The organism is Streptomyces sp. HUAS 31 (assembly GCF_028198125.1).
Lineage (GTDB): Bacteria > Actinomycetota > Actinomycetes > Streptomycetales > Streptomycetaceae > Streptomyces > Streptomyces chartreusis.
Window position 1 is genome coordinate 3,701,898 of sequence record NZ_CP116353.1, and the last position, 53,862, is coordinate 3,755,759.

Consider the following 53,862-nt stretch of genomic DNA (forward strand, 5'->3'; position numbering starts at 1 on the left):
CGTTCGCGGACACCCTGCACTCGATGCCGGTCTCCCTGGACGAGCTCCACGACCCCAAGCGCGTGTGGTCCCTGGGCTCGGAGAACCCGGCGGAACTGGAGGCGGAGATCTCCCGCCTCCGAGCGGAACTGGGCGCCTACCGCGAGGCCCTGTCACGCCCCTTCCCCGTGGCGGTCCTGCACTGGACGACAGCCGAACTGACGGAACTCCTGACCGCGTACCCGTCCCTCACCGCGGAGTACCCCTCCCACGAGGACCACCTGACGACGATAGAGAGCTCCCTCCGAGAACTCTCGACCTCCGGCACCCCGAACCTGGGCATCGTCACAGGCACGGTCCCGTCCTACGAGGCCTTCGCCGCCTCGGAACTCTCCTCCCCGGAGGACGCGACCCTGCTCCCGCAGTACGCAACAACACTCGCCGCGCGAGGCCGAGCGGTGGCTTGGCCGCCACAGCGCGGATCGGCTTGCTGGTGCGGCTCGGGCCAGTCATACGGAGAGTGCCACGGAGCCCAGGCCCCGGCCTGATACCGACGGCACCCATCCCACCGGCACCCGCCCGCGCCGTTGCCCCCCGCGGCGCCCAACCCTCTGACCTGACACCCTCGGCGCCCGCCCACCGGCCTGACACTCGCGGCACCCACCACCCACCGGAGGTCAGCCGCTGAGCCGACCCGGCGTGCCCTGACCTGCCGGCGCGCCCCCAACCCCGCCAACCACCCGGCCGACCTCTCCCCACCCCACCTGGGCCACCCATCCCTCCGGGCCGCCCGCTCGCTTCTCCCCCGTGCTGGAGCGGGCCGGGTCAAGGGTGGCCCGCAGGGCCATCGGCGCAGCCGACGCGGAACGCAGCGCAGCGGAGTGAAGCGCCCTTGACGCGGCTCGCGGAAGCACGACACTGCCCAAAGAAGCGGGCGGCTCAACGGCGCCTGCGAAGAGACGCACATCGTCCGTGGGGCTGTCGGTGTCGCCTGCTACAACAGAGTCATTGCTGTGTGGGGATTGGGGAAATCAGCGTGGCTCAGCCGAGGGATCTGTCGCAGCCTGTCGCGGGTGTTTACGAGGAACTCGTCACCGAGCGCATGCAAGCGCAGATGGATCAGTTGAGCGGGGCGGGGTGGAAAGCCATCGATGACGAGGTAAGCGAAGAATCGTCACCCCATATACTTGCCCGACACATCAGCCAGGCCGTAGGCCGACGGCTTAGTCAGCTGCCGCATGACAAACGCGTCGCTGTGGCGAATCAGATCATTCAGGCACTCGCATCTGACCCAGCCGACCCGGGCAACAGCGACGCCGTCGAGGTCATTGCTGATGGCCCCCGCCAGCTCCTAGCCCTGGCGGAGAAAGAAGCCCCTGGCGTCTACGCGGTACGCCCCCTCACGCCGCTCTCAGAGACTGCCCTCATCACCAACTCCCCCGAGGATCCGAGCCTCGGGAGCGAGTTGCGCGCCGAGCTTGCCACAGCTGACCGCATTGATCTCCTCTGCGCTTTCGTGAAGTGGTATGGCCTGCGCGTACTCGAAGACTCCCTGCGTGCCGCCGCAGAACGAGGCATCCCCATCCGCGTCATCACCACGACCTACATCGGCGCCACAGACCGCCATGCTCTCGACCGACTCGTCCGCGACTTCGGCGCTGAGGTGAGGGTCAACTACGAGATCCGCTCCACGCGCCTGCACGCAAAAGCCTGGCTGTTTCGCCGCCAGAGCGGCTTCGATACGGCGTACGTCGGTAGCTCCAACCTCTCGAAAGCCGCGCTACTCGATGGCCTGGAATGGAACGTGCGCCTCTCGTCGGTGGCCACTCCGGCCGTACTGAACAAGTTCGAGGCCACCTTCGATGCGTACTGGAACGACATCGCTTTCGAGCCGTACGACCCGGATCGCGACGCCCACAAGCTGGACGACGCCCTGCGCGCCGCGGGCGGATCGACGTCGAGCCAGGATGCCAAGATCAGCCTCTCTGGCCTTGAAGTGCGGCCCTACCCCCATCAGGCCGACATGCTGGAGCGGCTACGTGTCGCGCGTGAGGTTCATGGCCACCAACACAACCTGCTGGTTGCAGCGACTGGTACAGGCAAGACGGTTATGGCCGCACTTGACTACCGCGATCTACACAAGGAGTCGGGCGGCAAGCAGTACCCACGGCTTCTCTTCGTGGCACACCGCAAAGAGATCCTCAGGCAGTCGCTGCGCAAGTACCGCGAAGTACTCGATGATGCTTCGTTCGGCGAAGTGCTCTTCTCCGGCGAGCTGCCGCGCGACTGGAAGCACGTCTTCGCGAGTGTCCAGTCGCTCACCGACCAGCGTCTCGACCAGTTCGCCCCGGAACACTTCGACATCATCGTCATCGACGAGTTCCATCACGCGACGGCTGCGACGTATCGCCGCGTGCTCAACCACTTCAAGCCGAAGCAACTGCTGGGCCTGACTGCCACCCCCGAGCGAGCTGATGGCCTCAACGTGCAAGACACCTTCTTCGAGGGGCGGATCGCAGCCGAAATGCGGCTATGGGAGGCCCTCGACAACGACCTCCTCTGCCCATTCCACTACTTCGGTGTGCCCGACGGCACCGACCTCTCTCGGCTCAACTGGCGTTCAGGGACCTACGACCAGGGTCAGCTCGGTGACCTGTTCTCCGCTGACCACGCCCGAGCCCGCATCGTCATCAAGCAGGTGCGGGACAAGGTGTCCGACCCCATGAGCATGCGGGCGCTCGGCTTCTGCGTCAGCAGGAAACACGCTCACTTCATGGCGAAGTGTTTCCAAGAGGCAGGCTTCAAAGCGGAGGCCCTGGACAGCGCGTCTCGGCCCGAAGTCCGTGACCAAGTTCTGTCCCAGCTCAAGACCGGCGAGATCCAAGTCATCTTCTCCGTGGACCTCTTCAACGAAGGCTTGGACATCCCGGACGTCGACACACTGCTACTTCTGCGCCCAACCAGCAGCGCCACCGTCTTCCTACAGCAGCTTGGTCGAGGCCTGCGCCGCACGCCCGACAAGCCTGTGCTCACTGTGCTCGACTTCATCGGCCAGCACCGCGCCGAGTTCCGCTTCGAAGAGCAGTTCCGGGCGATGACCAACCTGTCTCGTAACCGACTCCTTGAGCACGTTGAGCATGACTTCCCCATGCTGCCGTCCGGCTGCCAGATCATTCTTGAGGGCAAGTCCAAGGATCTGGTCCTGGACAACATCCGCACCCAGATCAAGGCGACTGTGCAGACCCTCGCTAAGGAAGTGAGAGTCTTCGGTACGCCGCTCCTCGCGGACTATCTCAAGGAGAGCCGCCGCGAGATCCGGGAGCTGTACAAGTCGAGCAACTCATGGACGTCAGTCCTGCGCCGGGCCGGCCTAGCCAAACTGCCGGAGCAGCCGGGCGAGGAAGACCTGCTGAAGCGCGTACATGCGTTCTTGCACGTCGATGACCGCGAACGTGCTGACGCATACGCCCGCCTGTTGAGCGATGACGCCCCGCGGTACGAGTCACTGAGTCCAACGGACCAAACCTACGCACGCATGCTCTTCTTCAACCTTTGGGACAAGGCTGGCGGGTTCAGCTCCTACGCAGAGGGGCTGCAATCGCTCCGTGGGCAGCGAGCTCTCCGGAGCGAAGTGCAGCAGGTACTCGACCATGTAATGGGGCAAGCGGACCACTTCCCCATTCCTTTGGAGGGCCCGCACGCACATATCCCCTTGAAGATCCACAGTGCGTACAACCGCTCGGAAATCTTGGCCGCGCTCGGCGTCGCTCGCCTCGGCGGCCAGATGCCCGGATCGTTCGCACAGGGTGTCCTGTGGGACGAGTCGAACCAGACGGACGCCCTGCTGATCACCCTGGAAAAGAACGAGAAGGACTTCTCCCCCACCGTCCGCTACAAGGACTACGCGCTGGCCCCCTCCCTGTTCCACTGGGAGTCACAGAGCACAACGGCAGAGACCTCACCCACTGGCCAGCGGTACCAGCAGCACACTCAACGCGGAAGCCACGTACTGCTGTTCATGCGGCGCTACAAGGACACCGACATCGGCAAGGCGCAGCCTTGGATGCTGCTCGGCCCGGCAACCTATGTCAGCCACGAGGGCAGCAAGCCGATGGCCATCACCTGGCGGCTGCATTACGAGCTACCTGCGGACGTCTGGTCGTACTCGGGCATCACTGCTGGCTAGCTGATCACAGTCAATGTCAGAGCGATCAGCTAACGTCACCGCATGGACTTAGCTTCGATCAGGCCCGGTCTGTTGACCACGCGCGAAGAGATGAAGGCAGTCTTCGGCGGCGGGACCCAAGGCGGGATCATCCCATCTGACTCCACCCGAAACATCCTGATCTACGTAGATCACGAAAGCGGGAAGAAGTACGGCTACGAGGATGGCTGGCTAGAGGAAGAGGACGAGCTAGGGCCCGTGTTTGAGTACACGGGCCAAGGCATTCGTGGAGACCAAACGTTTCTCGGCCGGAACGGCTCACGCAACGCGGCAGTCCTCTACCACGGAGAAGTTGGAAAGTCTCTGCGCGTATTCATGGCCATGGGGAAAGTCCCCGGCTCCAAGTCTGCCGCCAAACAGCAGCGATATATAGGCGAGTTCACGTTGGACCCGGAACAGCCTTATACCGTACGTGAAGCGGGCGACGAGGAAAACCGGCGGCGTAGCATCATCGTCTTCCGCATGCGGCCGATCGGTGACTACGAGCGCCTCGCGAAGGACGTCATCACACCTGCGAACCAAACCGATGCTCATCGGGTTTCGGCGAATGTGGTCACAGGCAGGATGATCGAGCCCAAGATGGTAAAGCCGAAGAAGCGGCGAGCCTCGGAGAGCAGGCGTGCCGCCCAGCCGAGCTCCATAGCCGACCTTCGCCAATCAGACCTGCGGGATCAGTATCTAGGCGAGCTGAAAAAGCAGCAGCATGAGATCTTTGCTTACCAGATAAAGATCGCGGGCACGACGATCATCTTGAAAACCGACCTCTACGACGCCACCGAACACGAACTCTACTCGGTGCGCGGCGAGAGCAGCCGCGAGGAAGTGCGCACGGCTGTAGGTCAACTGAAGGACTACGTACGGCATATCAGGCCGCGCAATCCCAAGCTCTCAGTACTGCTACCCGAGAAGCCCCAAGAAGACCTGTTGAACTTTCTGCACACTGAGGGAATAGACCTCATATATCAAGACGCCACAGGATACACACGACGCGCAGCCAAATAGCACTACTCACCCCTCTCTTGGAGTCGCCATGGCGTCATCACCGGAACATGACTTCCTTTCAGCCACTGCCCTGAGCATCATGGAGGACGCCTCAAAATCCAGGCTGTTCGGCTACGCAGAAGGTCAGCGCAAGCTTTTTGACTTCTCATGCGACCTCAAGAGGGACTGGTCGAAGGTAGTTGCCGGGCAAACCTTGTGGCAGCATGGCGGAGATGGCATAGACAAGGACGTCAGGACGTTCGTCAACGAAGATGACATCCATGCCGCTATATACATCGCGCGCCATGAAAGCCGACATCGCGCACGCTTCACCGAAGTAACTCAGTCCTACCTAAGGGGCCCTTACCGGGATCGACTATCACGCCTGCGCGTCTTCTGGGTTCCACCAGATTTCGACGCAGGGAACGAAAGGGCTCGGCAGGCCATATATCGCACCTTGAAGGAGGAGATAACGAGAGATCTCCTCCTTCATGTCACACTTGGAGGGCTCACTCCCCAGGACGTGATGCGCTTCGCTTCTTCAAAACGCCCCGGCCTCCCCATAGCTATCCTCTCGCATGTCAAGAGGAGCGGGTATCGAAGCCACAGAAACATGGCAAAGGCGCTGAATGTAAGCCTGGAACCGCTGAAGTACGAGACCGAACGTCTCTTCATCATCGGATTCCTTGCCAGCGAGAGCCTTCAAGGCGGCATCTACCACCTCACCGACAGCGGAAATGCCATGCTCGACATTTGCTCGCGCCTGCGAGACTACCTCCATGGCAAGCTCGGCACTCGAAACGAAAACATAGAGTTCGAGCACATTGCGAGGTTGCTGGGTGTCGACTACCCCTCGATCCCCATCACAACACGCCTTCTAGGCAAGGATGCTGAGGTGGACATCCAGAATGGCACGGCTCTTCTATTGCAGCACGTAGCCCAGGCCAACGCTGACGGCGCCGTTGACTGGACCGAACCCTACTTCGCGCTACCCTCGGCTTCCGAGATCTCCGCTTCGAAGTGAGTCTGTGCGCGGTCAAGCGCCGTGTCAGGGTCGCATCCGTGCGCTCTGAGCCAGTGAAGCAAGTCGGCAATCATGTCGATCGCCGTTACCTCTGCCGCCGCCATAGTCAGCACGCTGGATCCTGTCGGGCAGGGCCGGTGAGTTCGATCACCCTCGTAAGCACTCACCAGAGCCTCAACTCGGCTCACCCGCCCACCCCCAGAGTGGCCATCGCTTGTGGCCAACTCCGTCACCATCTCGCACCAGGTGACCTTCCTATCTCCCTGAAGCTGAACTCCCCAGCGATCAGCCAGGGCATCGATAAGGACCATGCCCCGCCCGGCTTCGGAATCGGCCTCTGCACGGATGAGGGCTGGGAAAGCCTGCGTGTCAGGGTCGTGCACTTCGATACGCAGGCAAGTGCCCCGCATGGAGACCGCCAGGGTTGCTGGCGTGCCCACTCCTACGTGGTCGATGACATTCGACACGAGTTCATCGACACAGAGCTGAGCATCGGAAACCACACTGTGTAAGCCCCACAGTTCCAAGCGCAGCCGGATGATGCGGCGGAGGCTTGCCACCTCCGCCGGCTCTGCAGCGAATGGAAGGGTCCACGGCGCCCGCGTCAGTCCCACGGTGCAGTACATCGGTCAACTCCTGTCATCACGGGTCGAGTTGCATTGCATGGTCGCCCCGCAACCAGAGTTGCATTGGAACTCTCAAAATGGAACTCTCATCAGCACCTTGTAGGAGTGCGCCCAAGTCCTGCACGCCCCCAGCGCACACCGCCTTGCAGCTGCGCGCACCCAAGCCGCAGGATCTGACGGATCGACATGAAGGGCCTAGGACATGGCAGTCGGACCCACCACTCGCAGGCGCCAGTTGGGCGCTGACCTACGCCGCCTCAGGGAACGCAAGGGCATGACTCTTGAGGAGGCAGGCGCGCGAGTCGGCATCTCAAAGGCGACACTGAGCCGCTACGAGACGAAGGAGGGCTCGGTCAAGTGGCCGGCTGTTGATGCCCTTTGCCGGGAGTACGGAGCCTCTGACGCGGAGCGTCTCGCACTGGTCGACCTCGCAAAGGGCGCCAGAATCCAAGGTTGGTGGCGATCGCTCGCTGGCCCCATCCCCGAGTCCATGAACCTCATGCTCACCCTTGAGGACGAGGTTGTACGCGAAGATCACTACGCCTGCATGTACGTGCCGGGGCTGCTTCAGACTCGCCCATACGCAGAGGCTGTTCACCGAGCCTCAGAAGTGCAGTGCCCAGAACGAGAAGTCCAGCACATGGTGGACATCCGCATGAAACGGCAAGAGCTCCTCGATCGCGATGAACCACCGCACATCTGGTGCGTGATCGATGAAGCAGCACTGCGACGCCGAGTAGGCGGCCGCGACGTCATGCAGGGTCAACTGCGCCACCTGCTCACCATGTCTCAGCTACCGCACATCACCGTGCAGGTGCTGCCCTTCTCGGCCGGAGCGCACGCAGCTGCTGTCGGCAGCTTTGTTGTCCTTCGCGGTCCCGCTTCGGAGCTGGACGTGGTGTACGTCGACTTGCTCGGGGGTGGCCTCTTCATGGAGAAGCAAGGAGAACTGGAGCGTTATAGATTGGCGTTCGAGTACCTCAGCGCACAAGCACTCGACCTTGTGTCCTCGGCAGAGATCATCCACCGTATAAGCAAGGAGCTGTGATGACGGCGCCCTCGCACTACCAATGGTTCAAGTCCTCATACAGCGGTGGCAGCGGGACGGAATGTGTGGAGTGCGCCCACGTCAACGATGACATTCGCGTGCGCGACTCCAAGCAGCACGGCTGCGGGCCCGTCCTGTCGGTCCAAGGACGGGCGTGGCAGACGTTCATAGAGGCGTTGGGTCAGCACTAAGTTTCCCGGGCCCAGTTGAGCACCGGCCAGTCAGTCGTCAGAACTCGAACCCGAGCCCGACCGCGACTTCCCCGAGCTGCGGGCCAGCGTCCCCACCACCTCGGCCACCCCCAGGGTCACGCTGGACACCACGCGCACCCAGCGCGGGCCGCCCCGCGACGCCCACACGACACAGACGCATCCCCCGACGACGAGCAGCAGGACGCCGACCAAGACGAGCACGGTCACGCTCATCCCCCTTCTTCCAGTACGGTCGCCGCCATCCTGTCAGCCTTCTCGGCCGATACGACTGCCGTACTCGAACGCGAGGACGAACCTCGGGGCCCGGAGACCGGAGATTCCCCGATCCCCGATCCCTGAGCCCTTAGGAAGACCGACCAGGGATCCGCCAGTACGGCCGCCCCTTCTCATCCCGCACGACGACGCCGAGCCTCAACAACTCCCCGCGCAACTCCCGGGCGTCGTCGGCGCCCGCGTCCTTCTCCCGGGCCGCCGCACGAGCCCGCAGCAACGCATCAGCCCCGTCCGGCAGCCCGGTCATCCCGGGCACCCAGCGCCGGAACTCCTCGCGGTGCGGATCCTCGTCCGCCCACCGGTATCCGTGCGCGGCGAAGGCCTCGGCCAGCCGGGCCCAGGGCAGACCGCACTCCTCCCGGGCGATCTCCATACCGTCCGGCCCGAGCAGCACGAGCTGCTTGCCGTCGCGCACCACCAGGCCGATCCGGTCCCGCCCGAAGTCCTGCGACGAGTCCCTCACGCCGAGCACCACACGGTCGGCGGACACCCGTACCGACAGAGACTCGTGCACCGCGATGACCCCGACCACCAGCCCGAGCGCCGCCCCCACCCCGACGGACCCGACGCTCTGCCAGGGCTCCGGCACGGACGTCAGCAGCCTGGCCGGCCCCTGCAAGGGACCCCACGACAACCTCACGACCCACTCGGCAAGAAGAGTGACCACCCCACCGACGACGGCCCCGCACGCCAGGCAAAAGAGCGTCAGAACCCAGGCCGACTCCTTGAGAACGGCGACGCCATCGCTACCCCTTTCCCCCTTCACCAGGTCCCCCGCTCGGCCCTGCCCACTTCCGATTCGCCCCGTGTCCGCCATGTCCCCCGTCCTCATGCCGCGTCAGTTCCGTTGCACTCGTCGCCGATCGACGTTCCGGCTCACCGGCGTTCTCCCGTTCCGCCGGTTGCCGGTCGCCGATATGGCGCAGTGCCGAGTCTGACGAGGGGCCGTAGCCCCTGCCATCGGCCGATGGTCTAGGCAGCCGCGACTTTGGTCGCGGCACTCGGCCCGCCCCCGCCTCGCCGCTCGCCGATGGGGATTGTCAGTGCGGCCTGCGAAGGTGTGAGTGAGGAGGGGGCGGCCGCCGAGGTCGGAGGTGGAGAGCTCCTGACATGGACTGATGGACCCGTATCGCGCCCGGAGGTGGCATGGTGACGGCTCATGAGCACGGCTGGTCAGGCATGAACTGGGAGGGCTGGCAGGACTACGCCGACGTAAGACGCCGTCTGGACGAGGGTGCCGACCCCGAGCGCTGGGGTCGCGGAGGCAGCCGCGCACTGCACCGGGCAGCGGTCTTCGGCTCACCGGAGGTCGTAGCGGAACTGGCGGGCCGAGTGGCAGACGTGGACGCGCTCGAATACGGCACCACAGCCCTGTGGGAGGCGATCATGTCCGATCGCCCGGAGAACGCCCGAGCCCTCGCCGCCGCGGGAGCCGACCCCTGGCGCCCCCTGATAGGCAGCTGGTCCCCCGGACGCCTGAGCCTGGCAGGCCCCACCCCGGACCTCTTCCCCCTGCCGCCAGGCGAGACCGGCCTCACCGACCGGGAGCACGCGGCAGCCCAGGAGGGCAATCGTCTGACCGAGGCCCTGGCCGGCATCGACCACGACGGCTTCGGCCTGGCCTGCGTGGCCGGCATCGATGCGGAGGAGGCGGTGCGCCGCCTGGAGGCAACTCCGGCGGACGAGACGGAGGTGGCCGAGATCATCGACGATCCGTATGCCTACGACCCGGACGAAACCCTGCGCATCGTCGGCGTGACGACGGTCCCCGGCGGCTGCGTGGTCGCCCAGCCCTGGGGCTACGCACCCTCCATGCCCGGCACACACACCCGCCTGTCCCGAGGCACCATCAGCTACGGCCTCTACGCCAACCCCAAGAGCGGCAACCAGGGCAGCACCACCCGGGACGGCGTCATAGAGGGCTGGGACCTCCACCCGGGCGGCGCCCCGGACGAGGAGTCCTCTCCCGAGGAGGTCCTGTCGTCCTATCTCTTCCGCCACAACGCGGTTGCGTACGCCTGCGCCTGGACAGGCCTGCGCCCGACGGACACGCGGGCGGTGGTGGGCATGCCGGACAGGTGGGTGGAGCTGCCGAACCGGGATCACTGGGCTCACTGACCGGCCCCGCTCCGCCCAAAGCAAGGCCCGGTGCCCGGGCTCGTCGCCCAGGGCACCGGGGCCCATTGCGTTGAACTACGCCACGAAATCGATCTCGCTCAGTGGTGGCAGTCGGACCCGATGTCGTTGTACATCGCACCCGGGTTGCCTTCGCCATTGAGCGCGTTCCCTGCAAGACCGGGGAGCACCCCGATGTTGCTGAGAAGCTCGATGTTCATGTCGTGAGACTTGCAACCCCCGTGACCATGGCCGTCGTACGAGGACTGCGCGGAGGCGGTGCCGGTGGCTATGAGGCTCAGGGACCCGACCATCGCGGCCGCAAGAGCGGCCTTCTGAAGCTTGCGCATGTCTCCTCCTTGGTTCGCGTAGAGCGCACGACTAAAGATCTACTTAGCGCTCATTTGGGAGGCTAATCCGATATGTCCAGCAGCGCTCATCGAAGCTGCCATCCGGACCACGACCGTGAGGGGCAATCAGCTCTTCGCCGCCAGGCATGAGCCCCCATCAGCTACGCGACGCGGCCAGAGGGGACCGCCTAGGCCGGCACCCCACCATGGACGGCAAGCCGCTCACTCCAGAGCTGGAAGGGCAATGCGGCCAGTCACGCGGGTTCGGGTGAATGGCGAACATGCGGGGATCGCCAACGCGGGCCGCAGCGGCTCGTGTTGAGCGTTGCGGCCCGCGTCATCGCGTGATGTGTGGGTCAGCCGGACTTCGTCGGGGGTGGGGTCGTCGTCGTTGCCCTGCCCTCCGTCAGGAGCCACTCGTGGTGGAGGGCGCCCAGGGGGATCTTCGTCTGGAAGACGGGGGTGCCGAAGATGGTGAGTTGGAAATTGAGGGTGCCGGTCAGGTCCACTCCGCCGTAGAGGGCGTAGGCGCCTGCTGCCGAACCGGTGCCGTCGGCGGAGCCCTCGGCCGACGCGTCGGCGTGGGCGCGGACGTACGGGGCGAGGTCGGCGGTGACGCCCACCGTGCCGTAGAGGCCGACCGTGGCCTCGGCGCCGAGGGCCGCCTTGACGTCGCCGGCCGCTGTGACCTTGGTCTTCAGGGGCTCGCCCGTCATGTCGGACTCGCTGACCGGGGTCCAGCCCTTGGCCCAGGAGAAGCTGCCGCCGACGCGGAAGTCGCCCTTGAGGTCCTGTTCGACGTCGACGGTGACCTTGCCGTCCGCGTTCACCTGGATGTAGCAGGTCAGGTCGAGGTTGACGACGACCGGGATCGGGCCGACCTGGATCACCGGGTCGGAGTGGAGCTCGGCGAAGGGGATGCGGATCGGCTGCCCGTCGGTGGAGCCGGCCGCGCGGCCCTTCAGGGACCACTTGGAGGCCCAGTCACCCGAGAGGCCCAGGAAGGCTCCGCCGGGTGACGTGCCCTCCCCGGCGGAGTCGGCCGTGCTGTCCGCCGTCCCGGAGCCCGCGGCGCTGCCCGTCGTCCCGGAGGCGTCCGAGCCGTCCGCGTCCTCCGAGCCGTCGTACGAGAACGCGACCTCGGGGGCCAGCTGTACGAAGCCCTCCACCGACGCGGCCGCCGACGCCGGGGCGCCCTCGGCCGTGGCGATCGCGGCGCCGACGTCGAGTCGCAGGCTGCCCAGCGGGAGCTTCGCGCCCTCGGGGCCGAAGTGGAGGTCGCCGGTCTTCGCCCAGGAGACCTTCACGCCGTTCACGAGCGGCTTGACGTCGACGGACGACGGGTCGACCGGGACCTCGCCCTCGGCCTTGCTCGCGCCCAGCACGGAGTTGAGCTTCGCCGGTTCCGTCTCGACGGCCGTACCGCCGTTCTCCGCGGCGCCCACGACGTCCGTGATCTTCGCGAGCACGCCGTCGGGGGCGCCGGGGGCGGGAGCGCTGGCGATGATGTCGCCGACGGCCACCGGGGGTTGGGTCGACGGCCCCGCCGAAGCCCCGGCCGACGAAGACGCCGATGCACCGGCGGACGGGTCGGCCGGAGCAGTGGTGGACGGGTCCGCCGGGGTGGCGGAAGACGGAGGTGTCGAGGGCCTCGCCGTCGGCTTCGTGGGCGTCCGCGCCGTGATGACGGCCCGGCCGGTCTTCCTGTCGAACGAGGCGACCTTTAGGGAGGACTTCTTCGCCCCGCCTCCGCCGTCGCCGTCGGCCACGGCGGTGGGGGTGGCCGCACCGGACGGGGCCGATACGACGGCGAGTTGTTCCTGGGCGGCCGCGGGCCCGGGGCTGTCCGAAGCCGTGGAGGCCGCCGCGTCCGTGGTGGCCGGGGTGTTGGTGGAGCAGCCGGTGGTCAGTACGGCCGCGAGAGCGATCGCCGACAGTACGGCGTGGCTCTTGAACTTGGGTCTGTGCACGCGTGTTCCTCGGGAGCGGTGTATGGGGGTGCGCTACAGGAGGTGACGCATGAGGGGTCGGCACGCCGGTCGTCGAGACGGGCATGCCGGTATGGCCGGTCCGGCGCGGGGCGCGCGGACGGTGGCTTGGTTACCCCCCAGTAGTCGTTCATGAGCATGCCAGTACGACAGGGGGGCGCATCCGCTTTCTATGGGCGGGAGAGCGGTGACGTGAGTCACACCCGAGGGCAGTCAACTCCCGTGATCGGACTAAGGGTTCGATGCAATTCCTCCCCGGGGGCTCAGGGCTCCCCCTCGCGCCCGGCGCCGTCCATCGGCGTCAGGACGCGGGTGCCCGTCTGCCGGTAGATCACCGAGCTGCGGAACGTCACGACCTCGCGGCGGGCGCTGAAGCGGTCCATGAGGAAGGCGTGCAGGTGCTCGATGTCGGGGACGGCCACATGGACGAGGAAGTCGTCCTCGCCCGAGACCACGAACACCGATACGACCTCGGGGAGTTGGGTCAGATAGCTCTCGAAGTCGTAGATCACCTCCCGGCTCAGGGGGCGCAGCTTGGCGAAGACCAGGGCCTGGAGCGAGCGGCCGAGCAGGCGTGGCTGCACGGCCGCGTGGTAGCCGGTGATCACTCCGCGGGCGCGCAGGGCGCGGACCCGTTCCAGGCAGGTGGAGGGCGCTATGCCGACCCTGCGGGCGAGTTCGCGGTTGGTCAGCCGTGCATCGCGCTGGAGATAGGTGAGGATCGCCGAATCAGTGTCGTCCATGGCCGTGATTCTTCCCGCGTCACCGAATTTGGTTCGGCCGAGCCGCCCAACTCCCGTGTTCCGTCCTACATTTCCCACGCCGACGCCGGACCGAAGGGAGCCCTCGTCCATGACGACCGCCGCCGATCTCGTGGCCGACCAGGCCGTCGACCACTACGACCGCTTCCTCGCCGAGCACTACACCTGGATGCTCGGCGGTGATCTCGACGCCCTCGCGGCGGGGCAGCGTGCCGCGCTCGCGGAGTGGGGCGTGACGCCCGGGTCGGCGATCGGTACGGCGGCCGGGTCGCTGGCCGTGGACCTGGGGTGCGGTCCGGGGCATGCCAGTCTCGCGCTGGCCGCGCTGGGCTTCGACTCCGTCCTCGCGGTCGATCTGAGCCGGCCGCTGCTGGGCGAACTCGCCGCGCACGCGGCCCGGTTGCCCGCGGTCCGGGCGGTACGGGCCGATGTGCGCGGCGCCCTGCGGGAGCTGGTGCGGCCGGGGTCGGCGGGGGCCGTCGTCTGTCTGGGCGACACCCTGACGCATCTGCCGACCCGCGGGGACGTGGCCGCTCTCTTCGCCGACGTCGCCGCGGCCCTCGCGCCCGAGGGGACGGCCGTGTTCTCCTACCGCGATCTGACGGTCCCGCTCACCGGCACCGACCGCTTCCTGCCGGTGCGGGCCACCGAGGACCGGATCATGACGTGCTTCCTGGAGTACCCGGACGACTACAACGACTACACGGTCGTCGTGCACGATCTGATCCACACCCGCGCCGACTCCGACGCCGACTGGACGCTCACCGCCCGCAGTTACCGCAAGCTTCGGCTCTCCCACGCCTGGGTTTTGGAGCAGCTGCGCACGGCCGGGCTGCGGGTGCGGCACGAGGAGAGCGGGGCGGGCGGCCTGCGGACGGTCGTCCTGGAGCGTGCCGCCCGCTCACTGCCGTACATGCAACAGGAGAACGGCGGCGGTCAGTTGTCGGACCAGTAGACGCCGTTCAGGCCCTCCTGGGCGATGGTCCTGGACAGGACGTTGCCCTCCAGGACGTAGCGCGCGTGCTTGTCGGTGAGGAAGAAGTCGAGCGCGTTGACCGGCGTCGTGGCGTCGCAGGCCAGGTCGCCGCGGATGCAGAAGCGGGCGACCGGGACGCCCTTGAACTCCCGGGGGCCGGGGCCGGTGGAGGTGAAGCCGAAGGCGCCCAGGCCCTTGGGGACCTTGGCCCACATGCCGGTGTCGGGCTGCTTCGGGTCGGCGTACAGCTTGCCGTCGACCAGCTCGCGCGGGACTTCGGTGCCGCCGCCGGCGATGGTCTCCAGGACCGCGTCGGCGGCCTGGGCGCCCTGGGAGTAGCCGACGATGGTCAGGCGTGCGGTCGGATCGTCGCGGTGGGTCTTCTCGACGGCGGCCAGGAGGTTGACGTAGCCCTGGGCCACGCTGCTGTCGTAGCTCGGCGCGGTGAGGTCCGGCTGGTTCTTGCCGTTGAGCCAGGGGCCGGCGCTGGAGGGGTAGCAGACGGGGACGACCTTCGCGCCTTCCTCCAGGTGCTGGTTGGCGTAGTAGAACGTCCCGGTGCACTGGGGCGCGGGCTGCACGGTGCCGGTGCCGCCGATCTGGATGTAGTAGTGGCCCGGAGCCTCCTCGGCCTGCGCGACGGCGGGTGTGAGAGCGGCGGCGGCCGTCATCGCCGCCGTGATCGCGACGGCTTTGGCGCGGCGCGTGAGCCGGTGGGTGCTCGGCATGGTGTCCCCCATGGTCGTGGTGGTGGATTTCGCCTGTGCTGTGGCGCCAGACGCTAGAGAGGGGCGATGAAATCGTCGTGAAGGGCGGCGCGGCGGTGGTGCCGGGCCAGGTGCTGTTGCAGGCGGGCGTGGCGGAACTGGTAGACCGCGCCGGCCTGGCGCAGCACCCCGCGCTGGTAGGCGTCCTCCAGGAAGGTGACCACGGCCCACGGCAGGCGTCCGGTCAGCGGCAGCCAGATCCGGGTCAGGACGAGCCACTGGCCCCAGGCGGTCAGGGTGAGGGCGTAGCCGATGGCGCCGCCGAGGCCGCTGATGACGCCGAGCAGGGCGGCGGCCTCGGAGGTCCAGACGAGGGGGCCGACCGAGCCCTGGAGGACGTCGACAGCCACGCCGCTGCCGAAGCCGACCACCGCTCCGAACGTGGGTGCCCACACCAGCACTTGGGTGGTCACGGTGCCGCGGTTGGTGGTCAGGAGGCTGCGCGGGTTGACGGCCGAGTCGATGTCGAGGGGCGTTTCGAGGAGCCCGAGGAGACAGAAGGTCAGTCCGGTGGCGACGCCGAAGACCGAGCCGTAGACGAGGCCGTCGACCAGTCCGACGTGCACGATGATCGAGAGGTCGGACGTGACGGCGTACGTGATCACCATGCCGACCACGAATCCGTACCCGAAGCCGAAGACCGCCCCGCCGAGCGTGCCGATCACCAGTCGGGGCCCGGCCGTCCACACGGTGGCACCGGGCCTGCGGCGCAACTGCAGGCGTACGGCGGAGGGTGCGGCCTGCTTGCCCTTCGCCGTGTACGTCAGCCAGTGCACGAACCCGAACATCAGGCCGGCGAGGAGCCCGACGACCGACGCGTCCAGGAGGGCGCCGGTGACCCTGCCGTTGACGCCGAAACTGATGGCGCCGTCGACCAGGCCGATGGCCAGTGCGAGCAGGACGGCGGTGACGAGGGTGCGGGTGGAGCGGCGCAGTCCGTTGCCGAGCCGCCACCAGGCGAGGTCGGGCGTCTTGAGCCCGGTCAGATGGTGGGCCAGGTAGCCGAGCCAGTGCCGGGCGCGGTCCGCGTCGAAGCCCGGGTGCGAGCCGCCGGACGAACTGCCGTGCAGCCGGTGGCGGTAGACGGTCGGGATGAAGTTGTCGAGCAGGTGGTCCTCCAGCTTCTCCGGGCTGCCGAACCGCTCGGTGTCCAGGAGACAGGCCGGGTCGTGGTCGGGGGTGTCGCTGTAGATGGTGCGGGCGAGCGCGACCATCAGCGGGGTCTTCAGGACCGTGGCGAGCGGGGAGTCGGGCCGGTCGCGGGGCTGCTCGCGCAGCGCGGTCAGCACCGGGTCCCAGGCGTTGGCGTCGGGGTCCTCGCGGCCGGGTTTGCGGGTGGTGCGGGGCAGATAGGCGGCGAGGTCGTCGAGGGTGAGGTCGGTGAGCCGGATCGCGGCGGCCGCGGTCAGCACGTCGGTCTCGGCGACCGCGGCGGCGTACTCCGCGGGGCGGCTGGTGAGGACCAGGGGGAGGGTGGTGGCGTTGAGCGCTTCCAGCGCGGGGCGGCGCAGGCCGTCGGCGATCTCGTCGAAGCCGTCGAGGACGGGGAGGATACGGCCGGACTCGACCAGCTCGGCGGCCAGGCTCTCCCGGCCGCGGCCCCGGGCGGCGTAGCCGGGGTGATCCCGGGTCAGCTGTGCGGCCAGCCAGTCCCGCAGGGTGATGGTGGTGGGGTTCCAGGCGCCGATGCTGAAGATCACCGGGACGGGTTCGGAGGTGCCGCGCGTCCTGAGGTGGTCGAGGACGAAACGCAGGGCCAGGATCGTCTTGCCCGAGCCGGACCGGCCGAGGACGACCAGTCGCCGGGAGGGGATGCGCCGGTAGGTGCCGGCGATCTCGCCGAGCTCGCCGTCCAGGTCGAGGGGGTGGGCCGTGGCCTGCGCGGGGAGCCGGAGGATGTTGGCCCAGTGGTCGGTCAGTGCCTCGGGTGCCGTCTCCCAGCGGACGGGGAGGGGGAAGGGGTCCTGGACCTGACGCTGCTCTTCCTCGCGCTGCCAGCGGGCGGTCACCAGGGCGGCGAGCTGTTCCGCGGGGTCGGACGGAGGGTGGGGGTCCGACGGAGGGTGGAGGGCGGACGGAGGGTGGGGGTCGGACGGGGGGTGGAGGGCGGTCGACGGCGGGGTCGGGGCGGGTGGATCGCCGGGTCCGGCGTCCGTCGGGGCGGCGCCGGTGGGATCCGCGTCGGCCTCGGTGCCGGGCTCGGCCTCGGCCTCGGCCGAAGGTTCGGGTTCGGCCGAAGGTTCGGGTTCGGGTTCGGGTTCGGCCGGTTGCCCGCCGTCCTGGTCCCGGCGGACGGCGGCGCGGAGTAACTCCTCGCGCTCCCGGGGTCGTAGCGCGAGTTCCTCGGCCAGACGCTGCACCGTGGTCATGCGCGGGTTGGTTCGCTTGCCGGTCTCCAGGCCGCGGATCGTGCGCACACTGACCTCGGAACGCTCCGCCAGTTCCTCCTGGGTCAGCCCCGCCGCCGTCCGCAGCCGTCGCAGCACCTCGCCGAACTCACCGGCCACAAGTCACAGCCTCTCCCCCAGAGATGTCGACTTTCCGCAGGTGAGGGACTCTAGCGCGGTCACCGGCCACATATGACCGCCTCAATGGCCTGTCCACGTTTCCTACACCAGGGCCACCTTCGATGGCATCGACGGGATCGACCGGAGCGAACGCCTCGCCCGGTCCGGAGAACGGGGAACCGCCATGCCTACGACGACCGCACGCCAGGGACACCCGAGCGCTCGCCAGGGCTGCCCGGGCGCCGCGTCCCAGGCACGCACGGGCGCCCATCAGCCGGTGCGCGAGCCCCAGCCGTCCGGCCCGGGTCTCGCCGGTCTCACCGCCCAGGAACGCGACGTGCTGTACGCCCTCGGCTGCGGCCTGCCCGACGCCGAGATCGCGGACGCGCTGTCGCTGCCGGAGCGTGCGGTGGCCGGACAACTGGGACGCGTCCTGGTGAAGTTGGGGCTGCCGGACCGGACCGCCGCCATCGTGCACGCCTTCGACTGCGGTCTGGTCGTACCGGGGCAGGGGCCGCGGAGGCAGTCGGCGCCGGCGGTCACCGGACGCGGCCGGACCGGCCCCGGCGGCGGTGGTGGAAGCGGTGCTGCGGCCGACGCGCGGTTGCGGGTCTGTGTGCTCGGCCCGTTGCGGGCCAGGCTCGGCGGGCGGTCGGTGGACGTCGGCCCGGTCCGGCAGCAGGCCGTGCTCGCGGCGCTGGCGCTGAGCCCCGGCCGGTCGGTCAGCCGGCAGGCACTGCTGGACGGCGTCTGGGGGATGGAGTCGCCCGGCGCGAACGTCGTACCGGTCTATGTGTACCGGCTGCGCAAGGGCCTGCGGCTCGGGGAGTGCCCCGACTCGGTGATCGGGCGCGACCGGTACGGCTATCGGCTGGTGCGGGACGCGGTCGAGGTGGATGTGACCTGCATGGAAGACCTGGTCGGGGCGGCCGAGGCCGCCGAGCGGGCCGGGGACGGGGCCGAGGCGGTACGGCTGTACGGCCGTGCGCTGGAGCTGTTCCGGGGCGAGCCGCTGGCCGGACTGCCGGGGCCGTTGGCCGAGTTGGAGCGGCTGCGGCTCGTCGAACGCCGGGTCGCCCTCGCTTACCGGAAGGCGCACTGGCAGCTACGGCTGGGCCGGGTCGCCGACGCGCTCGCCGGCCTGTCCGCGCTGGCGCTGGAACAGCCGCTGAACGAGCCGGTCGCCGCGCTGCTGATGCGCGCGCTGCACCACGCAGGGCGGCGGGCCGAGGCCCTGGCCGTGTTCGACCGTACGGCCCGCCGGCTCGCCGACGACCTGGGCGTGGCGCCCGGCGAACCGCTGCGCCGGGCACGGTGGTCGATCCTGCGCGGGGACGAGGCGGGTCGTGGGCGGGCGGGGGCGGCGTGAGCGACGGGACGGGGCGGGGGTGGGACCGGGATCGGGAGCGGGACCGAGCGGCCGACGGAACGGATCGGGACCGAGCGGCCGACGGGACGAAGCGGGACCCGGACCGAGCGGGTGGCGGGGAACCGGACCGAGCGCGTGGCGGGGAACGGGACCGAGCGGCCGACGGGACGAAGCGGGACCCGGACCGAGCGGGTGGCGGGGAACCGGACCGAGCGGGTGGCGGGGAACGGGATCAGCCCCCCTGGGACCCCGCCCTCACCCGCGCCGACGCCCTGCTTCTGGCCCGTGTCTCCGAGGCCGCGGGCCGAGCACGTCTGGGTCGGCGGCAGGCCACCTACGGGCCGCCGCTCGCCGAGCCGGGCCGCCGGTGGGCCGGTCTCGCCGGTGCGCGTCGGCTGCTGCGGGGCGACCGCGAAAGGACTGGAACCGGCCCTATCGACCGGCTGGACCTGTACGAGCGCGGCCTGACGGTGGCCGTCGACGGGCGGATCCATGTCGTCCGGTACGACACCACGGTGGTGCGCCGGCGCCGGGCCCTGTCCTCGCAGGGCCTCACCCGCGCCCATGTCCTCGTCGACCTCGACGGTGAGCGGATCGTGCTGCGCTGCCGCGACTTCGGCGAGCCGGAGGCATGGGGACCGGAGATCCACCGCTCCGTCGCCGACGCCCAGGTACCGAGGGCCCTCGCCGCGCTGACCCGGGGCGAGCGACTCGACTTCGGTCCGGTGTGGCTCACCAGGGCCGAACTCGGCTCCCGCGGAACGACGCTGCGCTGGGCGCAGGTCCAGCGGATCGAGATCCTCAAGGGCTCCGTCGCCGTACGCACCGCCGGCCGGTGGCAGGTGTGGGGGTCCGTCACGTCCGGGATCCCCAACCTCTGCGTCCTGCGCACCCTCGCCGAGTACCTCACCGCGGCCGAGCGCGACGAGGACTGACGTACCCCGCGCCCCTCCGCTCCACCCGCCACACCCGCCACACCCTGCGCAGAAGGAGATTCCGGCATGGCCGACAGCTACCGATACCGATGCGGCGAGTGCGGGCACCGCACCGCCTGGGGGAGCGAGTCCCAGGGCGAGCAGGCGATCGAGACCCACTACGCCCGCCGCCATCCGCACATCGTCCCCGGCGGAGTGGTCGAGTTCCGCAAGGGCTCCTCCGGGTGCGGCTCGGGCTGCCTGATCGCCCTGGGGATCGTGGTCCTGCTCCTGATCATCGCTTCCCGCCACTGAGACCACGCACCACGCACGGCACACAACTCACAGCCATCCATGAGGCATCGGACACGGAGGATCACATGAACGGGGCGAGCGGGAGCATGACGAACGCACTGATCGACAAAGCCAGGGCCGAGCGCGAGCGGCGCCGCAGCGGACGGAGCCGGACCACCGCGCTGACCGTCCTGGCGGTGCTCGGCGGCATCGGGCTGCTGCTGGCCCTCACCGTCGGCGGAGACCCGAACGAGCCGCCGAGCTGCGACGACAGGACCATGACGCGCAGCGACGTATGCATGATCTACTCCAGCGGAGGCGGCGGCGGCTCCTTCTCCTACGACGAGATGGTCGACCGCCGCGAGTCGAGCGACTCGGTGCTGCGCGGGATCGGCTTCGGACTCGCCGGGCTCTGCGCGGTGCTGATGATCCCGGCCGCGACCCGGCTCGACCCGGCGACGCCCTGGGGCGACCCGGTCACCGGGCCCTGCCCGCGCTGCGGCAAGCCGAACCGCCGGGAGCGCAAGACCACGCACAGCGTCACGCAGGGCCGGACGACCTCGTACTACACGGGCATCGTGACCCTGTGCACCTGCGGCTACAGCGATGTGCGGCGACGGCCCTGACACGGCTCGAAAATGGTTTGTCCCGTGAAGTCGGCTCGCCCTATCGTGAGCCGACTTCGACGAGACGTTCCCCCGGAAACACGCCGCAGAGCGGGAGCGTCCCACCTCGCTGAGGTGCCGGAGGGGGCGGCAACTGACTTTGTCGACCCCTCACTTCGGAGGCTCTTCATGAACGTCGGTACGAATGTCGGTATCGGCCTGCCCGTCGGCGACCCGGCCGCCCTGCTCACCTGGGCCCGCCGCGCCGACGCCGGCCCCTTCAGCACCCTCGGACTGCTCGACCGGCTCGTCTACGACAACCCCGAGCCGCTGGTCGCGCTGGCCGTCCTCGCCGGCGCCACCACGCGCGTCCGCGTCCAGACCGAGGTGCTGCTCGCCCCGCTGCGCGACACCGCCCTGCTGGCCAAGCAGGCCGCCACCCTGGACCGGATGACCGACGGACGGCTCGTCCTCGGCCTGGGCGTCGGCGGCCGGGAGGACGACCACCGCGCCACCGGCACCGACCTGCGCACCCGGGGCCGGCGCCTGGACCGGCAGATGGAGACGATGTGCCGTCTGTGGCACGGCGAGCCCTACGGCGACGGCGTCGGCCCGATCGGCCCGGTGCCCGCCCGCCTCGGCGGCCCGGAGCTGCTCTTCGGAGGCTTCAAGCCCGCCGCCCTCGAACGCGTCGCCCGCTGGGGCGACGGCTTCCTCGCGGCCGCGGCGCCCTCCTGGGCGGGCGGCCTGTTCGACACGGTGCGCGGCTTCTGGAAGGAGTACGGCCGCGACGGCGAGCCCCGTCTCGTGGCCCAGGTGAACGTCGCGCTCGGCCCGCCGGACGTGATCGACGACGCCCGCACCCGGATGCACGCCTACTACGCCTTCACCGGCATGCCCGACCGCATGGTCGACGGCATGCTCACCACCCCGGCCGACATCCGCGCCGCGATCACCGCCTACGCCGATCTGGGCGTCGACGAGGTGATGCTCTACTGCTACGGCCTCGACCCGGACCAGGTGGACCGCCTGGCCGACGTGCTGTGACAGCCATCCCGTGACCCCGATGCCGTATCCCGATCCCGTGATCCCGATCCTGTAGCGCTCCTGTTGCCGGAACTGTGGGCTCCGCCACAGCCGGGTGCGCCGGGCCCTGTTGGACTCGGCGCACCCGCAGTCGTCCGTCGTTCCGCGACCTGGAGGCCAGGTGTTTCTGCTGATCCTGCTGTTCGTCCTGATCGCGGTGATCACCGCGATCGGCCTGGCCGGACACGGCAGCCGCACCCTGGCCGACCGTCGCGAACGGCGCACCGGAGTGCCCGGCACGCTGCGCGGCATCGCGGCCCTCGCGGGCGCCGGGGCGTTCGCCCTGTACGCGTGGGGGCTGCTCGCGGTGTGCGGCGCGGTCATGACGGCGGAGGACGGCGGCACCGACTCGGCACCGCCGCAGTCCTGCCGTACGGCGGGCTGGTGGGAGCGGCACGAGCGGGGCATCGAGATCACCGACCACAAGGTGACGTACATCCCGCTCGGGTTCGTCTGCGAGACGAGCGACGGCGGGAGTTACGACACGGGTGACGTGCCCGGGTATGTGAACCCGGGCGTGCCGGCGCTCGCCCTGACCGCCGCCGGGTGCGCCATCGGCGCGGGCTACGTGACCGAGCTGCGGACCCGGGCGGAGTCCCGCGGGGACCGGGCCGGTTAGCCTCGGTCCTGAAGGGACCGGCCGAAGTGGTCGCCGGCCCGGCAGCAGTGGTTGGAGGCAACATGGCGAAGGTTCCCAGCGCGGTGGTCGCGGCGGGCGGACTCGTCGGCGGGTACGGCATGGCCCGCTGGACCGGGAACCGGCAGCTAGGCGGTGCCGTACTGGCCGTGGCGGGCGCCTCCGCCGCGCAGCAGTGGCGACAGCGGGCGGGCGGCAGGGCCGCGGGCGCCCTGACCACCGCCTACGTCGCCGCCTTCGCCGGTTCGCACCCACTGGCCAAGAAGGTCGGCGCCTGGCCGGCCGTGTTCGGGGTGGCGGGCGCGATGGCCCTGGCGTCCTGGGCGGTGGCGGACCGCCGCGGCTGACGCGAGGTGACGGGCGGTCCCGCGCGTCAGGGCCGTACGTCCGCCTACGACCGGTGGGTCAGGACATTCACCACGCGGCCGCCCGGGTCCCGTACGAAGAAGCGGCGTACGCCCCACTCCTCGTCCCGGAGTTCCCGGACGATCTCCGCGCCCGATGCCAGTACCTGCGCGTACACGGCGTCGACGTCCTCGACCTCCACGCTCAGGTCGGGGACGACGGGGCCGGTGCGGTCCTCGGTGAAGAAGCTGATCTGGGCGGTGGGGTTGGCAGGGGACGCCATGGTCGTCACCCAGCCCATGTCCATCACCTCCTCGAAGCCGAGCAGGCCGTAGAAGTCACGGCTCGTCGCGATCGCTTCCTCGGACCCGGCGTGGACGTTGGGGACGATCCTGCGGACGGTCATCGGTGCGGCTCCCTGGAACGGTTGTCCGGAGTTTTTGTTATCCCCCGCAGTCTGGCCCCGTCTCCCCTCCGTCCCCAGCCACAGGCACGCGAGGAATGAGTCACGTGACACGACAGATCAGCCGCCGGAGCATGCTCAGGGCCGCGGGCGCGACCGCCGGAGCCGTCGGGGCGGGAATCGGCACGACCGCCGCTCCAGCCGCGGCAGCCGGCGCCTCCTTCGCGCATCCCGGCCTGCTGCACACCCGCGCCGACCTGGACCGGATGGCCGCCAAGGTGAAGGCGGGCGCCCAGCCCCACACCGCCGGTTTCGCCCGGCTCGCCGCCAACCCGCACGCGCAGAGCGGCTGGCGTCCCCGGCCCAGCACCGTCGTCCACCGAGGCGCCGGAACCCCGCAGAACTACGCGGCGCTCTACAAGGACATCCATGCCGCCTACCAGAACGCCCTGCGCTGGCACATCACCGGCGAGCGCGCGCACGCCGACACCGCGGTCGCCGTCCTCAACGCCTGGTCGGGGACGCTGACCCAGGTCGCGGGCAGCGCCGACCGGTTCCTCGCGGCCGGGCTGTACGGCTATCAGTTCGCCAACGCCGCCGAACTCGTCCGCGACCACGAGGACTTCGAGGCCGAGCGGTTCCGCAAAATGCTCCTCGACGTCTTCCACCCGCTGAGCGAGAGCTTCCTCGCCCACCACAACAACGCGGTCGTCAGCAACTACTGGACCAACTGGGACCTTTGCAACATGGCCTGCGTCCTGGCCGTCGGCATCCACTGCGACGACCGGGCGAAGGTCGAGCGGGCCGTGGAGTACTTCAAGCACGGCGAGGGCCTCGGCTCGATCAGGAACGCCATCCCCGTAGTGCACGACGACGGACTGGGCGAGTGGCTGGAGGCCGGCCGCGACCAGGGGCACGCCCTGCTCGGCGTCGGCCTGATGGGCACGATCTGCGAGATGGCCTGGAACCAGGGCATCGACCTGTACGGCCACGACGACAGCCGCTTCCTCAAGGGCGCCCAGTACGTGGCCAAGTGGGCCATGGGCGAGAAGGTGCCGTTCACCGCGAACACCCGCAGGAAGGGCGCGATCGGCGGCTGGTCGGGGTCGGAGACGGTGACCGAGGCGGCGCCCGTCAACCCGGAGATGACCCGTCCGATCTGGGCGATGATCGCCAACCACTACACCGGGCGCCGGGGTCTGTCCGCGTCCTACCTCACGCGGATCGCCGCGAAGTCCGCCCCCGAGGGCGGCGGCGGGGACTACGGCCCCGACAGCGGCGGCTATGACCAACTGGGCTTCGGGACACTGGCGTTCACGCGGGACCGGTCGGTGAAGGTGACAGGGGCGGGATCGGATCCCCGGCCCCAGGCCGGGCCCACCGCATCCCCCTCGCCCTCCGCCGCCGGTGACGACCTCGCCGCCACCGGCTCCGACGGCCTCCTCGGCTGGACCGCCGCCACCGGGGTCACGGCCCTCGCCGGCGGCCTCCTCCTGCTGCGCCGCCGCGCCCGATGACCACCCCTGGGTCCGCTACGTCCCCGAGGCCTTCGCCGCCCGCACCCCGGCACTCGACGGCTCCGTCACCGCCGTGAGCGGACGGGCGATGTCCTCCAGGGACCGGCGTTCCGCGCGGACCGCGAAGAAGGCCGCGACCAGGCCCGCCAGGCACATCAGCGCCGCGCCGATCTGGAAGGCGAGAACCGTGTCGCCGACCTTGCCCGTCCCGGTGAGGTCGGCGAACAGCAGCGGTCCGCTGATACCGCCGGCCGCGGTACCGAGGGCGTAGAAGAAGGCGATGGACATCGCGCGGGTCTCCATCGGGAAGATCTCGGAGACCGTGAGGTAGGCGCTCGAAGCACCCGCCGAGGCGAAGAACAGAACCGCGCACCAACAGGCCGTCATCGTGGTCGCGTTGAGCACGCCCTGGTCGAACAGCCAGGCGGTGCCGAACAGCAGCAGGCCCGAGAGCAGATACGTCGACGAGATCATGACGCGTCGGCCGACCGTGTCGAAGAGCCTGCCGAGCAGCAGCGGGCCCATGAAGTTGCCGACCGCGATGACCGCGAAGTAGTAGCCCGTGTCGCCGGTCGGCACGTCGAAGAACGTGGCGAGGATCGCGCCGAACCCGAAGGTGATGGCGTTGTAGAGGAACGCCTGGCCGATGAAGAGGGAGAAGCCGAGGATCGCCCGCCTGCGGTACTTGGAGAAGACGGTGCGGCCGATCTCCAGGAAGGACACGCTCCGGCGCTGACGGATGGTGAGCTCGCCCTCGGGCCGCGGCAGGGGCTCGCCCCGTTCGGCCTCGACCTTCCGCTCGATGGCTGTGACGATCCGTTCCGCCTCGTCGTCGCGGCCGTGGATCAGCAGCCAGCGCGGGCTCTCCGGGACGTGCCGCCGGACCAGCAGGATCACCAGCGCGAGGACGGCACCGAGCGCGAACGTCAGCCGCCAGCCGATGTCCGCGGGCAGGATCGCGGTGTCCAGCGCGACGATCGCCAGCAGCGAGCCGCCGACCGCGCCCAGCCAGAAGCTGCCGTTGATCATCAGGTCGACGCGGCCGCGGTACTGCGCCGGGATCAGCTCGTCGATCGCGGAGTTGATCGCCGCGTACTCGCCTCCGATGCCGAAGCCGGTGAGGAAGCGGAACAGGAAGAACCACCAGGTGTCGAACGAGACCGCGGTGAGGGCCGTAGCCGCCAGATAGACCGCGAGCGTGATCATGAAGAGTTTCTTGCGGCCCCACCGGTCGGTGAGCCGGCCCCAGAACAGGGCGCCGAGGCAGGCACCGGCCACGTAGAGCGCGGCCGCCAGGCCGGTGACCTGGCCGGAGGTGATCGGCAGACCGCTGCCGGGCTCGGACAGCCGGGGAGCGATGCTGCCGACGACCGTGACCTCCAGGCCGTCGAGGATCCACACGGTGCCCAGACCGATCACGATCGTCCAGTGCCAGCGCGACCACGGCAGGCGGTCGAGCCGGGCGGGGATGTCGGTGGTGACGGTACGGCCGGTCTCGGCCTGCACGGTGGTCATGGGCCCCCTCCTCGTCGAGCGGAACCCGGGCCGAGTGCCCCGAACTCCCCGGCCCTACGCCCGCCGACCGCCCTGAGCACCCGTTCTCCACGCCCGACGGCCCCGCCGAGCCCTCCGTCCTACGCCCTACGCCCCCAGCGCCCGCGACACGGTGTAGATCACCAGCCCGGCGAGCGAGCCCACCACGGTGCCGTTGATCCGGATGAACTGGAGGTCGCGGCCGATGTGCGCCTCGATCTTCCGGGTGGTGTGCTCGGCGTCCCAGCTCGCCACGGTGTCCGTGATCAGGGAGGTGATCTCCTTGCGGTAGGTGGAGACGACGTACACCGCCGCGCCCTCCACCCAGCCGTCGACCTTGGCCTGGAGCCGCGGCTCGACCGCCATCCGCGCACCCAGCGACAGCAGCGAGGCACGCACCCGCAGCCGCAGTTCGCTGCGCTCGTCCTCGGCCGCCGAGACGATCATCCGGCGTACGGCGGTCCACGCGGAGGCGATCAGGTCCTGCACCTCGCCGCGGCCCAGCACCTCGCCCTTGAGCCGCTCGACCCGGGCGCGGGTCTCCGTGTCGGACTGGAGGTCGGAGGCGAAGTCGGTGAGGAACTTGTCGAGGGCGCCACGGGCCGGGTGGCTGGGCATGTCGCGCATCTCGGTGACGAAGCGCAGCAGTTCCTTGTAGACCCGCTCGCCGACCCTGCGGTCCACGAATCTCGGGGTCCAGCCGGGGGCGCCGCCCTGTACCGCGTCCATGATCTCGTCGTCGTGCAGTATCAGCCAGTTCTGGGCGCGGGCGACGACGAGGTCGACGACCCGCTTGTGGCCGCCGTCGGCGACGACCTTCTCCAGCATCTTCCCTATGCCGGGCGCGATCTCCTGGGCGTCGGCACGCCGGGTGATCGCCTCGCCCACGACCGCCTGGACGTCCGAGTCGCGCATGACCGTCAGGGCGCCCCTGAGCGCAGCGGACAGCTCCGCCGTCACCCGGTCCGCGTGCTCGGGTTCGGCGAGCCAGGCGCCGAGGCGGCTGCCGATGCCGACGGCGCGCAGCCGCTGCCGTACGACGTCCTGCGAGAGGAAGTTCTCGCCGACGAACTCGCCCAGGGAGACGCCGAGCTGGTCCTTCTTGGTCGGGATGATCGCGGTGTGCGGGATGGGCAGTCCGAGGGGGTGGCGGAACAGGGCCGTGACGGCGAACCAGTCGGCGAGCGCGCCGACCATGCCGGCCTCGGCCGCCGCGGCGACATAGTCGGCCCAGGCGCCGGCGCCCTGGTTCGAGGCGACCTTGGCGAGGACGTACACCAGCGCGACGAAGAGCAGCAGCCCGGTCGCGGTGATCTTCATCCGCCGTACGCCGCGTTGCTTCTCCTGATCGGCGGCGGTGAACGTCGTCATCGCACGTACGGCCGATGCGGGCACGCGCCGGTTACCGGCGCCCTCCGGCCGGGCATGCTGCTCTACGACAGGCGTTCCCGTTTCATCCTGATTCGTACGTTCCATTCCGCTCCACCCGTCCAGGATCCCCCGCACACATTGTCCCTTCCTGACCTACTCCTGGAACGAATCAAGAGTTCCCGGCGTCTGTCCCGTGGGGGGAGGTCGATGGCGAAGTCCGGATGAACTCCGGCGGCCCAATGGGGGGTCTGTGCAACTCCCCTCTGCCTCATGACGCATCATGAGGTGATCACATCGGAGCCTCGGGCTCCCATCCGCCCGAGGAGACACGCACCGCATGACCAGGCGAAACGGTTATGCCCTGCTCAGCGCGATCATCGCCCTGATCGTCACGCTTTCCGCCGCGATATACATCGGAGCCGCCTCCGACGACGGCAGCGCGACCGGCAAGAGCACCCCCACGAAGACCGGCTCCGGACGGGGCCCCGTCGCCCCGGCCTCCACCGGCCTCTGGGTGGGCGCCTGGTCCGCCTCCCCGGTCGGCGCCGAACCCGGCACCGAGCTGGAGGGCCTCGCCGGCGACTCGGTACGCAACGTCGTGCACACCAGCGTCGGCGGTACGAGTGCCCGGATCACGCTGTCCAATCTCTACGGCCAGTCCCGGCTGACGATCACGCACGCGTCGGTCGCGCTCGCCGCCGGCTCCGCGACGGCCGCCGCGGTGGCGGGCACCATGCGCCGGCTGACCTTCGGCGGCAGCCCCACGGTCGTCATCCCGCCGGGCCAGCAGGTGCTCAGCGACGCCGTGCGCATGACGATCCCGGCGGACGCCGACGTCCTGGTGACCACGTACTCCCCCACCCCGTCGGGCCCGGTGACCTACCACCCGCACGCGCGCCAGACCAGCTATGTCGCCGAGGGCGACCTCACCGAGGACGCGACCGGCACGGCGTACACCGGCCAGGTCGACGCCTGGCGGTACGTGACCGCGCTGGACGTCCTCAGCCACGACTCCGAGGGCACCGTCGTGGTCTTCGGGGACTCGCTCACGGACGGCATCACGTCCACCCAGAACGCCAACCGCCGCTGGACGGACGTCCTCTCGCGCCGGCTGCGGGCGGCCGTCGCGGCCGGCCAGGACGTGCCGCGCTACAGCGTCGTGAACCAGGGCATCAGCGGCAACCAGATCCTCGCCAGCGGCGCCGGGCGCCCCGCGGACAACCAGGCGGGCGTCGGCCGCTTCCACCGCGACGCGCTGTCCCGCACGAGCGTCAAGGTCGTCGTCATCGACCTCGGCGTCAACGACATCCTGCGCAACCCGGGCCTCGCCGACCCCAACCGCATCCTCGAAGGGCTGCGCACCCTGGTCCGCCAGGCCCACGCCCGCGGCCTCAAGGTCGTCGGCGCCACCCTGATGCCCTTCCAGGGCCACCGGGGCTACACCGACGCCCGCGAGAACGTGCGTCAGCAGATCAACGCCGAGATCCGCGCGGGCCGGGTCTTCGACGCGGTCGCCGACTTCGACGAGGCCGTGCGGGACCCGTACAACCCGCGCAAGTTCCGCCCCGAATACGACTCCGGCGACCACCTCCACCCGAGTGACAAGGGCTACGAGCGCATGGCGGAGTCCTTCAATCTCCAGGACCTCAAGGGCGCGGCTCCGGCGGAGCTGTAGCGGCGAGCGGGGGCGGGTTCGGGGGCGGTCAGTCCTCGTCCCACTCCCGGGCCTTCTCCCGGCGGGGCCCGCGCTCGTCGTGCCCATGGCGCCACAGGTCCCGGTGCTCCTCGAGCATCCTGCGATGGCCGTCGTAACTCTCGTCACGCGCCGAGGACCGCAGTTCCCGCCGCTCCTCGCGCCGTTCCAGCCGCTCCCGGCGCCGCTCCTCGCGCAGCTCCTGCTTCTGCGTCCGGGTCAGCTTCCGCTCGACCCCGACGCCGCCCCAGAAGGCGAACCCGGTCACGATCACCCGCGGGGCGCCGGGATCCCCGGGCGCCCCGTCCTCGCGGTGGTCGAAACCGCCCATGATCCCGATCCCGCGCACCTCGACCTCGACCCCGGGCGGCACGACGACCTCCACCCCGCCCATGATCGCGACGCAGTTGATCTCGACCACGCCGTCCGCGAAGTTCGCCTCGCGCAGGTCGATCTCCCCGCCGCCCCAGAAGGCGAAGCAGTTGAACCGCCTCGGCACGGTCCAGCGTCCCTTGCGCTGGAACCCCGACAGCACGGCGACACCCCACGTCGACGACCCGTCGCCGCCGACGATCCGGTCGCTCCAACTCCCGGCGGCGGCCCCGGGCTTCTTCACCATGTCGACCTTCGGCACGGCCACCGCGCCGACCGGTAGATCCCGGGTGATCGGGGCCAGATCCCCGTAGGTGCGTGCCTTGTACGTCGCGTCGAGGCGTTCCTCGAACTCCTCCATGTCGAGCCGCCCCTCCGCGAGGGCGTCCCGCAGGATCTCGGCGACCTGTTCACGATCGGCGTCGGAGGCACGCAGCTCCGGGGCTTCCTCGCTCATGTAATGCAGCCTACGAGCAACCCCGCCCCGGGGCTACGAGATCGCCCGCTCGGTCCGTGCCGCCTTCTCGGCCTGTTCGGCGTACATCTTGGCGATCACGGCCTCGATGTCGGGCTCCCGCACCGACAGGTCCACCAGCGGATACTCCGCCGCGATCCGCGCCACCAGCACCGCCGCCGAGTCGGCCGCCGGGAACGCCAGCCACTGCCGCGGCCCCTCCACCTTCACCACGCGCGCGGGTGCCGCCTCGATCGGCGGCAGCTCGCGCTCCAGGTCGACCACCAGGATCCGCTCGCTCTCCCCCACCTCGTGCAGCCCGGCGAGCGGGCCGTCGTACATCAGCCGCCCGTGGTCGATGACCATCACCCGTGAGCACAACTGCTCGATGTCCTGGAGGTCGTGGGTGGTCAGCAGCACCGTCGTGCCGCGCTCGGTGTTCAACTCCCGCAGGAACTCACGGACCTTGGCCTTGGAGATGACGTCGAGCCCGATGGTCGGCTCGTCCAGGTACAGCACCTCGGGGTCGTGCAGCAGCGCCGCCGCGATGTCGCCGCGCATCCGCTGGCCGAGCGACAGCTGCCGTACGGGCACGTCCAACAGGTCGGCCAGGTCCAGGAGTTCCACGAGCCGGTCGAGGTTCTCGCGGTAGCGGGCGTCCGGGATGCGGTACATGCGGTGCATCAGCCTGTACGAGTCGATCAGCGGCAGGTCCCACCACAGCGTGGTGCGCTGCCCGAACACCACCCCGATGCGGTGGGCGAGCCTGGTGCGTTCGCGGGAGGGGTCGATGCCCGCCACCCGCAGACGGCCGCCGCTCGGCGTGAGGATCCCCGTCAGCATCTTGATCGTCGTCGACTTGCCGGCGCCGTTCGGCCCGATGTAGCCCACCATCTCCCCGCGCGCCACACGGAAGGAGATCGAGTCGACGGCCCGCACCCGCCGCCGCTCCCGCTTGAGGAAACCGGTCTTCTTGCGCACGTCGAAGACCTTCTCGACACCGTCGAGTTCGATGAACGTCCCGTCTGGCATGGCCTGCCCCTAACTCCCCGTACTCCGATAGGACCGCAGCCCGGCCCGCCACGCCAGACCGGCCAGGGCGCAGCACGCCGCCGCCACCAGGGGCGAGGCGAAGGCCGTCCACCCGGGCAGGTCGATCGGGTACGGCCGCCCCAGCACATGGGCGGCGGGCACCCAGTTGACGAAGGCGAGGGGCAGCATGAAGGTCACGCCGCGCACCAGGTCCTTGCCGAACACGGTGGGCGGGTACTGAAGCAGCGTGGTCCCGCCGTAGGTGAACGCGTTCTGTACCTCGGCGGCGTCCTGCGCGAGTATCTGGAAGGCCGCGCCGGCCACGAACAGCGCCGAGAAGATCGCCGCCCCGCTGATCAGCATCAGCGGCACCAGCAGCACCTTCGCGGGCGTCCAGTCGATGCCGGCCGACACCAGCGCCCAGCCCAGGACCAGCGCGCCCTGCGTGATCCGGCCCAGGCGGCGCAGCGCGAAGTGATCGGCGCCGACCTGCGCGAGCACCGGTGCGGGCCGCACCAGGAGCGTGTCGAAGGAGCCGTCGCGGATCCGGCCGCCCAGCACGTCCATCGAGCCCAGCACCAGGTCGGCGATCCCGAACGCGGTCGCCGACAGGCCGTACAGCAGGGCGATCTCCGGCAGCGACCAGCCGCCCAGGGTGTCGACCTGCGAGAACATCAGCAGGATCGCCACGAAGTCCAGGCCGGTCACCATCAGGTTGCCGAGCACCGTGACGGCGAAGGAGGTGCGGTAGGTCATGCTGGACCGCACCCACATGGCGGCGATCAGCCGGTAGGCCCGCAGCCCTTCGAGCAGGGCGCCGCGCTCACCCACCCTGCACCACCACCCGACGCGTCGCCGCCGACTGCACGATCCGACCGGCGGCCAGCAGCACCACCGCCCACAGCGCCTGGAAGGCGAACGCCCCGAGCGGCGCCCTCTCCCCCATCAGCACGTCCGCCGGCATCTGGATCTGCGCCGCCCAGGGCAGCGCCCGCACGACCTCGCCGAACACGCCCGGGAAGGCGTTCAGCGGCAGCACCATGCCCGAGAAGAAGATCCCGGTGATCATGAGGGCCTGGTTGACGCCCATGCCGTCCAGGAGCCAGAACACGCTCAGGGCCGCCAGATAGCGGATCGCGAAGCTGACGACCGCCGCCAGCAGCAGCGTGACCACGAACGCCGCCCACGGGGTGACGTCCGTCGGCAAGGCCATCGGGAAGAACACCGCGCCGAACAGGAACGGGACCACACCCCGCCCGACCATCTGGAACAGCGCCCGCCCCATGTCCCCGGCCAGCCACCAGAGTTGCAGGTCGGCCGGCCGGTACAGGTCGACGGCGATCTCACCGGTGCGGATCCGGTCCATGAGGTCCTTCTCGGCGCCGCCGCCCTGGATCGCGAGGGTCGCGTACAGGCACTGGCCCAGCCACACATAGGTGACGGCCTGCGCCTGGTCGTATCCGCCGAGATGGGGCTTCTGGTCCCACAGCGCGAGATAGGTGTAGACGAGGATCACGCCGAAGACGGTGTTGGTGAACACCCCAGCCGCGGTGGCCACCCGATAGGTCGCGTACCTTCTGAAGCCGCCTGCCGCGACGGCCAGGTACAACCGCCCGGAGCCCACATCCACAGCCCTCCTCGCCCGCGCCCGGCACCGAAGCGCAGGAGCCTAGTGCGCCCGTGAACGGGGCTGCCAGCCATTTTCCGGGCGCCCCCGGGGCGAGGTTTCGCTCACTTTCCAGGACACGCGCCGGTTTCCGGGAACGGAACGCCCGGTGCGAGAGTCTTCAATGGGGGCGCAGTAGGCGTACGAGGGCGTACGGGAACGTACGACGCGAAACAGGAGTCCGTGCCAGAGATGAGTGACGAGCCGCAGCCGCAGGCCCAGCCACAGCCGCAGAGCGGGAAGCCCAAGCGGCCGAAGAGGACGGGCTGGCGGCGGATCATCCCGACCTGGCGCATGGTGCTTGGCACCTTCGTCGTCGGCACGCTGCTGCTCGTCGGCGGGTTCTTCCTGGCCTACTCCCTGGTCAAGATCCCGCCGGCCAACGCGCTCGCGACCAAGCAGGCCAACGTCTACATGTACGCGGACGGCTCGGTGATCGCCCGCGACGGCGAGGTCAACCGGGAGAACGTCACCCTCGCGCAGATGTCCAAGGCCGCCCAGCACGCGATCCTGGCCGCCGAGGACCGCGACTTCTACTCCGAGTCGGCCGTCGACCCCAAGGCGATGCTGCGGGCCGCCTGGAACACGGCCACCGGCAAGGGCAAGCAGTCCGGCTCCACGATCACCCAGCAGTACGTGAAGAACTACTACCTGCGCCAGGACCAGACGGTCACCCGCAAGGCCAAGGAGTTCATCATCGCGATCAAGCTCGATCGCGAGAAGACCAAGGACGAGATCCTCGAGGGCTACCTCAACACCAGCTTCTTCGGGCGCAACGCCTACGGCATCCAGGCCGCCGCCCAGGCCTACTACGGCATGGACGCCAAGGACCTCGACCCGGCCCGCTCCGCCTACCTGGCCGCGCTGGTCAACGCGCCCAGCGAGTTCGACGTCGTCGCCCACCCGGAGAACAAGTCAGCGGCCGTCGCCCGCTGGAACTACGTCCTGGACGGCATGGTCACCAAGGGCTGGCTCAGCGAGTCGAAGCGGGCGGGCATGAAGTTCCCGGCGCCGAAGGAGGCCTCGACCTCCACCAACCTCTCCGGTCAGCGTGGCTACATCGTGCAGATCGTCAAGGACTATCTGACCCAGAACAAGATCGTCAGCGCTGAGGAGCTGGAGCTCGGCGGCTACCGCATCACCACCACCCTCCAGAAGGACAAGCAGAACGCCTTCGTCGACGCCGTCAACGACCAGCTGATGTCCAAGCTGGACAAGAAGAACAACAAGGTCGACAAGTACGTCCGCGCGGGCGGCGCCTCCGTCGACCCGAAGACCGGCAAGGTCGTCGCGATGTACAACGGCATCGACTACGTCAAGCAGTACACCCCGAACGCCACCCGCAGGGACTTCCAGGTCGGCTCCACCTTCAAGCCGTTCGTGTTCACCTCGGCCGTGGAGAACGACTCCACCACCCAGGACGGCCGCCAGATCACGCCGAACACGATCTACGACGGCACCAACCAGCGCCCGGTCCAGGGCTGGACGGGCACCTACGCCCCGGAGAACGAGGACCAGCACTCCTACGGCGACATCACCGTCCGCAAGGCCACCGACTCCTCCGTGAACTCGGTGTACGCGCAGATGGCCGTGGACGTCGGCCCCGAGAAGGTGAAGGACACCGCGATCGAGCTCGGGCTGCCGACCAACACCCCCGACCTCCAGCCGTACCCGTCGATCGCCCTCGGCACCGCCACCGCCAGCGTCCTCGACATGGCGGAGGCCTACGCGACGCTCGCCAACCACGGCAAGCACGGCACGTACACGATGGTCGACAAGATCACCAAGGACGGCGCCGACGTCATCGAGCTGCCGGAGCGCAAGACCTCCCAGGTCGTCAGCCGCGAGGCCGCCGACACCACGACGTCCGTCCTGCAGAGCGTCGTCGACAACGGCACCGCCACCGCGGCCCTGGCCGCCGGCCGCCCCGCCGCGGGCAAGACCGGCACGGCGGAGGAGGACACCGCCGCCTGGTTCGCCGGGTACACGCCCGAACTGGCCACCGTCGTCGCCGTCATGGGCCAGGACCCGGTCACTGCAAAGCACAAGTCGCTGTACGGCGTGATGGGTCTGAACCGCATCAACGGCGGCGGGGCGCCCACCGACATCTGGGCCCAGTTCACCAAGGAGGCCCTCAAGGGCAAGCCGGTCGGCGAGTTCGACCTCCAGCTCCAGGAGGGCGCCGACGAGCCCCAGTACCCCACGACCGACCCCACTCAGGGCGACGAGGACTCCGGCGACCAGGACGAGGACGGCACCACCGGGGAGACGACGACCGGCGGCCAGGACACCGAGGGCCAGACCGGCGGCGAGACCCCGGGCGACACCGGAGGCGCCACCACCGGCGACACGACGAACGGCGGCACCACCGACGGGGGCACCACGGACGGCGGCGCGACCGGCGGCACCGACACCGGCGGCACCACGGACGGCGGCACCACCGACGGCGGCACCACCGACGGCGGCACGGACTCGGGCGGCACGGACACCGGCGGAGCGACCGGCGGGGACAGCTCCACCGGCGGAACCGACACCGGCGGCGGCGGAACGTCCGGGAACACGGCCGGGACGCTCAGCACGACCCGCCGGCCTTGACGCCGGGGCTCAGTGACCGCCGGGGCTCAGTGACCGCCGGGGCTCAGTGACCGCCGGGGCTCAGTGACCGCTGGGGCTCAGTGACCGCTGAGGCTCAGTGACCGCTGGTCGCCTTGAGCCCCACCACGGAGACCAGCAGCAGACAGACGAAGAAGATCCGCGCGGCGGTGGCCGGCTCCCCCAGCACGGCCATGCCGACCACCGCGGCACCGGCCGCGCCGATGCCCACCCACACGCCGTAGGCGGTGCCGATGGGCAGCGACCTCGCGGCGTAGGACAGCAGCAGCATGCTGGCGACGATGCCGGCGCCGGTGAACAGGCTGGGGACGAGCCGGGTGAATCCGTCGGTGTACTTCATGCCGATCGACCAGCCGACCTCGAGCAGACCGGCGACGACAAGCAGAACCCAGGCCATGACAGGCACCTCCGAGACGTACGACGTGAAACGGGGTGCGTCGTCTTTGCGTACATCCCGGTACGGCGCGTCTCGTCGGGTTCCTTCAAAACTAGCAAAAGAAACAGCGGAAGGGGCCGGTGACGATGGTCACCAGCCCCTTCGAACCGTCGATCCCGAGGTGAAGCGGACTACAGGTAGAGCCCTGTGGAGTCCTCCGCCCCCTCGAACCGGTCGGCGGCCACGGCATGCAGATCACGCTCGCGCATGAGCACGTACGCGACCCCGCGCACCTCGACCTCGGCGCGGTCCTCCGGGTCGTACAGCACCCGGTCACCGGTCTCCACGGTGCGTACGTTCTGCCCCACCGCGACGACCTCGGCCCAGGCCAGCCGACGGCCCACGGCCGCGGTGGCGGGGATCAGGATGCCGCCACCGGAACGCCGCTCGCCCTCGCCGGTGTCCTGCCGCACGAGTACACGGTCGTGCAGCATCCGGATGGGCAGCTTGTCGTGGTGGGTGCTGTGCTCGTTTCTGTTGGCGCTCACGCCTTTGAACCTACCTGCCTTTCCCGCCCGCGTACGCCGCCGGGTGCCGCCCTCAGCCCTTGCGGCGCCGGGTGCTCATCGCCAGCAGCCCCACGAGGCCGACGGCGACGACGGCGACGGGCACGATGCGCTCCAGACGGGGCGCGCCCTCCTCGTCCGTGAACTTGGCCTTCACATCGCTCACGACCCGGTTGACCTCGACATAGGCCCTTCCGAGAGTGTGGTCGATGTTGGAGACCACCTTGGCCTTCGCGTCACCGACGATCGTCTTCGGGTGCACACGCACCCCGATCTCGTCGAGTGTCTCGGCCAGAGTTGCGCGGCGGGCCTTGATGTCCGCCTCGATCTGCGCCGGTGTTCTGGTGTCCGACGTGTCCGCCACCGTACGGCCTCCGAAGTGAAGCTGATGCTGTTTCCGGACAGTCTGTCAGTTCCTCGCCGGACCGCACTGTCAGGCTCCCCGGTTACGCTGGTTCGATGAGCGAGCGACTCCAGCCGGGGGACGTGGCCCCCGCCTTCACCCTGCCCGACGCCGACGGCAACGACGTGTCCCTGTCGGACCACAAGGGCCGCAAGGTCATCGTCTACTTCTACCCGGCCGCCCTGACGCCCGGCTGCACCAAGCAGGCCTGTGACTTCACGGACAACCTGGAGCTGCTGGCCGGCGCCGGCTACGACGTCATCGGCGTCTCCCCCGACAAGCCGGAGAAGCTCGCGAAGTTCCGCGAGAAGGAGTCCTTGAAGGTCACGCTGGTCGGCGACCCGGACAAGAAGGTCCTGGAGTCCTACGGCGCCTTCGGCGAGAAGAAGCTCTACGGCAAGACCGTCGTCGGCGTCATCCGCTCGACGGTGATCGTGGACGAGGACGGCAAGGTCGAGCGGGCCCTGTACAACGTCAAGGCCACCGGCCACGTAGCGAAGATCATCAAGGACCTGGGCATCTGACCGGGACCCCCCCCCCACCGGGAGCCAGGCCGACCCGCCCCTCAGCACCGGCCTGCGCTCCAGAATCGCCGACCTGAAACCCGACCTCCCCTCGCCTTGCATGGTGATCCACGCCATACCAACGCCGCCGTCACTGCCCGATATCCGGTTCGTTGCTCCGTACGAGCCAGGAACAGGTGACCGACAGCGGGGGTGTGATGGGCGCCAGTGCATACAGCAAGGAGCGGCTGGAGGAGGCGGCTCGGGGGGCTCGGACGCTGTCGGAGGCGTTGGGGCGGTTGGGGGTGGATCCGCAGAGTTCGACACGGCGGTACGTGTGGGAGCGGATGAAGAAACTCGGGGTGGACGTGTCGCACTTCGAGCGCGAGGGGGTGAAGTGGACGAGGGAGATCCTCCAGGCCGCGGTGTCGTCCTCGACGAATACGTGCGAGGTGCTGCGCCGTCTCGGGCTCGAGGTCGTGGGCGGACATCACACCCACATCAGCCGCCGGATCAAGGCGTACGGCATCGACACCTCGCACTTCGAGAGGCCGTCCCGGCGCGGTGAGGTTCGGCGCCCCCGGACGCCTGAAGGTCTCCTGGTAGAGCAGCCCGTCGGCCATGCCCGGCGCATCCCGAGCGACCGCCTCAGGTGGGCGATGACGTCCTCGGGCATACCGGACCGGTGTGCACTCTGCGGCACGGAAGCGCTCTGGCGGGGCCATTCGCTGCCGCTGGAGGTCGACCACATCGACGGCAACTGGCGAGACAACCGCATCGAGAACCTCCGGTTCCTCTGCCCCAACTGCCATTCGACAACGGACAACTACCGGGGGCGCGCCAAAGGGCGTGCCGGGATCGACGCGGTATGAGCGGGCGGGTGCAGTACACCCGGCAGCGGTTGGCCGAAGCCGCCGCACAGTGCTCGGACATCGACGAGGTCATCGCGTTTCTCGGCACTCGGCCCTACGGCAATCTCCGCAGGCATCTCTTCCGACGCTTCGACCACTTCGGGATCGACGTCTCCCACATGCCACGTCAGAGACGCTCGTACGGGGCGCCTCCCAAACCAGCCGACGATGAGCTGCGCCATGCGGTCGACGGGGCGACTTCTATCGCCGATGTTCTCCGCGCTCTTGGCATGGAGCCCTATAACAGCCGACTTCGCGCGCTGTTCCACGAGTGGATCGCAACCGCCGGGCTCGATACTACGCACTTCCTGGGACAGGCCCATCAACGCGGGAAGCCGGGCACGACTCCGGTCAGGCGGGCGGAGGACATCCTGGTCCGGCATGACGGCAAGCGCCGGACGAGAACGCACCTGCTGCGTCGCGCACTCCTTGAGGCGGGTGTGCCCGAGGAGTGCGGCGAGTGCGGAATCGGCTCCGAATGGCTCGGCAAGCCCATGACGCTGGAGGTCGACCACATCAGCGGGGACTGGAGCGACGACCGACGGGAGAACCTGCGGCTGTTGTGCCCCAACTGTCATGCGGTCACCAGTACCTGGTGCCGAGGCGGTCAGCGAGGACATACTCTCGCCCAGTAAGCTAGGGCCGGCCCGGCGCCCGTACGCCAATGGCCGAGCGGCGATCTTTAGGTGGTCGTGTTTGTCGGTTCGAATCCGACCGGGCGCACACGAGAAACGGCCCCGCACCTCTGTTTCGTAGGTGCGGGGCCTGTTTCGTGAAGTCAGCCCACCAGCTCCCGCACCACCGGCACCAGTGCCCGGAACGCCTTGCCGCGGTGGCTGATCGCGTTCTTTTCCTCCGCCGTCAGTTCCGCGCAGGTCCGCGTCTCGCCCTCCGGCTGCAGAACGGGGTCGTAGCCGAAGCCGTTCGTGCCGGCGGGGACATGTCGCAGGAGGCCCCGGAGCTGTCCCTCGACCACCCGCTCCGTGCCGTCGGGCAGGGCGAGGGCCGCGGCGCAGGCGAAGTGGGCGCCGCGGTGGGCCTCGTCGATGTCGGAGAGCTGGGCCAGCAGCAGATCCAGGTTGGCCTTGTCGTCACCGTGCCGGCCGGCCCAGCGGGCCGAGAAGATGCCGGGGGCGCCGTTGAGCACGTCGACGCAGAGCCCGGAGTCGTCGGCGACGGCGGGCAGTCCGGTCGCCCGCGCCAGGGCATGCGCCTTCAGCAGCGCGTTCTCGGCGAAGGTGACGCCGGTTTCCTTGACGTCGGGGATCTCCGGGTAGGCGTCCGCGCCGACGAGCTCGTGATCGAGACCTGCGTCGGCGAGGATCGCCCGGAGCTCGGTGATCTTTCCGGCATTGCGGGTGGCGAGGATGAGGCGGGTCATGGCGACACAGTAGCCAGGCAGGCCCGGGCGCCCCAAGGCGGCCGCGGAGCGGCCGAAGAGGGGCGCGGGGAACTGCGCGACCGGCCACGACGCACCCGCACCGGACCCGGCACCGCAACCGGGCACACGCTCTCGGCCGGCCCGCGCAGCTACGGCGTGCAGACCTTGGTGAGTTCGCCCGCCGCCTCCGTGACCGGGCTGATGTCCGGGGTCTCGTCGCCGTTCTTGACCGCGTCGCGGACGTTGGTGACGGCCTGCTGGAGGTCCTCCACCGCCTTGTTGACGTCGGTGTTGTCGGTCTTGTCGCCGATCTTGTCGAGGTTCTTGTCGATGGAGGTCAGCGACTCCTCCAGCTGCGTCGGGTCGTTCGCGGCGCTCTCCACGGCCTGCTGGAGTTCCGTGACGCTGTCGGCGATGGCGTCGGCGGTCTGGACGCAGTCCAGCGCCTTGTTGACGGCGTCGCAGCCGGTGGTCAGCCCTGCTGTCAGCCCGACCGCCGCGATGGCTGCGGCGGCTATGGCGATACGGCTCCGGCGTCGTCGGCTCGTGGCCATGCTTGACGTTCCCCTCCTGCTCAGGCCTCGCAGGCCCCCGTGTCACTGGCCGGGCGCACAGCGGTGTGCCGTACGCCCGTACCCCTAGTGACGCCGGGAAGGGCCACGCGGTTGCCCGAGGACGCGGCCCGACTTGGGGCGTCCTTTACTTTTCGAGGACGGTATCAAGCGCCTTGCGCTGGAGTTCCGCCAGCTCCCCGCAGCCGGAAACGGCAAGGTCCAGCAGGGAGTTGAGCTCCTCGCGGGCGAAGGGCTCGGCCTCGGCGGTGCCCTGGACCTCGACGAAGCGGCCGTCGCCGGTGCAGACGACGTTCATGTCGGTGTCGGCCTTCACGTCCTCCTCGTAGCGGAGGTCGAGGAGCGGGACGCCGCCGACGATGCCGACGGAGACGGCGCTGACCGTGCCGGTGAGGGGCTTGCGGCCGGGCTTGATCAGCTTCCTGCCCTGGGCCCAGCCGATGGCGTCGGCGAGGGCGACGTAGGCGCCGGTGATGGCCGCGGTGCGGGTGCCGCCGTCGGCCTGGAGGACGTCGCAGTCGAGGACGATCATGTTCTCGCCGAGCGCCTTGTAGTCGATGACCGCGCGCAGGGAGCGGCCGATGAGGCGGCTGATCTCGTGCGTACGGCCGCCGATCTTGCCGCGGACGGACTCGCGGTCGCCCCGGGTGTTGGTGGCGCGGGGCAGCATGGCGTACTCCGCGGTGACCCAGCCCTCGCCGCTGCCCTTGCGCCACCGCGGGACGCCTTCGGTGAAGGAGGCGGTGCACAGGACCTTCGTGTCGCCGAAGGAGACGAGGACGGAGCCCTCCGCGTGCTTGGACCAGGCGCGCTCGATGGTGACCGGCCGGAGCTGTTCGGGGGTGCGCCCGTCGATGCGGGTCGTTGAGGAGGTAGCTGCCATGGCGTGAGCCTAGCCCCATACGGAAGGGGCCCCTCCCGCGGCTGTGATCGCCTGGGACGGGGCCCCTCACGGTGAGCCCGGAGGCTCACATCATGTCTTCGATCTCCGCCGCGATCGGGTCGGCGTCGGTGCCGATGACGACCTGGATGGCGGTGCCCATCTTCACGACGCCGTGGGCGCCGGCGGCCTTCAGGGCGGACTCGTCGACCAGCGAGGCGTCGCTGACCTCGGTGCGCAGCCGGGTGATGCAGCCCTCGATCTCCTCGATGTTGTCGATGCCACCGAGCCCGGCGACGATCTTCTCAGCCTTGCTGGCCATGTTCCTTCTCCCTGATCCGAACCGCTTTGTCGCAGTAACCCACAGTTGGCCCATCTTCGCGAGCGGTCATGCCGTGGGTGCCGAAGGATGGCGTTCACGACAGTGGAACCGTCGCCAACTGGTCTACACCACCTTACCGAGGGGCGTCCATGAGTGCCGACAGCTCCGCCATCAGTCCTGCGCGCGCTCGTTGGAACACCGCGTTCCAGGGGCTGCAGAAGATGGGGCGCAGTCTCCAGCTCCCGATCGCCGTCCTGCCCGCCGCCGGCATCCTCAACCGCCTCGGCCAGCCTGATGTGTTCGGTGACGACGGGCTCGGCTGGACCGATGTCTCCAAGGTGATGGTGGGCGCGGGCGGTGCGCTGCTGGACGGTGCACTGGGGCTGCCGCTGCTGTTCTGCGTGGGTGTGGCCATCGGCATGGCGAAGAAGTCCGACGGCTCGACGGCGCTGGCGGCGGTCGTGGGGTTCCTCGTCTACTACAACGTGCTGCGCCAGTTCCCGGAGGACTGCCCCGAGGGCTCGAAGGCGGTGCCGAACGTCGGCTGCCAGGTGCAGGACGGCACGGTGACCGTGTTCGAGTACCAGAACCCGGGGGTGTTCGGCGGCATCGTGGTGGGTCTGCTGGCCGCGTTCTTCTGGGCCCGCTATCACCGTACGAAGCTGGTGGACTGGCTCGGCTTCTTCAACGGCCGGCGTCTGGTCCCGATCATCATGGCGTTCGTGTCGATCGCCTTCGCGGCGCTGTGTCTGTGGGTGTGGCCGCCCATCGGTGACGCGCTGGAGAGCTTCAGCGACTGGATGGACGGCCTGGACGCCTGGGGCGCGGGTGTGTTCGGCGTCGCGAACCGGGCGTTGCTGGTCGTGGGGCTGCACCAGTTCCTCAACGTGCCCATCTGGTTCCAGTTCGGCACCTTCACCAAGCCGGACGGCACGGTGGTGCACGGCGACATCAACATGTTCCTCGCGGGCGACCCGGACGCCGGCCAGTTCACCTCGGGCTTCTTCCCGATCATGATGTTCGCGCTGCCGGCGGCCGCCCTCGCCATGACGCACTGCGCGCGGCCGAGCCGCCGCAAGGAGGTCGGCGGCCTGATGACGTCGGTGGCCCTGACATCCTTCGTCACCGGCATCACGGAACCGATCGAGTACTCGTTCCTGTTCGTCGCCCCGATGCTGTACGTGGTCCACGCGCTGCTGACGGGTGTGTCGATGGCGGTCACCTGGGCCCTGGGCGTCCACGACGGCTTCAGCTTCTCGGCCGGCCTGATCGACTACATCATCAACTGGAACCTGGCGACGAAACCGTGGGCGATGATCCCGATCGGCCTGTGTTTCGCAGCCGTCTACTACGCGATCTTCCGCTTCGCGATCACGAAGTTCGATCTCAAGACGCCCGGCCGGGAGCCGGAGGACCAGGTCGAGGACGTGACAAAGGTCTGAAAAAGGGCTTGATAACGGTCCAGAAAACCCTTGGGAATCGCGGGTTCCTTATCTCACCTTCATCGTGCTACAACAGGTCTACACCACTGAGTGGTGTAGACCACCACCCGATGGAGGAAGTCTATGAGCACCGCCACCTCGCCAACGGCGGCCCCCACGAAGAAGTGGGGATCCGGTCTTTTCCAGGGCCTTCAGAAGGTCGGCCGCAGCCTTCAGCTGCCGATCGCCGTGCTCCCGGCCGCAGGTCTCCTGCTCCGCTTCGGCCAGCCCGACGTGTTCGGCAAGGACGGGCTCGGCTGGGACAAGGTCGCGGCCGTTTTCGCCACCGCCGGTGGCGCGATCTTCGACAACCTGCCGATGCTGTTCTGCATCGGTGTGGCGATCGGCTTCGCCAAGAAGTCGGACGGCTCGACCGCCCTCGCCGCGCTCGTCGGCTTCCTCGTCTACAGCAATGTGCTGAAGGCGTTCCCGGTCACCGAGGCCAAGGTCCAGGCCGGCGCGGACATAGCCGCGACCTACAACAACCCCGGTGTCCTCGGCGGCATCATCATGGGTCTGCTGTCCGCCGTGCTGTGGCAGCGCTACCACCGCACCAAGCTGGTCGACTGGCTCGGCTTCTTCAACGGCCGCCGTCTCGTCCCGATCATCATGGCCCTCGTCGGCACCGTCATGGGTGTGTTCTTCGGCCTGGTCTGGGAGCCGATCGGTGAGGTCATCGCGGACTTCGGCGAGTGGATGACCGGTCTCGGCGCCGTCGGCGCGGGTCTGTTCGGTCTGATCAACCGCGCGCTGATCCCGGTCGGCATGCACCAGTTCGTGAACACCGTCTCCTGGTTCCAGCTCGGCGACTTCAAGGACGCCGCCGGTGAGATCGTGCACGGCGACCTGCACCGCTTCTTCGCCGGTGACCCGACCGCCGGTCAGTTCATGTCGGGCTTCTTCCCGATCATGATGTTCGGCCTGCCGGCCGCCGCCATCGCCATCGCGCACTGCGCCCGCCCCGAGCGCCGCAAGGCCGTGATGGGCATGATGGTCTCGCTCGCCCTGACCTCCTTCGTCACCGGTGTCACCGAGCCCATCGAGTTCGCGTTCATGTTCATCGCCCCGGTGCTGTACGTGATCCACGCGGTCCTCACCGCCCTGTCGATGGCGATCACCTGGGCCCTCGGCGTCCACGCGGGCTTCACCTTCTCCGCGGGCTTCATCGACTACGCGCTCAACTGGAACCTGGCGACGAAGCCATGGCTCATCATCCCGATCGGCCTCGTCTTCGCCGCGATCTACTACTCCGTCTTCCGCTTCGCCATCACGAAGTGGAACCTCCCCACCCCGGGCCGCGAGCCCGAGGAGGAGCTGGAGGACCTCACCAAGGCGTGAGGCCGAGCCGTACGGCATGACGAAGGCCCCGGAACCGGGAAGGTTCCGGGGCCTTCGCCGCGCATACGGGCCTGAACCCCGTACGGGCCGTGCTGGGAAGACTAGATCTCGTACGTCCGCCTCGGCGCCGCGAGTTCCACCGGACCGTCGTAGACCTCGCGCGCGTCGGCCAGGTTGACCTGGGGGTCGGTCCATGGCGGGATGTGGGTGAGGACCAGCCGGCGGGCGCCCGCGCGGGCCGCCGACTGACCTGCCTCACGGCCGTTGAGGTGCAGGTCGGGGATGTTCTCCTTGCCGTGCGTGAAGGCGGCCTCGCACAGGAACAGATCCGCGTCGCGGGCGAGTTCGTCCAGGGCGGTGCTGATGCCCGTGTCACCCGAGTAGGTCAGCGTCTTTCCACCGTGCTCGATGCGGATGCCGTACGCCTCGACGGGGTGGGCCACGCGTTCGGTGTGCACCGTGAAGGGGCCGATCTCGAAGGTGGACGGCTTGACCGTGTGGAAGTCGAAGACCTCGCTCATGGAGGAGGCGGTGGGGGTGTCGGCGTAGGCGGTGGTCAGGCGCTGCTCGGTGCCCTCGGGTCCGTAGACCGGGATCGGGTCGCAGCGGCCGCCGTCGTGCCGGTAGTAGCGCGCGACGAAGTACGCGCACATGTCGATGCAGTGGTCGGCGTGCAGATGACTGAGGAAGATCGCGTCGAGGTCGTAGAGACCGCAGTGGCGCTGCAGCTCACCAAGGGCACCGTTGCCCATGTCGAGAAGCAGCCGGAAGCCGTCGGCCTCGACGAGGTAGCTCGAGCAGGCCGATTCCGCGGACGGGAACGACCCCGAGCAGCCGACGACGGTGAGCTTCATGAAACAGAAACCTCCGCTGGCGGGAAATCCAGAAGATCGGGAATTGGGGCGTCGGGGGTCGTGCGGTTTGTCGAGCGTAAGGCGCAAAACCTCCGGTCGCTCCTCCGCAAAGGTCTGTTGTGGGCGAACTCACCTGTGGTGTCACGCGTTCGGCTGGATATGGGACGCGAGTAACGGCAGGTGCGTGCGAAGCACTCGCACACTGTCGTGGCGAAGAGCAAAGAAGGCCCGGAAGAAGGCGCGCGCGGGTGGGTGCGCGCCGGTACCTTCTCCTCATGGACACGTCCTGGTGGCTCGCACTCGCGGCGGTGGTACTGCTCGCCCTGGTCGCCACGCTGGTGGACGGATGGGGGCGCGGCAGCAGGCCCCGGAGCAGCAGGACGCGGCCGCCCGGGCGGCCCGCGGGACGGAAGTCGGCACGTCCGGCGCCCGCCGAGATCTGGTGGGCGAGGGTGCCCTTCGAGGATGGGCCGGGAGCCAAGGACCGGCCGTGTCTGGTGCTGGCGGTGCGCGGGCAGCAGGTGACGGTCGCGAAGATCACCAGCAAGTACCGCGACGAGCGGTACGGAGTGATTCCGCTGCCGCCGGGCGCGGTCGGCGACACGCGTGGCAGGGCGAGTTTCCTGGAGACCGGCGAGCTGCGGCACGTACCGGTGTGGGAGTTCCGGCGGCGGGTGGGGGTGATGGACCCGGTCGTGTGGGACCAGGTCCGTCACCTCGCCACGTGAGAAATCCGCCGGGCGTGCGGGGCGCCGCTCAGGCCCAGAGCTGGCCCTGGAGGGTCTCGATCGCTTCCTCGGTCGTGGCCGCGGTGTAGACGCCCGTCGAGAGGTACTTCCAGCCGCCGTCGGCGACGACGAACGCGATGTCGGCGCTCTCCCCCGCCTTCAGCGCCTTGTTGCCGACGCCGATCGCCGCGTGCAGGGCGGCGCCGGTGGAGACGCCCGCGAAGATGCCCTCCTGCTGGAGGAGTTCACGGGTGCGGGTGACCGCGTCGGCCGAGCCGACCGAGAAGCGGGTGGTCAGGACGGAGGCGTCGTACAGCTCGGGGACGAAGCCCTCGTCGAGGTTGCGCAGGCCGTAGACCAGGTCGTCGTAGCGCGGTTCGGCGGCGACGATCTTCACGTCCGGCTTCTGCTCGCGCAGGTAGCGGCCGACGCCCATCAGGGTGCCGGTGGTGCCGAGGCCGGCGACGAAGTGGGTGATGGAGGGGAGGTCGGCGAGGATCTCCGGGCCGGTCGTGGCGTAGTGGGCGCCGGCGTTGTCGGGGTTGCCGTACTGGTAGAGCATCACCCAGTCGGGGTGCTCGGCCGACAGTTCCTTCGCGACCCGTACGGCGGTGTTGGAGCCGCCCGCGGCCGGGGACGAGATGATCTCCGCGCCCCACATGCCGAGCAGGTCCCGGCGCTCCTGCGAGGTGTTCTCGGGCATCACGCAGACCATGCGGTAGCCCTTGAGCTTCGCCGCCATCGCGAGCGAGATGCCGGTGTTGCCGCTGGTCGGCTCCAGGATCGTGCAGCCCGGGGTGAGGCGGCCGTCCTTCTCCGCCTGCTCGATCATGTGCAGGGCGGGGCGGTCCTTGACCGAGCCGGTGGGGTTGCGGTCCTCCAGCTTGGCCCAGATGCGGACGTCCTCGGACGGCGACAACCGCGGCAGGCACACCAGAGGGGTGTTGCCCACCGCGGCGAGCGGGGAGTCGTAGCGCATTCGGATCAGGCCATGCCGCCGGCCACGGCCGGCAGGATCGTCACGTTGTCGCCGTCGGCGACCTTGGTGTTGATGCCTTCGAGGAAGCGGACGTCCTCGTCGTTCAGGTAGACGTTGACGAAGCGGCGCAGCTCGCCGTTGTCCACGATGCGGGCGTGGATGCCCGTGTGCCGGGTCTCGAGGTCGGTGAAGAGCTCGGCGAGGGTGTCCCCGGTGCCCTCCACAGCCTTCTGACCGTCGGTGTAGGTGCGGAGGATGGTGGGGATGCGGACCTCGATGGCCATGGCTCAGGGCTCCTGTCGGGAGTAGTCGGTCGGGGGCGCGCGGCAGCGCAGTTGCGGCAGGGTGGTGCGGTGTGCGGCGCCGCGGCTCATGGCCGTACGGCGGCAGGTGTCGCGTCAACAGATGGCGCTGGCGAGCCTGCACAGGTCGACGTGCAGCCGCGCCACGAGCAGCGTGCCCGGCGTCTTCTCGCTCACGTCGTGGAGAACCATGGGGTCATCGTATCGATTCCCGGTCCGGGTCCTGGAATGTGATCCCACATGGCGGACGCTTTCGGGCCGGGGAATGAGACCGCGCTGTTCAGACCTTCTCGGTACGCCCTCTCAGTACGCCTCGACGACCTTGACCTCCTCCTCCGTCACCTCGCCGTCGACGATGCGGAAGGAGCGGAACTGGAAGTCGCCGAGGCCGTCGGTGTCGGCGGTGGAGACCAGGACGTAGTGCGCGCCGGGCTCGTTGGCGTAGGAGATGTCGGTGCGCGAGGGGTGGGCCTCGGTGGCGGTGTGGGAGTGGTAGATGACCACCGGTTCCTCGTCGCGGTCGTCCATCTCGCGGTAGAGCTTGAGCAGGTCGCCGGAGTCGAACTCGTAGAACGTGGGCGACATGGCCGCGTTCAGCATCGGGATGAAGCGCTCGGGCCGGTCCGAGCCTGCCGGGCCCGCGACGACGCCGCACGCCTCGTCGGGGTGGTCCTTGCGGGCGTGGGCGACGATCTGGTCGACGAGGGCCTGCGTGATGGTCAGCATGTTCGTCAGGATAGACAGAGGGCCGCCCCGTACCGAAGAGTGGTACGGGGCGGCCCATATGCCGGACGTCCTGAGCGGCGGCCGCCTAGGAGCGCCACGAGTGCTCCCAGGGGCGGGACGTCCTGGCCGGGCGGCGCGCCGGCGCCCCCGAAGGGGCGCGGGGCTGTGTCGATTTGCGGCTCGGCCGCGCGGGCGCGACCAGCCACGACGGACCCGCAGCCGACCGACGGCCCTTGACGCGGCCCTATCAGCGAAGCGCCTAGCCGACCTTTTCGAGCTCCGGCTCGCCGCCGCGGTCGCCGAGCTGCGGGTTGCGGCGCTTGAGGACCGCCCAGCCGACGCCCAGGGCGACGGCCCAGCCGGCCGCCACGTACAGGCAGACCCGCGCGTCCTTGTCGTACGCGATCATGAAGGTCACGCCGATGAGGAAGAGGAGCGCGACCCAGCTGAAGAGCGCACCGCCGGGAGCCGGGAAGGACGAGGCGCGCAGCCGGCCCGCGTCGACCGCCGCTCGGTAGCGGATGTGGCTGACGAGGATCATCATCCAGGTCCAGATACCGGCCGCGGTGGCGACGGAGGTGACGTAGAGGAACGCCTTCTCCGGGACGACGTAGTTCAGGACGACGCCGATGCCCATGAGCGCCACGGAGACCGTGATGCCGATGGCGGGCGTCTTGCGGGAGTTGAGCTTGCCGAACGCCTGCGGGGCCTCGCTGTTGGCGGCCAGGTCGCGCAGCATGCGGCCGGTCGAGTACATGCCCGAGTTGCAGGAGGAAAGGGCCGCGGTGAGCACCACGAAGTTGACGATGCCCGCGGCGAGCGGGATGCCGATCTTGCCGAAGGCGTGCACGAACGGGCTCTCGCCTGCGGAGAACTCGGTCCACTTCACGACGGAGAGGATCACCAGCAGCGCGCCGACGTAGAAGACGATGATGCGCCAGGGCAGGGTGTTGATGGCCTTGGGCAGGGTCTTCTCGGGGTTCTCGGACTCGCCCGCGGTCACGCCGACGAGCTCGACGGCGAGGTAGGCGAACATGACGCCCTGGAGCGTCATCAGGCTGGAGCCGATGCCGTTCGGGAAGAAGCCGTCGTGCGACCAGAGGTTGGAGACGGTGGCGGTGTCACCGGCGTCGGAGAAGCCGAGGGTGAGCACACCGAGGCCGATCACGATCATGCCGATGATGGCCGTGACCTTGATCATCGAGAACCAGAACTCGACCTCGCCGAAGATCTTGACGGAGATCAGGTTCACACCGAAGAGCACCACCAGGAACACCAGGGCGCTGACCCATTGCGGGATCTCGGGGAACCAGAAGTGGATATAGATCGCGGCGGCCGTGAGCTCGGCCATGCCGGTGACCACCCACATGAGCCAGTACGTCCAGCCCGTGACGAAGCCGAAGAAGGGGCCGAGGAATTCGCGGGCGTACTCGGCGAAGGAGCCGGAGACGGGGCGGTAGAGGAGCAGCTCGCCCAGGGCCCGCATGATGAAGAAGATGACGACGCCCGCGAGGGCGTACATGAGGATGATGCTGGGGCCGGCCTTGGCGATGTTCGCCCCGGCGCCCATGAAGAGGCCGACGCCGATGGCGCCGCCGATCGCGATCATCTGGACCTGACGGCTGCCGAGACCCCGCTCGTACCCCTCTTCCGGGGTACCCGTGGCCTTCTCGTCAGTGACCTTCGCAGAGGTCATGTGTTGTGCGCCTTTCTCCATGCCGACCCGGACCTTCGTCGGCCCCGGATCGGGTCTCGATCCCCCCGGATTGCTGGAGCTGTGCCTGGCCGACGATCCGCCGGCCATGTGGCGCACCCGGCCGAACATTCGGGTGGTGTTCGCCGGGCGTCGTGAAGATTTATCACGGGCTTAACCGTGATCGGGGGCGGTTCATGTGGCGCATCACACAGGAAGAAGCGGACAAAAGACTCTGCCGCCCCCCATAGCGGGTGGCGGCAGTGACTCGATCGTTATCCGGATTTGAGCGTCCGCTGAGCGAACACAAAATCGTCACACTTCAGTGCAAGAAGGTCGCGAGAAGGCCGTGAACTACGGCATGAGCGTGGCGACCAGCGTCTCCTGGAGCCCTCCGAGCCACAGGTACGCCATCACCATCGGCTTGCGCGGATCCTCGTCCGGGAGCCGGTAGAGCAGATCGGTGTCGTCCTCGTCGGCGATCTCCAGCCGGGAGCCGATGGCCAGCCGCAGGTCGTTCAGCGCGCCGAGCCACTGCTGGGACTCCGGCACGGAGAGCTTGAGCACCGCGCCGCCCTCACCGGCGGAGTCGGTGCTCAGCGAGTCCAGGGAGCGGACCACCGCGAGCGCGTTGTCCCGCTTGCCGGACCGCAGGTCGTTCTCGGTGTAGCGGCGGAACTCCGCGGAGTACGCGCGCTGCTCCTCGGCCTCCTTGGCCTGCGGGGTGCCCTCGGGGTCGCTGTAGGCGTCCGGGAACAGACGCTTGAGGACCGGGTCGGCCGGCGGTTCGCTCGGGCCCTCGGCGAACAGCTCGGCGAGCGGGTCGTCCGGGGTGTCCTCGGCGGGGCCGGGGCCGATGAGCTCCAGGAGCTGCACGGCCAGCGAGCGGATGATGGAGATCTCGACGTCGTCGAGGGCGACGGCCGCGCCGCCGCCGGGGAGCGGTTCGAAGGTTCCTGGCATGGAGACGATTCGCTACTTCCGGTCCTGCGGGCGTGCGGTCATTTGCGGTCGTGCTGAAGGGTGGCCCACAGGCCGTAGCCGTGCATGGCCTGCACATCGCGTTCCATCTCCTCGCGGGTACCGCTGGAGACGACCGCCCGGCCCTTGTGGTGGACGTCGAGCATGAGCTTGGTGGCCTTGTCCTTGGGATAGCCGAAGTACGACTGGAAGACGTAGGTCACATAGCTCATGAGGTTGACCGGGTCGTTGTGCACGATCGTGACCCAGGGGACGTCCGGCTCGGGGACGGCGAAGGTCTCCTCCGCCGCTTCGGTACGTTCGATCTCTACGGGAGCGGGTGACGTCACAGTGCCCATGCTGCCACCGGAGGGGGGTGGTCGCACAAATCCCCGGCGAACGCCCGGTACCAAATCGTCAGACTGACGAAATGGGGGTACCATCGGTTGCCATGAACACAGCGGACCTTGGGCTGCCGGTGGACGTTCCCTCGACGGCGCTCTTCACGGACCAGTACGAGCTCACGATGCTTCAGGCGGCGCTCAGGGCGGGCACCGCCGAGCGGCGGAGCGTGTTCGAGGTCTTCACGCGGCGGCTGCCCGACGGACGGCGCTACGGCGTCGTGGCCGGCACCGGCCGTGTCCTGGACGCCGTGGAGAACTTCCGCTTCGACGCGGACGTCATCGGCTTCCTGCGCGAGCGGAAGATCGTCGACGAGCAGACCCTCGCCTGGCTCGCGGACTACCGGTTCTCCGGTGACGTCTGGGGCTACCCGGAGGGCGAGGTCTACTTCCCCGGCTCGCCGATCATGCGGGTGGAGGGCACCTTCGCCGAGTGCGTGCTGCTGGAGACGGTGATCCTCTCCATCCTCAACCACGACTCCGCGATCGCCGCGGCCGCCTCCCGCATGTCGTCGGCGGCCGGCACGCGCCCGCTCGTCGAGATGGGCGCCCGGCGCACCCACGAGCTGGCCGCCGTGGCCGCCTCCCGCGCCGCTTACATCGGCGGCTTCGCCTCCACCTCCGACCTGGCCGCCGGCTTCCGCTACGGCATCCCCACGGTCGGCACCAGCGCACACGCCTTCACCCTGCTGCACGACCGCGAGCGGGACGCCTTCCAGGCCCAGGTGGACTCCATGGGCCGCGGCACCACGCTGCTCGTGGACACCTACGACGTCGCCGAGGCGGTCCGTACGGCCGTGGAGGTCGCCGGACCCGAGCTGGGCGCCGTCCGTATCGACTCGGGCGACCTGCTGCTGGTCGCGCACCGGGTCCGCCAGCAGCTGGACGAACTGGGCGCGACCGGCACCCGGATCATCGTGACCTCGGACCTGGACGAGTACGCCATCGCCTCGCTGGCCGCGGCGCCGGTGGACGCGTACGGCGTCGGCACCCAGCTGGTGACCGGCTCCGGGCATCCGACCTGCTCGATGGTCTACAAGCTGGTCGCCCGCGCCGAGTCCACCGAGGCCGGGGCGCCGCTGGTGCCGGTCGCGAAGAAGTCGACCGGTGGCAAGACCTCCATCGGCGGCCGCAAGTGGGCCGCGCGGCGCCTGGACGAGTACGGGGTCGCGGAGGCCGAGGTCATCGGCACGGAAGCGGTGCCGGCCGAGCTGGCCGACCGGCAGCTGCTCCTCGAACTGGTCAAGGGCGGGACCGTGGTGGCGCGGGAGCCGCTGGACGCCGTACGGGACCGGCATGCGGCCGCGCGGGCCAACCTGCCGCTGTCCGCCACACAGCTCTCGCGCGGGGAACCTGTCATTCCGACGGAGTACGTCAACGGGCGCTCGGGGAGCTCGGCGGGGGCGTGAAGCGAGCGCGCTCGGCATGCTCACCCCATGCCCCCTCCCGCACCGCACCCGAAGTCTCTAGGCTCGGAAGTTCACCGGCCGGGCCGGCACCGATTTCAGCGGCCCGAACCAAGGGTCCATAACCGAAGGACACCGACCATGCGCCGCGCCTTGATCGTCGTAGACGTGCAGAACGACTTCTGCGAGGGAGGCAGCCTCGCCGTGGCCGGCGGTGCCGACGTGGCCGCCGCCGTGACCGAGCTGATCGGGCAGGCGGCGGGGTCCGGCTACCAGCACGTCGTGGCCACCCGCGACCACCACATCGCGCCCGGCGGCCACTTCTCCGCCCACCCCGACTTCCGGCACTCCTGGCCGGCGCACTGCGTCGCGGGCACGGAGGGGGTCGGGTTCCACCCGAACTTCGCCCCCGCGGTCGCCTCGGGCGCGATCGACGCCGTCTTCGACAAGGGGGCGTACGCGGCTGCGTACAGCGGGTTCGAGGGGGCCGACGAGAACGGCGTGAAACTGGCCGACTGGCTGCGGGCCCGGGAGGTCTCGGAGGTGGACGTGGTGGGCATCGCCACGGACCACTGCGTTCGCGCTACCGCTCTGGATGCCGCGAACGAGGGGTTCCGTACGCACGTCCTGCTGGACCTCACCGCCGGAGTGGCCCAGGAGACCACCGAGCGGGCGCTGGAGGAGATGCGCGAGGCGGGGGTCGAGCTGTCCGGGAAGCCGGTCGTGGCGTAGCCGGCTCGGCGGGAGGTGCCGCGGTCGGTCGTCGGGAGTCTGCGGGTCCGTCGTGGCTGGTCGCGCAGTTCCCCGCGCCCCTTTCAGGGGGTTGCGGCGGGGCGGCGGAGCAGCGCGCGGATCGGGTGCCACAGCTCCTGCATCAGTTCCGGGGCCGTCGCGACACCGTTGTCAGGTGCCGTTCGCCATATCAGGCCGTCGGGGTGGTGCAGGACGGCCGTGATCTCGTCCGGCGTCGGCGGGGCGGCGTTGCCGCGCAGGTAGACGGCGCGCATGCCCAGATTGCGGAGCCTGGTCAGGGCTCGGGCGCGGTTCTGGGCATGCACAAGGACACGGACACAGCCCGTGCCGTCGGCGGCGGGTCTGGGCAGGTTCAGAGCCACCACCACGCTGCCGGTCGGCAGCTTGCAGAAACCTCCTGCGGCCATGCGGTCACACCCCCGTGCGAGTCGGTGTCAATAAGGCAAGCACAGGGTGCACCTAAACACGATCGGCGGCAACCCGCCAAGGGGTCGCCGCCGATCATGCTCTGACCTGCGAAGATGGTGATTACTTCACCGCAGGACCGACCTCGAGCTCGATCGTGGAGCCGTCCTTGGCCTCCTTGGTGAT

General features: G+C 69.2%; 58 protein-coding genes, 1 tRNA gene and 1 riboswitch (2 of these 60 running past the window's edge). Of the genes, 27 read left to right on the forward strand and 32 right to left on the reverse strand.

Translation table 11 applies throughout. The features are described 5' to 3' along the window. The 4 genes from PGH47_RS16325 to PGH47_RS16340 all read left to right on the forward strand — a co-directional run. Positions 1-527, forward strand: partial view of an SEC-C metal-binding domain-containing protein gene (locus tag PGH47_RS16325; protein WP_271664052.1) — the 3' portion only. 496 nt of this gene lie to the left of the window's left edge; 527 of the gene's 1,023 nt are visible here — the last part of the coding sequence; its start codon lies beyond the left edge, outside the window; it ends in the stop codon at positions 525-527. Positions 528-1,081: 554 nt separating this feature from the next. Then, positions 1,082-4,165 (forward strand): DUF3427 domain-containing protein, encoded by a 3,084-nt coding sequence (locus PGH47_RS16330; protein ID WP_271668074.1) that lies wholly within the window; start codon positions 1,082-1,084, stop codon positions 4,163-4,165. 42 nt (positions 4,166-4,207) lie between these two features. Further along, the gene (locus PGH47_RS16335) at positions 4,208-5,206 is read left to right on the forward strand and encodes a hypothetical protein (RefSeq protein ID WP_271664053.1); all 999 of its coding nucleotides are present in this window, start codon (positions 4,208-4,210) and stop codon (positions 5,204-5,206) included. A gap of 28 nt (positions 5,207-5,234) precedes the next feature. Beyond that, a complete protein-coding gene (locus tag PGH47_RS16340; RefSeq protein WP_271664054.1) occupies positions 5,235-6,209 on the forward strand; it encodes a hypothetical protein in 975 nt (324 codons plus the stop codon). On the opposite strand, the gene PGH47_RS16345 is transcribed toward PGH47_RS16340, so the two are convergent. Further along, entirely contained in the window at positions 6,164-6,835 is a 672-nt protein-coding gene (locus PGH47_RS16345) for an ATP-binding protein (RefSeq protein ID WP_271664055.1), read from the reverse strand. The two genes, PGH47_RS16340 and PGH47_RS16345, sit on opposite strands and share 46 nt — an antisense overlap. A 202-nt stretch (positions 6,836-7,037) precedes the next feature. On the opposite strand from PGH47_RS16345, the gene PGH47_RS16350 reads away from it, so the two are divergent. Further along, positions 7,038-7,883 (forward strand): helix-turn-helix domain-containing protein, encoded by an 846-nt coding sequence (locus PGH47_RS16350; protein ID WP_271664056.1) that lies wholly within the window; start codon positions 7,038-7,040, stop codon positions 7,881-7,883. Continuing rightward, on the forward strand, positions 7,883-8,074 hold the full coding sequence (locus PGH47_RS16355; RefSeq protein ID WP_271664057.1) for a DUF397 domain-containing protein: 192 nt from the start codon (positions 7,883-7,885) through the stop codon (positions 8,072-8,074). Before PGH47_RS16350 ends, PGH47_RS16355 begins: the two co-directional genes overlap by 1 nt. Positions 8,075-8,104: 30 nt before the next feature. On the opposite strand, the gene PGH47_RS16360 is transcribed toward PGH47_RS16355, so the two are convergent. Both PGH47_RS16360 and PGH47_RS16365 read right to left on the reverse strand, forming a co-directional pair. Beyond that, entirely contained in the window at positions 8,105-8,308 is a 204-nt protein-coding gene (locus tag PGH47_RS16360) for a hypothetical protein (RefSeq protein WP_269641684.1), read from the reverse strand. A gap of 130 nt (positions 8,309-8,438) precedes the next feature. Beyond that, complete coding sequence (locus PGH47_RS16365; protein ID WP_443048499.1) at positions 8,439-9,200, reverse strand: YqeB family protein; 762 nt, start codon at positions 9,198-9,200, stop codon at positions 8,439-8,441. Positions 9,201-9,514: 314 nt separating this feature from the next. Between PGH47_RS16365 and PGH47_RS16370 the strand changes: the two genes are divergently transcribed. Next, positions 9,515-10,486, forward strand: a complete 972-nt coding sequence (locus PGH47_RS16370) for an ankyrin repeat domain-containing protein (protein WP_271664059.1) — start codon at positions 9,515-9,517, stop codon at positions 10,484-10,486. Between the two features lie 98 nt (positions 10,487-10,584). Here the strand turns inward: PGH47_RS16370 and PGH47_RS16375 are convergent, their stop codons facing one another. From PGH47_RS16375 to PGH47_RS16385, 3 genes are all read right to left on the reverse strand, one after another. Continuing rightward, a complete protein-coding gene (locus PGH47_RS16375) occupies positions 10,585-10,833 on the reverse strand; it encodes a hypothetical protein (RefSeq protein WP_107905633.1) in 249 nt (82 codons plus the stop codon). A gap of 356 nt (positions 10,834-11,189) precedes the next feature. Then, complete coding sequence (locus PGH47_RS16380; RefSeq protein WP_271664060.1) at positions 11,190-12,803, reverse strand: hypothetical protein; 1,614 nt, start codon at positions 12,801-12,803, stop codon at positions 11,190-11,192. Between the two features lie 281 nt (positions 12,804-13,084). Beyond that, positions 13,085-13,564, reverse strand: coding sequence for an Lrp/AsnC family transcriptional regulator (locus tag PGH47_RS16385; protein ID WP_271664061.1), 480 nt, complete (start codon positions 13,562-13,564; stop codon positions 13,085-13,087). 109 nt (positions 13,565-13,673) lie between these two features. On the opposite strand from PGH47_RS16385, the gene PGH47_RS16390 reads away from it, so the two are divergent. Next, positions 13,674-14,537: a class I SAM-dependent methyltransferase gene (locus PGH47_RS16390; RefSeq protein WP_271664062.1), complete on the forward strand. Its 864-nt coding sequence runs from the start codon at positions 13,674-13,676 to the stop codon at positions 14,535-14,537. Here PGH47_RS16390 and PGH47_RS16395 read toward each other — a convergent pair. Both PGH47_RS16395 and PGH47_RS16400 read right to left on the reverse strand, forming a co-directional pair. Beyond that, complete coding sequence (locus PGH47_RS16395) at positions 14,519-15,286, reverse strand: PE-PPE domain-containing protein (protein ID WP_271664063.1); 768 nt, start codon at positions 15,284-15,286, stop codon at positions 14,519-14,521. The two genes, PGH47_RS16390 and PGH47_RS16395, sit on opposite strands and share 19 nt — an antisense overlap. Before the next feature lie 53 nt (positions 15,287-15,339). Continuing rightward, positions 15,340-17,832 carry a helix-turn-helix domain-containing protein gene (locus PGH47_RS16400; RefSeq protein ID WP_271664064.1) on the reverse strand — a complete coding sequence of 831 codons (2,493 nt, stop codon included), beginning with the start codon at positions 17,830-17,832 and terminating at the stop codon, positions 15,340-15,342. A 184-nt stretch (positions 17,833-18,016) separates the two neighbouring features. On the opposite strand from PGH47_RS16400, the gene PGH47_RS16405 reads away from it, so the two are divergent. The 7 genes from PGH47_RS16405 (at position 18,017) to PGH47_RS16435 (ending at position 23,084) form a co-directional block, all read left to right on the forward strand. After that, positions 18,017-19,201, forward strand: coding sequence for a BTAD domain-containing putative transcriptional regulator (locus PGH47_RS16405; protein ID WP_271664065.1), 1,185 nt, complete (start codon positions 18,017-18,019; stop codon positions 19,199-19,201). After that, a complete protein-coding gene (locus PGH47_RS16410; RefSeq protein WP_271664066.1) occupies positions 19,198-20,136 on the forward strand; it encodes a DUF6585 family protein in 939 nt (312 codons plus the stop codon). Before PGH47_RS16405 ends, PGH47_RS16410 begins: the two co-directional genes overlap by 4 nt. A gap of 66 nt (positions 20,137-20,202) precedes the next feature. Next, a complete protein-coding gene (locus tag PGH47_RS16415) occupies positions 20,203-20,430 on the forward strand; it encodes a hypothetical protein (protein ID WP_271664067.1) in 228 nt (75 codons plus the stop codon). An 86-nt stretch (positions 20,431-20,516) separates the two neighbouring features. Beyond that, positions 20,517-21,035 (forward strand): hypothetical protein, encoded by a 519-nt coding sequence (locus PGH47_RS16420; protein ID WP_271664068.1) that lies wholly within the window; start codon positions 20,517-20,519, stop codon positions 21,033-21,035. Positions 21,036-21,203: 168 nt separating this feature from the next. Continuing rightward, the gene (locus PGH47_RS16425; RefSeq protein WP_271664069.1) at positions 21,204-22,061 is read left to right on the forward strand and encodes an LLM class flavin-dependent oxidoreductase; all 858 of its coding nucleotides are present in this window, start codon (positions 21,204-21,206) and stop codon (positions 22,059-22,061) included. Positions 22,062-22,221: 160 nt separating this feature from the next. Next, a complete protein-coding gene (locus PGH47_RS16430) occupies positions 22,222-22,719 on the forward strand; it encodes a hypothetical protein (protein ID WP_271664070.1) in 498 nt (165 codons plus the stop codon). A gap of 62 nt (positions 22,720-22,781) precedes the next feature. Next, a complete protein-coding gene (locus tag PGH47_RS16435; protein ID WP_271664071.1) occupies positions 22,782-23,084 on the forward strand; it encodes a hypothetical protein in 303 nt (100 codons plus the stop codon). Between the two features lie 44 nt (positions 23,085-23,128). Here PGH47_RS16435 and PGH47_RS16440 read toward each other — a convergent pair whose 3' ends face one another. Beyond that, complete coding sequence (locus PGH47_RS16440; RefSeq protein WP_107905643.1) at positions 23,129-23,488, reverse strand: VOC family protein; 360 nt, start codon at positions 23,486-23,488, stop codon at positions 23,129-23,131. A 95-nt stretch (positions 23,489-23,583) separates the two neighbouring features. Between PGH47_RS16440 and PGH47_RS16445 the strand changes: the two genes are divergently transcribed. After that, entirely contained in the window at positions 23,584-25,002 is a 1,419-nt protein-coding gene (locus PGH47_RS16445; protein ID WP_271664072.1) for an alginate lyase family protein, read from the forward strand. A 15-nt stretch (positions 25,003-25,017) separates the two neighbouring features. Here PGH47_RS16445 and PGH47_RS16450 read toward each other — a convergent pair whose 3' ends face one another. Both PGH47_RS16450 and PGH47_RS16455 read right to left on the reverse strand, forming a co-directional pair. After that, a complete protein-coding gene (locus PGH47_RS16450; protein WP_271664073.1) occupies positions 25,018-26,517 on the reverse strand; it encodes an MFS transporter in 1,500 nt (499 codons plus the stop codon). 126 nt (positions 26,518-26,643) lie between these two features. Then, positions 26,644-28,011 (reverse strand): DUF445 domain-containing protein, encoded by a 1,368-nt coding sequence (locus PGH47_RS16455; protein ID WP_229915027.1) that lies wholly within the window; start codon positions 28,009-28,011, stop codon positions 26,644-26,646. 232 nt (positions 28,012-28,243) lie between these two features. Here PGH47_RS16455 and PGH47_RS16460 point away from each other — a divergent pair, with 232 nt between their 5' ends. Then, a complete protein-coding gene (locus PGH47_RS16460; RefSeq protein ID WP_271664074.1) occupies positions 28,244-29,581 on the forward strand; it encodes an SGNH/GDSL hydrolase family protein in 1,338 nt (445 codons plus the stop codon). Positions 29,582-29,609: 28 nt separating this feature from the next. On the opposite strand, the gene PGH47_RS16465 is transcribed toward PGH47_RS16460, so the two are convergent. The 4 genes from PGH47_RS16465 to PGH47_RS16480 are packed head-to-tail and all read right to left on the reverse strand — an operon-like array spanning position 29,610 to position 33,081. Continuing rightward, positions 29,610-30,428, reverse strand: a complete 819-nt coding sequence (locus tag PGH47_RS16465) for a DUF1707 SHOCT-like domain-containing protein (protein ID WP_271664075.1) — start codon at positions 30,426-30,428, stop codon at positions 29,610-29,612. A 33-nt stretch (positions 30,429-30,461) separates the two neighbouring features. Then, positions 30,462-31,457 carry an ABC transporter ATP-binding protein gene (locus PGH47_RS16470; protein ID WP_271664076.1) on the reverse strand — a complete coding sequence of 332 codons (996 nt, stop codon included), beginning with the start codon at positions 31,455-31,457 and terminating at the stop codon, positions 30,462-30,464. Between the two features lie 9 nt (positions 31,458-31,466). Next, positions 31,467-32,288 (reverse strand): ABC transporter permease, encoded by an 822-nt coding sequence (locus PGH47_RS16475; protein WP_271664077.1) that lies wholly within the window; start codon positions 32,286-32,288, stop codon positions 31,467-31,469. Further along, a complete protein-coding gene (locus tag PGH47_RS16480; protein ID WP_271668075.1) occupies positions 32,281-33,081 on the reverse strand; it encodes an ABC transporter permease in 801 nt (266 codons plus the stop codon). Before PGH47_RS16480 ends, PGH47_RS16475 begins: the two co-directional genes overlap by 8 nt. A 234-nt stretch (positions 33,082-33,315) precedes the next feature. Here PGH47_RS16480 and PGH47_RS16485 point away from each other — a divergent pair, with 234 nt between their 5' ends. Then, entirely contained in the window at positions 33,316-35,718 is a 2,403-nt protein-coding gene (locus PGH47_RS16485; protein WP_271664078.1) for a transglycosylase domain-containing protein, read from the forward strand. A gap of 94 nt (positions 35,719-35,812) precedes the next feature. Here the strand turns inward: PGH47_RS16485 and PGH47_RS16490 are convergent, their stop codons facing one another. From PGH47_RS16490 to PGH47_RS16500, 3 genes are all read right to left on the reverse strand, one after another. Then, the gene (locus PGH47_RS16490; RefSeq protein WP_271664079.1) at positions 35,813-36,133 is read right to left on the reverse strand and encodes a DMT family transporter; all 321 of its coding nucleotides are present in this window, start codon (positions 36,131-36,133) and stop codon (positions 35,813-35,815) included. Between the two features lie 34 nt (positions 36,134-36,167). Further along, a riboswitch (guanidine-III (ykkC-III) riboswitch) is annotated at positions 36,168-36,238 on the reverse strand. A gap of 65 nt (positions 36,239-36,303) precedes the next feature. Further along, positions 36,304-36,660: a GroES family chaperonin gene (locus tag PGH47_RS16495; protein WP_030947507.1), complete on the reverse strand. Its 357-nt coding sequence runs from the start codon at positions 36,658-36,660 to the stop codon at positions 36,304-36,306. Between the two features lie 52 nt (positions 36,661-36,712). Then, positions 36,713-37,042 carry a DUF3618 domain-containing protein gene (locus tag PGH47_RS16500; protein WP_271664080.1) on the reverse strand — a complete coding sequence of 110 codons (330 nt, stop codon included), beginning with the start codon at positions 37,040-37,042 and terminating at the stop codon, positions 36,713-36,715. Between the two features lie 95 nt (positions 37,043-37,137). Between PGH47_RS16500 and bcp the strand changes: the two genes are divergently transcribed. The 4 genes from bcp to PGH47_RS16520 all read left to right on the forward strand — a co-directional run bounded on the left by bcp (position 37,138) and on the right by PGH47_RS16520 (position 39,218). After that, complete coding sequence (bcp, locus tag PGH47_RS16505) at positions 37,138-37,605, forward strand: thioredoxin-dependent thiol peroxidase (RefSeq protein WP_030947500.1); 468 nt, start codon at positions 37,138-37,140, stop codon at positions 37,603-37,605. 197 nt (positions 37,606-37,802) lie between these two features. Then, a complete protein-coding gene (locus PGH47_RS16510) occupies positions 37,803-38,456 on the forward strand; it encodes an HNH endonuclease signature motif containing protein (protein WP_271668076.1) in 654 nt (217 codons plus the stop codon). Continuing rightward, positions 38,453-39,130, forward strand: coding sequence for an HNH endonuclease (locus PGH47_RS16515; RefSeq protein WP_271664081.1), 678 nt, complete (start codon positions 38,453-38,455; stop codon positions 39,128-39,130). Before PGH47_RS16510 ends, PGH47_RS16515 begins: the two co-directional genes overlap by 4 nt. A gap of 15 nt (positions 39,131-39,145) precedes the next feature. After that, positions 39,146-39,218 (forward strand) — tRNA-Leu (locus tag PGH47_RS16520). A 55-nt stretch (positions 39,219-39,273) separates the two neighbouring features. Here the strand turns inward: PGH47_RS16520 and rdgB are convergent. The 4 genes from rdgB to PGH47_RS16540 form a co-directional block, all read right to left on the reverse strand. After that, entirely contained in the window at positions 39,274-39,876 is a 603-nt protein-coding gene (gene rdgB, locus PGH47_RS16525; RefSeq protein WP_271664082.1) for an RdgB/HAM1 family non-canonical purine NTP pyrophosphatase, read from the reverse strand. A 149-nt stretch (positions 39,877-40,025) separates the two neighbouring features. Then, positions 40,026-40,430 carry a hypothetical protein gene (locus PGH47_RS16530; RefSeq protein WP_271664083.1) on the reverse strand — a complete coding sequence of 135 codons (405 nt, stop codon included), beginning with the start codon at positions 40,428-40,430 and terminating at the stop codon, positions 40,026-40,028. 145 nt (positions 40,431-40,575) lie between these two features. Continuing rightward, positions 40,576-41,331: a ribonuclease PH gene (gene rph / locus PGH47_RS16535; RefSeq protein ID WP_126900497.1), complete on the reverse strand. Its 756-nt coding sequence runs from the start codon at positions 41,329-41,331 to the stop codon at positions 40,576-40,578. Positions 41,332-41,416: 85 nt separating this feature from the next. Further along, entirely contained in the window at positions 41,417-41,650 is a 234-nt protein-coding gene (locus tag PGH47_RS16540; protein WP_030945941.1) for a glucose PTS transporter subunit EIIB, read from the reverse strand. A 149-nt stretch (positions 41,651-41,799) separates the two neighbouring features. Here PGH47_RS16540 and PGH47_RS16545 point away from each other — a divergent pair, with 149 nt between their 5' ends. After that, entirely contained in the window at positions 41,800-43,092 is a 1,293-nt protein-coding gene (locus tag PGH47_RS16545) for a PTS transporter subunit EIIC (protein ID WP_125525994.1), read from the forward strand. 123 nt (positions 43,093-43,215) lie between these two features. Continuing rightward, a complete protein-coding gene (locus PGH47_RS16550) occupies positions 43,216-44,469 on the forward strand; it encodes a PTS transporter subunit EIIC (RefSeq protein ID WP_271664084.1) in 1,254 nt (417 codons plus the stop codon). Between the two features lie 101 nt (positions 44,470-44,570). Here the strand turns inward: PGH47_RS16550 and PGH47_RS16555 are convergent, their stop codons facing one another. Then, positions 44,571-45,323: an MBL fold metallo-hydrolase gene (locus PGH47_RS16555; protein ID WP_030945932.1), complete on the reverse strand. Its 753-nt coding sequence runs from the start codon at positions 45,321-45,323 to the stop codon at positions 44,571-44,573. Between the two features lie 275 nt (positions 45,324-45,598). Here PGH47_RS16555 and PGH47_RS16560 point away from each other — a divergent pair, with 275 nt between their 5' ends. Next, the gene (locus PGH47_RS16560; RefSeq protein WP_150502299.1) at positions 45,599-46,051 is read left to right on the forward strand and encodes a type II toxin-antitoxin system PemK/MazF family toxin; all 453 of its coding nucleotides are present in this window, start codon (positions 45,599-45,601) and stop codon (positions 46,049-46,051) included. Between the two features lie 28 nt (positions 46,052-46,079). Here the strand turns inward: PGH47_RS16560 and PGH47_RS16565 are convergent, their stop codons facing one another. From PGH47_RS16565 to clpS, 7 genes are all read right to left on the reverse strand, one after another. Further along, positions 46,080-47,030 carry a PLP-dependent cysteine synthase family protein gene (locus tag PGH47_RS16565; protein ID WP_126900503.1) on the reverse strand — a complete coding sequence of 317 codons (951 nt, stop codon included), beginning with the start codon at positions 47,028-47,030 and terminating at the stop codon, positions 46,080-46,082. 5 nt (positions 47,031-47,035) lie between these two features. Beyond that, entirely contained in the window at positions 47,036-47,314 is a 279-nt protein-coding gene (locus PGH47_RS16570) for a MoaD/ThiS family protein (RefSeq protein ID WP_107905657.1), read from the reverse strand. Between the two features lie 114 nt (positions 47,315-47,428). Beyond that, entirely contained in the window at positions 47,429-47,524 is a 96-nt protein-coding gene (locus PGH47_RS43110; protein WP_330354505.1) for a putative leader peptide, read from the reverse strand. 111 nt (positions 47,525-47,635) lie between these two features. After that, positions 47,636-48,058 carry a M67 family metallopeptidase gene (locus PGH47_RS16575; protein ID WP_269641009.1) on the reverse strand — a complete coding sequence of 141 codons (423 nt, stop codon included), beginning with the start codon at positions 48,056-48,058 and terminating at the stop codon, positions 47,636-47,638. 259 nt (positions 48,059-48,317) lie between these two features. Next, entirely contained in the window at positions 48,318-49,754 is a 1,437-nt protein-coding gene (locus PGH47_RS16580; protein WP_107905660.1) for an amino acid permease, read from the reverse strand. A gap of 351 nt (positions 49,755-50,105) precedes the next feature. Beyond that, positions 50,106-50,714, reverse strand: coding sequence for a DUF2017 domain-containing protein (locus PGH47_RS16585; RefSeq protein ID WP_269641008.1), 609 nt, complete (start codon positions 50,712-50,714; stop codon positions 50,106-50,108). A 38-nt stretch (positions 50,715-50,752) separates the two neighbouring features. Next, on the reverse strand, positions 50,753-51,070 hold the full coding sequence (gene clpS, locus PGH47_RS16590) for an ATP-dependent Clp protease adapter ClpS (protein ID WP_030945914.1): 318 nt from the start codon (positions 51,068-51,070) through the stop codon (positions 50,753-50,755). Between the two features lie 92 nt (positions 51,071-51,162). Between clpS and PGH47_RS16595 the strand changes: the two genes are divergently transcribed. Together PGH47_RS16595 and PGH47_RS16600 are read left to right on the forward strand one after the other, a co-directional pair. Continuing rightward, a complete protein-coding gene (locus PGH47_RS16595; protein WP_271664085.1) occupies positions 51,163-52,521 on the forward strand; it encodes a nicotinate phosphoribosyltransferase in 1,359 nt (452 codons plus the stop codon). Between the two features lie 138 nt (positions 52,522-52,659). Next, positions 52,660-53,250: an isochorismatase family protein gene (locus PGH47_RS16600; protein ID WP_271664086.1), complete on the forward strand. Its 591-nt coding sequence runs from the start codon at positions 52,660-52,662 to the stop codon at positions 53,248-53,250. A gap of 83 nt (positions 53,251-53,333) precedes the next feature. Here PGH47_RS16600 and PGH47_RS16605 read toward each other — a convergent pair whose 3' ends face one another. Both PGH47_RS16605 and PGH47_RS16610 read right to left on the reverse strand, forming a co-directional pair. Then, positions 53,334-53,678, reverse strand: a complete 345-nt coding sequence (locus tag PGH47_RS16605; protein WP_107905663.1) for a hypothetical protein — start codon at positions 53,676-53,678, stop codon at positions 53,334-53,336. Between the two features lie 121 nt (positions 53,679-53,799). Then, positions 53,800-53,862: the end of an immune inhibitor A domain-containing protein gene (locus PGH47_RS16610; RefSeq protein WP_271664087.1), read on the reverse strand. Its footprint extends 2,286 nt past the window's final position; only the last 63 of its 2,349 coding nucleotides appear in the window; the start codon falls outside the window, past its right edge — the gene reads right to left on this strand; the stop codon is at positions 53,800-53,802.

What these genes read in the sequence shown, in the direction of transcription:
- PGH47_RS16330 (WP_271668074.1), top strand. Translation starts at nt 1,082, where the DNA reads ATGCAAGCGCAGATGGATCAGTTGAGCGGGGCGGGGTGGAAAGCCATC.
- PGH47_RS16335 (WP_271664053.1), top strand. Translation starts at nt 4,208, where the DNA reads ATGGACTTAGCTTCGATCAGGCCCGGTCTGTTGACCACGCGCGAAGAG.
- PGH47_RS16340 (WP_271664054.1), top strand. Translation starts at nt 5,235, where the DNA reads ATGGCGTCATCACCGGAACATGACTTCCTTTCAGCCACTGCCCTGAGC.
- PGH47_RS16345 (WP_271664055.1), bottom strand. Translation starts at nt 6,835, where the DNA reads ATGTACTGCACCGTGGGACTGACGCGGGCGCCGTGGACCCTTCCATTC.
- PGH47_RS16350 (WP_271664056.1), top strand. Translation starts at nt 7,038, where the DNA reads ATGGCAGTCGGACCCACCACTCGCAGGCGCCAGTTGGGCGCTGACCTA.
- PGH47_RS16355 (WP_271664057.1), top strand. Translation starts at nt 7,883, where the DNA reads ATGACGGCGCCCTCGCACTACCAATGGTTCAAGTCCTCATACAGCGGT.
- PGH47_RS16360 (WP_269641684.1), bottom strand. Translation starts at nt 8,308, where the DNA reads ATGAGCGTGACCGTGCTCGTCTTGGTCGGCGTCCTGCTGCTCGTCGTC.
- PGH47_RS16365 (WP_443048499.1), bottom strand. Translation starts at nt 9,200, where the DNA reads ATGAGGACGGGGGACATGGCGGACACGGGGCGAATCGGAAGTGGGCAG.
- PGH47_RS16370 (WP_271664059.1), top strand. Translation starts at nt 9,515, where the DNA reads ATGGTGACGGCTCATGAGCACGGCTGGTCAGGCATGAACTGGGAGGGC.
- PGH47_RS16375 (WP_107905633.1), bottom strand. Translation starts at nt 10,833, where the DNA reads ATGCGCAAGCTTCAGAAGGCCGCTCTTGCGGCCGCGATGGTCGGGTCC.
- PGH47_RS16385 (WP_271664061.1), bottom strand. Translation starts at nt 13,564, where the DNA reads ATGGACGACACTGATTCGGCGATCCTCACCTATCTCCAGCGCGATGCA.
- PGH47_RS16390 (WP_271664062.1), top strand. Translation starts at nt 13,674, where the DNA reads ATGACGACCGCCGCCGATCTCGTGGCCGACCAGGCCGTCGACCACTAC.
- PGH47_RS16395 (WP_271664063.1), bottom strand. Translation starts at nt 15,286, where the DNA reads ATGCCGAGCACCCACCGGCTCACGCGCCGCGCCAAAGCCGTCGCGATC.
- PGH47_RS16405 (WP_271664065.1), top strand. Translation starts at nt 18,017, where the DNA reads ATGCCTACGACGACCGCACGCCAGGGACACCCGAGCGCTCGCCAGGGC.
- PGH47_RS16415 (WP_271664067.1), top strand. Translation starts at nt 20,203, where the DNA reads ATGGCCGACAGCTACCGATACCGATGCGGCGAGTGCGGGCACCGCACC.
- PGH47_RS16420 (WP_271664068.1), top strand. Translation starts at nt 20,517, where the DNA reads ATGACGAACGCACTGATCGACAAAGCCAGGGCCGAGCGCGAGCGGCGC.
- PGH47_RS16425 (WP_271664069.1), top strand. Translation starts at nt 21,204, where the DNA reads ATGAACGTCGGTACGAATGTCGGTATCGGCCTGCCCGTCGGCGACCCG.
- PGH47_RS16435 (WP_271664071.1), top strand. Translation starts at nt 22,782, where the DNA reads ATGGCGAAGGTTCCCAGCGCGGTGGTCGCGGCGGGCGGACTCGTCGGC.
- PGH47_RS16440 (WP_107905643.1), bottom strand. Translation starts at nt 23,488, where the DNA reads ATGACCGTCCGCAGGATCGTCCCCAACGTCCACGCCGGGTCCGAGGAA.
- PGH47_RS16445 (WP_271664072.1), top strand. Translation starts at nt 23,584, where the DNA reads ATGAGTCACGTGACACGACAGATCAGCCGCCGGAGCATGCTCAGGGCC.
- PGH47_RS16450 (WP_271664073.1), bottom strand. Translation starts at nt 26,517, where the DNA reads ATGACCACCGTGCAGGCCGAGACCGGCCGTACCGTCACCACCGACATC.
- PGH47_RS16455 (WP_229915027.1), bottom strand. Translation starts at nt 28,011, where the DNA reads ATGGAACGTACGAATCAGGATGAAACGGGAACGCCTGTCGTAGAGCAG.
- PGH47_RS16460 (WP_271664074.1), top strand. Translation starts at nt 28,244, where the DNA reads ATGACCAGGCGAAACGGTTATGCCCTGCTCAGCGCGATCATCGCCCTG.
- PGH47_RS16465 (WP_271664075.1), bottom strand. Translation starts at nt 30,428, where the DNA reads ATGAGCGAGGAAGCCCCGGAGCTGCGTGCCTCCGACGCCGATCGTGAA.
- PGH47_RS16470 (WP_271664076.1), bottom strand. Translation starts at nt 31,457, where the DNA reads ATGCCAGACGGGACGTTCATCGAACTCGACGGTGTCGAGAAGGTCTTC.
- PGH47_RS16485 (WP_271664078.1), top strand. Translation starts at nt 33,316, where the DNA reads ATGAGTGACGAGCCGCAGCCGCAGGCCCAGCCACAGCCGCAGAGCGGG.
- PGH47_RS16490 (WP_271664079.1), bottom strand. Translation starts at nt 36,133, where the DNA reads ATGGCCTGGGTTCTGCTTGTCGTCGCCGGTCTGCTCGAGGTCGGCTGG.
- bcp (WP_030947500.1), top strand. Translation starts at nt 37,138, where the DNA reads ATGAGCGAGCGACTCCAGCCGGGGGACGTGGCCCCCGCCTTCACCCTG.
- PGH47_RS16510 (WP_271668076.1), top strand. Translation starts at nt 37,803, where the DNA reads ATGGGCGCCAGTGCATACAGCAAGGAGCGGCTGGAGGAGGCGGCTCGG.
- PGH47_RS16515 (WP_271664081.1), top strand. Translation starts at nt 38,453, where the DNA reads ATGAGCGGGCGGGTGCAGTACACCCGGCAGCGGTTGGCCGAAGCCGCC.
- rdgB (WP_271664082.1), bottom strand. Translation starts at nt 39,876, where the DNA reads ATGACCCGCCTCATCCTCGCCACCCGCAATGCCGGAAAGATCACCGAG.
- PGH47_RS16530 (WP_271664083.1), bottom strand. Translation starts at nt 40,430, where the DNA reads ATGGCCACGAGCCGACGACGCCGGAGCCGTATCGCCATAGCCGCCGCA.
- rph (WP_126900497.1), bottom strand. Translation starts at nt 41,331, where the DNA reads ATGGCAGCTACCTCCTCAACGACCCGCATCGACGGGCGCACCCCCGAA.
- PGH47_RS16540 (WP_030945941.1), bottom strand. Translation starts at nt 41,650, where the DNA reads ATGGCCAGCAAGGCTGAGAAGATCGTCGCCGGGCTCGGTGGCATCGAC.
- PGH47_RS16545 (WP_125525994.1), top strand. Translation starts at nt 41,800, where the DNA reads ATGAGTGCCGACAGCTCCGCCATCAGTCCTGCGCGCGCTCGTTGGAAC.
- PGH47_RS16550 (WP_271664084.1), top strand. Translation starts at nt 43,216, where the DNA reads ATGAGCACCGCCACCTCGCCAACGGCGGCCCCCACGAAGAAGTGGGGA.
- PGH47_RS16555 (WP_030945932.1), bottom strand. Translation starts at nt 45,323, where the DNA reads ATGAAGCTCACCGTCGTCGGCTGCTCGGGGTCGTTCCCGTCCGCGGAA.
- PGH47_RS16560 (WP_150502299.1), top strand. Translation starts at nt 45,599, where the DNA reads ATGGACACGTCCTGGTGGCTCGCACTCGCGGCGGTGGTACTGCTCGCC.
- PGH47_RS16565 (WP_126900503.1), bottom strand. Translation starts at nt 47,030, where the DNA reads ATGCGCTACGACTCCCCGCTCGCCGCGGTGGGCAACACCCCTCTGGTG.
- PGH47_RS16570 (WP_107905657.1), bottom strand. Translation starts at nt 47,314, where the DNA reads ATGGCCATCGAGGTCCGCATCCCCACCATCCTCCGCACCTACACCGAC.
- PGH47_RS43110 (WP_330354505.1), bottom strand. Translation starts at nt 47,524, where the DNA reads ATGGTTCTCCACGACGTGAGCGAGAAGACGCCGGGCACGCTGCTCGTG.
- PGH47_RS16575 (WP_269641009.1), bottom strand. Translation starts at nt 48,058, where the DNA reads ATGCTGACCATCACGCAGGCCCTCGTCGACCAGATCGTCGCCCACGCC.
- PGH47_RS16580 (WP_107905660.1), bottom strand. Translation starts at nt 49,754, where the DNA reads ATGACCTCTGCGAAGGTCACTGACGAGAAGGCCACGGGTACCCCGGAA.
- PGH47_RS16585 (WP_269641008.1), bottom strand. Translation starts at nt 50,714, where the DNA reads ATGCCAGGAACCTTCGAACCGCTCCCCGGCGGCGGCGCGGCCGTCGCC.
- clpS (WP_030945914.1), bottom strand. Translation starts at nt 51,070, where the DNA reads ATGGGCACTGTGACGTCACCCGCTCCCGTAGAGATCGAACGTACCGAA.
- PGH47_RS16595 (WP_271664085.1), top strand. Translation starts at nt 51,163, where the DNA reads ATGAACACAGCGGACCTTGGGCTGCCGGTGGACGTTCCCTCGACGGCG.
- PGH47_RS16600 (WP_271664086.1), top strand. Translation starts at nt 52,660, where the DNA reads ATGCGCCGCGCCTTGATCGTCGTAGACGTGCAGAACGACTTCTGCGAG.
- PGH47_RS16605 (WP_107905663.1), bottom strand. Translation starts at nt 53,678, where the DNA reads ATGGCCGCAGGAGGTTTCTGCAAGCTGCCGACCGGCAGCGTGGTGGTG.